This is a genomic window from Clostridium saudiense (assembly GCF_000577815.1).
GTDB lineage: Bacteria > Bacillota > Clostridia > Clostridiales > Clostridiaceae > Clostridium > Clostridium saudiense.
On sequence record NZ_CBYM010000019.1, the window covers coordinates 1 to 57,671 of the forward strand.

General features: G+C 28.7%; 44 protein-coding genes and 5 riboswitches (1 of these 49 running past the window's edge). Of the genes, 42 read left to right on the forward strand and 2 right to left on the reverse strand.

Going from position 1 to position 57,671, the window contains the following annotated elements; genetic code table 11:
* Positions 1-64: 64 nt before the first annotated feature.
* Positions 65-1,282 carry a cation:proton antiporter domain-containing protein gene (locus TY07_RS10245; RefSeq protein ID WP_198133992.1) on the reverse strand — a complete coding sequence of 406 codons (1,218 nt, stop codon included), beginning with the start codon at positions 1,280-1,282 and terminating at the stop codon, positions 65-67.
* Positions 1,283-1,391: 109 nt separating this feature from the next.
* Positions 1,392-1,466, reverse strand: a riboswitch (Fluoride riboswitch).
* A gap of 152 nt (positions 1,467-1,618) precedes the next feature.
* Between TY07_RS10245 and TY07_RS10250 the strand changes: the two genes are divergently transcribed.
* From TY07_RS10250 to mgtE, 6 genes are all read left to right on the forward strand, one after another.
* On the forward strand, positions 1,619-2,803 hold the full coding sequence (locus TY07_RS10250; RefSeq protein WP_042399145.1) for a chloride channel protein: 1,185 nt from the start codon (positions 1,619-1,621) through the stop codon (positions 2,801-2,803).
* A gap of 49 nt (positions 2,804-2,852) precedes the next feature.
* Positions 2,853-2,954: riboswitch (purine riboswitch) on the forward strand.
* Between the two features lie 107 nt (positions 2,955-3,061).
* Positions 3,062-4,414, forward strand: coding sequence for a uracil-xanthine permease family protein (locus tag TY07_RS10255; protein ID WP_042399147.1), 1,353 nt, complete (start codon positions 3,062-3,064; stop codon positions 4,412-4,414).
* Positions 4,415-4,636: 222 nt separating this feature from the next.
* A complete protein-coding gene (locus TY07_RS10260) occupies positions 4,637-5,137 on the forward strand; it encodes a DedA family protein (protein ID WP_172676143.1) in 501 nt (166 codons plus the stop codon).
* A 160-nt stretch (positions 5,138-5,297) separates the two neighbouring features.
* Entirely contained in the window at positions 5,298-7,715 is a 2,418-nt protein-coding gene (locus TY07_RS17825) for a L,D-transpeptidase family protein (RefSeq protein ID WP_052330692.1), read from the forward strand.
* Positions 7,716-7,970: 255 nt separating this feature from the next.
* A riboswitch (purine riboswitch) is annotated at positions 7,971-8,072 on the forward strand.
* A gap of 85 nt (positions 8,073-8,157) precedes the next feature.
* Complete coding sequence (locus TY07_RS10270) at positions 8,158-8,727, forward strand: xanthine phosphoribosyltransferase (RefSeq protein WP_042399150.1); 570 nt, start codon at positions 8,158-8,160, stop codon at positions 8,725-8,727.
* A 91-nt stretch (positions 8,728-8,818) separates the two neighbouring features.
* Positions 8,819-8,982: riboswitch (M-box (ykoK) riboswitch) on the forward strand.
* A gap of 267 nt (positions 8,983-9,249) precedes the next feature.
* Positions 9,250-10,593 (forward strand): magnesium transporter, encoded by a 1,344-nt coding sequence (gene mgtE, locus TY07_RS10275; protein ID WP_042399153.1) that lies wholly within the window; start codon positions 9,250-9,252, stop codon positions 10,591-10,593.
* Positions 10,594-10,657: 64 nt separating this feature from the next.
* Here the strand turns inward: mgtE and TY07_RS10280 are convergent, their stop codons facing one another.
* A complete protein-coding gene (locus TY07_RS10280) occupies positions 10,658-10,960 on the reverse strand; it encodes a hypothetical protein (RefSeq protein ID WP_042399154.1) in 303 nt (100 codons plus the stop codon).
* 604 nt (positions 10,961-11,564) lie between these two features.
* Here TY07_RS10280 and TY07_RS10285 point away from each other — a divergent pair.
* The 36 genes from TY07_RS10285 to TY07_RS10460 form a co-directional block, all read left to right on the forward strand.
* A complete protein-coding gene (locus TY07_RS10285; protein WP_042399157.1) occupies positions 11,565-14,231 on the forward strand; it encodes a cation-translocating P-type ATPase in 2,667 nt (888 codons plus the stop codon).
* A 251-nt stretch (positions 14,232-14,482) separates the two neighbouring features.
* Positions 14,483-14,842 (forward strand): ArsR/SmtB family transcription factor, encoded by a 360-nt coding sequence (locus tag TY07_RS10290; RefSeq protein WP_394805632.1) that lies wholly within the window; start codon positions 14,483-14,485, stop codon positions 14,840-14,842.
* A 60-nt stretch (positions 14,843-14,902) separates the two neighbouring features.
* Complete coding sequence (locus TY07_RS10295; protein WP_042399160.1) at positions 14,903-17,098, forward strand: heavy metal translocating P-type ATPase; 2,196 nt, start codon at positions 14,903-14,905, stop codon at positions 17,096-17,098.
* Positions 17,099-17,494: 396 nt separating this feature from the next.
* A complete protein-coding gene (locus tag TY07_RS10300) occupies positions 17,495-18,124 on the forward strand; it encodes a redox-sensing transcriptional repressor Rex (protein ID WP_042399163.1) in 630 nt (209 codons plus the stop codon).
* A 414-nt stretch (positions 18,125-18,538) separates the two neighbouring features.
* Positions 18,539-19,348, forward strand: coding sequence for a short-chain-enoyl-CoA hydratase (locus TY07_RS10305; protein WP_242833252.1), 810 nt, complete (start codon positions 18,539-18,541; stop codon positions 19,346-19,348).
* Between the two features lie 202 nt (positions 19,349-19,550).
* Positions 19,551-20,690, forward strand: coding sequence for an acyl-CoA dehydrogenase (locus TY07_RS10310; protein WP_042399166.1), 1,140 nt, complete (start codon positions 19,551-19,553; stop codon positions 20,688-20,690).
* A 16-nt stretch (positions 20,691-20,706) separates the two neighbouring features.
* Positions 20,707-21,486 (forward strand): electron transfer flavoprotein subunit beta/FixA family protein, encoded by a 780-nt coding sequence (locus TY07_RS10315; RefSeq protein ID WP_042399169.1) that lies wholly within the window; start codon positions 20,707-20,709, stop codon positions 21,484-21,486.
* 22 nt (positions 21,487-21,508) lie between these two features.
* Positions 21,509-22,537 (forward strand): electron transfer flavoprotein subunit alpha/FixB family protein, encoded by a 1,029-nt coding sequence (locus TY07_RS10320; RefSeq protein ID WP_042399172.1) that lies wholly within the window; start codon positions 21,509-21,511, stop codon positions 22,535-22,537.
* A gap of 276 nt (positions 22,538-22,813) precedes the next feature.
* A complete protein-coding gene (locus TY07_RS10325; protein ID WP_042399175.1) occupies positions 22,814-23,662 on the forward strand; it encodes a 3-hydroxybutyryl-CoA dehydrogenase in 849 nt (282 codons plus the stop codon).
* 230 nt (positions 23,663-23,892) lie between these two features.
* Positions 23,893-24,291, forward strand: a complete 399-nt coding sequence (locus TY07_RS10330) for a PH domain-containing protein (RefSeq protein ID WP_042399177.1) — start codon at positions 23,893-23,895, stop codon at positions 24,289-24,291.
* Between the two features lie 113 nt (positions 24,292-24,404).
* Entirely contained in the window at positions 24,405-24,827 is a 423-nt protein-coding gene (locus tag TY07_RS10335) for a C-GCAxxG-C-C family (seleno)protein (protein WP_042399180.1), read from the forward strand.
* A gap of 306 nt (positions 24,828-25,133) precedes the next feature.
* Positions 25,134-26,057, forward strand: coding sequence for a DNA-3-methyladenine glycosylase family protein (locus TY07_RS10340; RefSeq protein WP_042399183.1), 924 nt, complete (start codon positions 25,134-25,136; stop codon positions 26,055-26,057).
* Between the two features lie 85 nt (positions 26,058-26,142).
* On the forward strand, positions 26,143-27,210 hold the full coding sequence (locus tag TY07_RS10345) for a M28 family metallopeptidase (protein WP_042399186.1): 1,068 nt from the start codon (positions 26,143-26,145) through the stop codon (positions 27,208-27,210).
* A 270-nt stretch (positions 27,211-27,480) separates the two neighbouring features.
* Positions 27,481-28,983 carry a 4Fe-4S dicluster domain-containing protein gene (locus tag TY07_RS10350; RefSeq protein WP_042399189.1) on the forward strand — a complete coding sequence of 501 codons (1,503 nt, stop codon included), beginning with the start codon at positions 27,481-27,483 and terminating at the stop codon, positions 28,981-28,983.
* Positions 28,984-29,177: 194 nt separating this feature from the next.
* Complete coding sequence (locus tag TY07_RS10355; protein ID WP_042399192.1) at positions 29,178-30,494, forward strand: O-antigen ligase family protein; 1,317 nt, start codon at positions 29,178-29,180, stop codon at positions 30,492-30,494.
* A gap of 205 nt (positions 30,495-30,699) precedes the next feature.
* Entirely contained in the window at positions 30,700-30,984 is a 285-nt protein-coding gene (gene groES / locus TY07_RS10360; RefSeq protein WP_042399195.1) for a co-chaperone GroES, read from the forward strand.
* A 22-nt stretch (positions 30,985-31,006) separates the two neighbouring features.
* Positions 31,007-32,635: a chaperonin GroEL gene (groL, locus tag TY07_RS10365; RefSeq protein ID WP_042399199.1), complete on the forward strand. Its 1,629-nt coding sequence runs from the start codon at positions 31,007-31,009 to the stop codon at positions 32,633-32,635.
* A 258-nt stretch (positions 32,636-32,893) separates the two neighbouring features.
* Positions 32,894-33,643 (forward strand): prepilin peptidase, encoded by a 750-nt coding sequence (locus tag TY07_RS10370; protein ID WP_042399201.1) that lies wholly within the window; start codon positions 32,894-32,896, stop codon positions 33,641-33,643.
* Positions 33,644-33,792: 149 nt separating this feature from the next.
* On the forward strand, positions 33,793-35,469 hold the full coding sequence (locus TY07_RS10375; protein ID WP_042399264.1) for a GspE/PulE family protein: 1,677 nt from the start codon (positions 33,793-33,795) through the stop codon (positions 35,467-35,469).
* 14 nt (positions 35,470-35,483) lie between these two features.
* The gene (locus tag TY07_RS10380) at positions 35,484-36,686 is read left to right on the forward strand and encodes a type II secretion system F family protein (protein ID WP_042399203.1); all 1,203 of its coding nucleotides are present in this window, start codon (positions 35,484-35,486) and stop codon (positions 36,684-36,686) included.
* A gap of 106 nt (positions 36,687-36,792) precedes the next feature.
* On the forward strand, positions 36,793-37,209 hold the full coding sequence (locus tag TY07_RS18745) for a prepilin-type N-terminal cleavage/methylation domain-containing protein (RefSeq protein WP_052330693.1): 417 nt from the start codon (positions 36,793-36,795) through the stop codon (positions 37,207-37,209).
* A 59-nt stretch (positions 37,210-37,268) separates the two neighbouring features.
* Positions 37,269-37,658 (forward strand): type IV pilin protein, encoded by a 390-nt coding sequence (locus TY07_RS10390; RefSeq protein ID WP_042399205.1) that lies wholly within the window; start codon positions 37,269-37,271, stop codon positions 37,656-37,658.
* Positions 37,659-37,676: 18 nt separating this feature from the next.
* Complete coding sequence (gene pilM, locus TY07_RS10395) at positions 37,677-39,449, forward strand: pilus assembly protein PilM (RefSeq protein ID WP_042399206.1); 1,773 nt, start codon at positions 37,677-37,679, stop codon at positions 39,447-39,449.
* The gene (pilO, locus tag TY07_RS10400; protein ID WP_042399209.1) at positions 39,421-40,176 is read left to right on the forward strand and encodes a type 4a pilus biogenesis protein PilO; all 756 of its coding nucleotides are present in this window, start codon (positions 39,421-39,423) and stop codon (positions 40,174-40,176) included. Before pilM ends, pilO begins: the two co-directional genes overlap by 29 nt.
* On the forward strand, positions 40,130-40,651 hold the full coding sequence (locus TY07_RS10405) for a PulJ/GspJ family protein (protein ID WP_042399212.1): 522 nt from the start codon (positions 40,130-40,132) through the stop codon (positions 40,649-40,651). Before pilO ends, TY07_RS10405 begins: the two co-directional genes overlap by 47 nt.
* A 4-nt stretch (positions 40,652-40,655) precedes the next feature.
* Positions 40,656-41,930, forward strand: a complete 1,275-nt coding sequence (locus TY07_RS10410) for a PilW family protein (protein WP_042399215.1) — start codon at positions 40,656-40,658, stop codon at positions 41,928-41,930.
* A gap of 23 nt (positions 41,931-41,953) precedes the next feature.
* Entirely contained in the window at positions 41,954-44,314 is a 2,361-nt protein-coding gene (locus TY07_RS10415) for a hypothetical protein (RefSeq protein ID WP_042399218.1), read from the forward strand.
* Between the two features lie 388 nt (positions 44,315-44,702).
* A riboswitch (purine riboswitch) is annotated at positions 44,703-44,800 on the forward strand.
* Positions 44,801-44,969: 169 nt separating this feature from the next.
* Entirely contained in the window at positions 44,970-46,424 is a 1,455-nt protein-coding gene (gene guaB, locus TY07_RS10420) for an IMP dehydrogenase (RefSeq protein ID WP_042399221.1), read from the forward strand.
* Positions 46,425-46,571: 147 nt separating this feature from the next.
* The gene (guaA, locus tag TY07_RS10425; RefSeq protein WP_042399225.1) at positions 46,572-48,113 is read left to right on the forward strand and encodes a glutamine-hydrolyzing GMP synthase; all 1,542 of its coding nucleotides are present in this window, start codon (positions 46,572-46,574) and stop codon (positions 48,111-48,113) included.
* Positions 48,114-48,395: 282 nt separating this feature from the next.
* Complete coding sequence (locus tag TY07_RS10430) at positions 48,396-49,268, forward strand: M15 family metallopeptidase (protein ID WP_052330694.1); 873 nt, start codon at positions 48,396-48,398, stop codon at positions 49,266-49,268.
* A gap of 81 nt (positions 49,269-49,349) precedes the next feature.
* Positions 49,350-49,961, forward strand: coding sequence for a DUF6241 domain-containing protein (locus TY07_RS17350; RefSeq protein ID WP_052330695.1), 612 nt, complete (start codon positions 49,350-49,352; stop codon positions 49,959-49,961).
* Positions 49,962-50,217: 256 nt separating this feature from the next.
* Positions 50,218-51,570, forward strand: coding sequence for a glucose-6-phosphate isomerase (locus TY07_RS10440; RefSeq protein WP_042399228.1), 1,353 nt, complete (start codon positions 50,218-50,220; stop codon positions 51,568-51,570).
* Positions 51,571-51,649: 79 nt separating this feature from the next.
* Entirely contained in the window at positions 51,650-52,093 is a 444-nt protein-coding gene (locus tag TY07_RS10445; protein WP_042399233.1) for a YaiI/YqxD family protein, read from the forward strand.
* Positions 52,094-52,263: 170 nt separating this feature from the next.
* Positions 52,264-54,261, forward strand: a complete 1,998-nt coding sequence (locus tag TY07_RS10450) for a triple tyrosine motif-containing protein (RefSeq protein ID WP_042399236.1) — start codon at positions 52,264-52,266, stop codon at positions 54,259-54,261.
* A gap of 122 nt (positions 54,262-54,383) precedes the next feature.
* Positions 54,384-55,100, forward strand: coding sequence for a pseudouridine synthase (locus TY07_RS10455; protein WP_042399239.1), 717 nt, complete (start codon positions 54,384-54,386; stop codon positions 55,098-55,100).
* Positions 55,101-55,509: 409 nt separating this feature from the next.
* Positions 55,510-57,671, forward strand: the 5' portion of a protein-coding gene (locus TY07_RS10460) for a UvrD-helicase domain-containing protein (protein ID WP_042399242.1). Its footprint extends 1,249 nt past the window's final position; 2,162 of the gene's 3,411 nt are visible here — the first part of the coding sequence; the start codon lies at positions 55,510-55,512; the stop codon falls past the right edge of the window.

Below are 57,671 nucleotides of genomic sequence, written 5' to 3' on the forward strand. Positions count from 1 at the left end.
ATTGCGATTCAAATAGGATGTCCAAATGGACATCCTATTATGTTATGCTAATTTCAACACTATTTTAAAACAAAGCCTTTTGTTTTAATAGTTTAGGTGAAGTGAGATTAATTCCGATAGCACCAATAGGAGCAGTAATTAATACACTTAAGATAGCAATAGCTTGCATAACTTCACCACCTACAACACCCATTTGAAGAGGTATTCCAGCTTTGGCAGATTGAACAGTTGCTTTAGGTAAATAAGCTATAATACAAAATATTCTTTCCTTAAAAGATAAATTAGTTCCAATTAAAGAAATAGCAACACCTATAGATCTAACAGTTAGAGATATACTTAGCATTAATATTCCAATCCATAAATACTCTCCAACTAGAGAAGGGTTAATGGCCATACCAACAAAAGCAAATAAATATATCTTTCCATATTTCCATACAATATTTATTCCATCTTGAATTTTAAGAGCTAATTCATCTAAAAATGCTCTTAAAAAGAATCCGTAAATCATTATATTTAATAAAGAATTAAACAGCTTTAAGTGGAAAGTATTTTCTACCAATCTAATTAGTAAACAAACTGTAATGGCGAAAATAACTCTTAAACTATTATGATTAATTGATCTTAGTAACTTTTTTGTTAAAACGGAAAGCAATAAACCAGTTAAAATACTTATAACAATAGTAATAGGAATTGTTATAAGTTCATTTACAATAGAAATAGAACTTCCATTAACAGAAGACATATATACTCCTAAAAAGGTCGTAAATAAAGTTATTGCAACAGTATCATCAGCAGAAGCACCAACTAAAAGCATTTGGGGAATTGCTTTATCTTGTCCTATTTTTCTTTTAATTAAATCAACCATTGATGGAACTAAAACAGCTGGACTTACAGCGGCAATTATAAAACCTAAAATTGATCCTTGAACAAATGTGAATTTTAGAAATATCATGGATAAAACTGCAATTGTAAGACCCTCTAAGGTTGCAGGAATTATACTTAATAAAATAGCAGGTCTACCAATTTGTTTCATTTGAGTTAAACTTATTCCAAGACCACCTATAAATAATACAGTTATTAAGGCAAGATCCTTAATATAGGGTGATATACTTAAGGTTGATTTTGGAACTAAATCTAAAAATGATGGTCCTATAAGCATTCCAAGTAGAATCATTCCTATAAGTGATGGTAATTTTATAAACTCTACTAATTTTCCACTATAATTAGCTAATATTCCAATAAGTATTAAGCTAATTATAATTACTAAAACATTAATTAACATAAATAATCCTCCAAAAATGAAATTAAATTTTAATATTAAAACTTTATAATTACAAAATAGAAAAAATAAAGTTAAAAATTAAAAAAAGCTAATGATTTCTACAACAAAAAAAGTTGTAGAAGTCATTAGCTATAATAAGCGGTTTTGATAATTATCAAGGGAGAACTTCATTCCCTACAATTTTTGATTATATCAGAGTTGGACATGAGGCGCAATATGTGAAAGCTTTAATGTTTAGCATTATTATAATATGAATGATACTATCAGCAATTAAATAAATATATTTCTATACTTAGGGAATTTTAATAAGTATAAAATATAAATGGAGTGAATAATATGAGCAAGCTAAGTATATTAAAGCTAGCATTAGTTTCAGTAATAATTGGTGGAATTTCAGGGTTATGTATTGGAGTATTTTTGATATTGTTAGAAAAAGCTATAGATTTAAATTTAGCTTATAAATCATTAATATTTGTACTTCCTTTTTCAGGAATGTTTATGACTTATCTTTATAGCAAGTATGGTGGTAATTCACAAAAAGGAAATAACATAATAATTGAAAATATAAATGGAAGTAAAGAAAAAATTGAATTTATTATGGCACCTCTAGTTTTTCTTGGAACTATATTAACTCATCTTTTTGGTGGGTCAGTAGGAAGAGAGGGGACTGGGGTTCAAATAGGTGGAACTATAGGAAATTCATTAGCTAAAGCTTTAAAAAGTTCAGAAGAAGAGAAAAAAGTATTATTAATAAGTGGTGTAGCAGCTGGTTTTTCATCTGTTTTTGGAACTCCACTTACAGGAACTATATTTGCTTTAGAAATTGCAAATATAGGACGTTTAAGTTATAATTCAATGCTACCAGCTATAGTTTCAGCCTTAGTGGGAAATTCTGTTGTGAAGTTTTTAGGCGTTAAACATAGTCACTATAAAATACCAGCACAAGAAGCTGTTGATATAATTAATGTTTTAAAGGTAATTGCATTAGCAATTTGTTTTGGATTAATTAGTAGATTATTTGTTTATATGACACATTGGTTTAATGAAAAACTAATAAAGTATTGTAAAAATAAATATTTAAAAATATTTGTTGGTGGTACTTTAATGGTAATAGCTACGTTGTTTTTAAGAAATAATTTATATAACAATTTAAGCTTAGGATTATTAAATGATGCTTTTTATGGAAAAGTGCCCATTTTAGCATTTATTATTAAGCTTATATTAACGGCATTGTGCTTGGGAGCTGGATATCAAGGTGGAGAAGTTACTCCTTTATTTGTTATAGGAGCAACACTTGGAGCAACTTTATCACACATACTTGGTTTGCCATTTGCATTTTGTGCAGCTTTAGGGCTTGTTGGAGTATTTTCAGGAGCAACTAATGCACCAATAGCATGCTTTATGATGTATTTAGAACTTTTTAGAGCAAATAACATTGTATTTGCAATGTTGGTATGTATAATATCATTTTTTATTTCTGGACATAAAGGAATTTATAAAGCACAGTTATGGAATGAGTAAAATACAAACAATGTTTGTGTTGACCGTAAGTAACATTCGTATTATAATGAATTTATATAGTAAATAATCTCGTATATAATCGGTAATATGGTCCGAAAGTTTCTACCTGCTAACCTTAAATTAGCAGACTACGAGGAGTTGCATATGATGAATAGAATTTTATTTTTTTAAGCAGCACCTCAAATTTAATTTGAGTGTTGCTTATTTTTTTATAATTTAAGTCTGTAAATTACTCCATGAAAGAAAGGAAGAAAACAAATGATTAAAGAACAAAGTCCTATAGGGGATATTAAACTAGCTTATGGTGTAGATGATAATCCTAGTTTATCTAAAAAATTTATATTTGGAATTCAGCATATATTCGCGGCATTTGGAGGAATAATAGTTGTTCCATTAGTAATAGCAAGTGCATTAGGATTTGATGCTAAGACTACGACAACATTAATAAGTGCAACGATATTAGCATCTGGATTAGCAACAATAGTACAAGCTAGGGGAATTGGAAAGGTTGGATCTAGAGTAGCTTGTATAATGGGAACTGACTTTACTTTTGTATCACCATCTATTTCTGTTGGTTCAGTTTTAGGGTTACCAGGAATAATAGGTGCAACTATTTTAGGGGCATTTTTAGAAATAATTTTAAGCTTTTTTATAAAGCCATTAATGAAATTGTTCCCTCCACTAGTAACAGGAACAGTTGTATGTTTAATAGGATTAACTTTATTACCAGTTGCAATAGATTGGGCTGCTGGTGGATCAGGTTCTGCTGATTATGGAAATTTAAAAAATGTAGGAATATCAGGAATTGTATTAGTAATAACTCTTATATTAAATAGATATGGAAAAGGTATAGTAAGTAGTGCTTCTATACTTATAGGAATGATTATTGGATATATAATTTGTATTCCATTAGGAATGGTTGATTTTAATGCAGTTAAAGAAGCAAGTTGGATTTCTATTCCTAAGATATTTGAATATGGTGTTAAGTTTGATTTTAAGGCAGTAATAGCATTTTTACCAGCATACTTTGTTACAACTATTGAAACAGTTGGATGCTTAAAGGCTGTTGGTGAAAGTTCTAATATAGATATGAAAGAAGAACAAGTTGGTGCTGGAGTATTAGCAGATGGTGTAGGAAGTATTATTGGTGGAATAGTAGGTTCTTTCCCAAATACATCATTTAGTCAAAATGTTGGAGTTATATCGTTAACAAAGGTTGCAAGTAAGCATGTAGCTGTTATGGCAGGTATAATATTAGTTGCACTTGGATTCTTACCTAAGATTGCTGCATTAATAACTCAAATTCCACAACCAGTTTTAGGTGGAGTTGGTATAGTTATGTTTGGTACTGTAGCAGCTGCAGGAATTAAGACATTAAGCAAAGTAAAGCTTACAGAACGTAATTTATTAATAATTGCAACTTCTTTTGGATTAGGATTAGGAGTTACATTTAGACCTGATTTTATAGGACAATTACCAGAAGGAATAAAAATGGTATTCTCATCAGGAATTTCTATTGGAACTATAGTAGCTTTAGTATTAAATATAGTTTTAAAAGAAGATAAGATTAATGATGAAATTGAAGAAGAAAATAATATCGTAACTGCATAAAAGTATTAAAATTATAGATTCTCTGTAGAATAAAAGTTAAAGTTTTTTATTCTACAGGGAATTATTTTATTTTAAAAGAATTATTATATAAATGAATATAGTATAAATTTAATGGAAAAGATAAGGTTCAAAGAGATTTTTTAGAATATAAATTAAAAATTTTTTAGTAAACTTTACTAAAATTTTTTGTTCTGTATAATTATATAGAAGGGATAGGGAAAAATGATTAATATTAATGATATATTATCATATATGGATAAATATGGTTACTTATTTTTGGCTGGAATAGTTTTTTTAGAATATTTAAATTTACCAGGATTACCAGCAGGGATTATAATGCCAGCAGCTGGAATACTTATAAAATCAAGAGGACTAAATTTTCCATTTACACTTATTACATCAGTGATAGCAGGACTACTTGGAAGTTGGTGCTTATATGCAATAGGTTATTATTGTGGAAATCCCATTATAGATAAGATTGAAAATAAATTTCCTAAAATGAAAAAGCCTATTGATAAAACATTTAAATATATAGAAAAGTATGGAGATTTAGGTATATTTTTATCTAGACTTATTCCTGTAGCTAGAACACTAATATCTATAGTTGTAGGTACATTTAAAGTAAATTTTTTTAAGTTTTCATTATATTCAACAATAGGAATTACAATATGGAATTTTGCATTTATTTATGCAGGTTATGCTTTTAGTCATTTATTTTTTTAGAGCTAAATAAGTTTAAATTAAAATATTGATACCAATTAATTAACAAATGTGTTAAAATTGTAATAAATTAACAAAAGAATAATATTATTATGAAAGGTGAAAAAATAAAAAATGGGGATAATGCATTAATAAATTTGGTGCTAAAAGTATGGGAGGCAGTATGAACTTTAGGATATTAAATGGGGATATCGATTTTTCAAGCAAATTTGTTAAATTAAATGAGATAAGAGAAAGGTTTCTTCAAGAAGCATTTAAGTCAGTTGATACATTTAAAAATGAATGTATAAATAGATTTAATGATTTAGATCAGTTGAAGAAAGATGGAGAAACTTTTGGGTATAATTATTTAAGTAATTATATCAAAATAGCAGTAAATATTATAAAAGAATTTGAAATAAGCGATATAGATAATGATACCTTTTTTAAGGAATATTATTTCAATAAGTACTGCACTTGGGGAAAGACTTTAGATGAAATTAAAAATAAACATGATGAAGATAGCAATGAGAATTTAATATTATCTAAATTAAATATTAATTCAGATTTAATAAAAACACCTTTCGAAATAAAGGAAAAGGATATAGAAACAGATAATAAAAATGATAGATGCACAATTCCAAAAAAAATATTAGACAAGCTTATAAACTCAATGATAGAAAGTATATTTAATATTAATTTTGCAATTATTGATTTTTTAAATGATAATAATGTTGATTCTGTAGATAAGTATAGTGAAACAGAAGATATAAAAAAATCCAATGAGTTAATAAAAGCTTTGCTAAAAGATGAGATTCCTAAAGATGAAGAAACTAACACCATAGAAGAAATAATAAAACTTAATCCATATAATGAAAATATATATAAGGCATTACTATATAAATATGGTGATGAAGAAAATCAAATAGAACATTTGGGAGAATTTTTAGGATATAATAATATCCATGAATATAAGCATAAATTATTAGATGAATATTATGCAACATTAAGTATAGATACAAATGAAGATATAATTAAAGCAAAAGAAAGTATTAAGAACTTTGCAAATAAGATGAATATTAATGATTATGAAAAGTATATAAATGAGATAGACAAAATTTTAGAAGATAATAATACTTTCAATAAAGATATAGAAAGTAAAGAGATAGAAAATAACCCTAAAATGGCAACGGTTGAATTAGATAAAGAAATAAAAACACCAAAAAGTAAAGTTAAAAAGAATAGCGATAAGGGATTAATTATTGCTGCAAGTATTTTAGCATGTATTTTAGGAGTTTACTTATTAATGGCATTATATTTTAATAGTCATTTCTTCTTTAGAACATCAATTAATAGCGTAAGTATTTCAGGAAAAAGTAATAAATCAGCTCAAGAATTAATGGCAAATAAGGCAAATGAATATGTACTTACTTTAGAAGAAAGAAATGATAAAACAGAAACAATAAGTGGAGAAGCTATTAATTTAAAATATGATTTTACTGAAGCTATTAATAATATTTTAGATGAACAAAATCCATTTTTATGGATAGCATCAATATTCCAACATAAGAATTATGATGTGTCTGAAGGAGTTTCTTATGATGAAAGTTTATTAAATCAAGCTATTGGAAATTTAGAAGCTCTTAATGAAAGTAATGTAACAAATCCTGTTAATGCTAGTCTTAATTATGCAAATGGAGAGTATGAAATAGTAAAAGAAGATATTGGTAATAAAGTTAAGATTGATGAATTAAATTCAAAGATATTTAATAATATTCAAAATGTAAATTCTATATTGAATTTAGATGATGAAGGTTGTTATGAAAATCCAACTTATACTTCTAAATCAAAAGCTGTTACTAAAGCGAAAAAGACTGCTGACAAGTATGTAAATGCTAAAGTAACACTTAATATTAATGAAAGTTCAGAAGTTATTGATGGAAGTATGATTAATCAATGGATCATAATTGATGATGATTTTAATGTATCTTTAAATGAAGATAGTATTAGAGAGTATGTAAATCAATTAGGGGACAAGTATGATAATATAGGTAGCACAAGAACATTTACTAGATGGTCAGGAGAAACAATAAAAATAAGTACAACACCAGGAATTTATTATTTAGATAGAGATACAGCTATAGCTGATATTACTTCTGCTATAGAAGGTGGTGGTACAGATACAAAGGAATTAACATTTAAAACACCAAAAGCAACTGATGAATATGTTCTTAATACATTTGTTGAAGTAGATTTAACAAATCAAACAGTAATATATTATAAAAATGGTGAAGTTATTACTCAAGGAGATGTAGTAACTGGTAATGTTAGTCAGGGCCATTCAACACCTGCTGGTGTATATAAATTAGATTGGAAGGCTAAAGATTATGTACTAAGAGGAGATGGATATGCTTCACCAGTAAGTTTTTGGATGCCGTTTAATGGAGGAATAGGACTTCATGATGCAAGTTGGAGAAGTAGCTTTGGAGGATCAATATATAAGACAAATGGTTCTCATGGATGTGTAAATATGCCATATAGCGTTGCTAAAGCTATTTATGAAAATATAGAAGATTATACAACAATTATTTGTAGATATTAAAATAAATAGACCTTATCAAATTAAGATGTGATTAAGAATTACATAAATAATTTGATAAGGTCTTTTAGATAAAATTCTATGTTTTTAATTTAGAAATTAAATTTGTGAAAAGTATTAAATTATAGTTTTTTTAGGTGAAGTTAAAAAATAATATATTTTTAGAGTTAAAAGGAATAGTATAACTCTTTTAGAAACATTGATGAATACAAATTAAAAATATATTTACAAAATTAATGTTCGTGGTATAATACGAATAAGTGAATTTATTAAAATACTCGTATAAAATCGGTAATTTGGTCCGAAAGTTTCTACCTACTGACCGTAAAACAGTAGACTACGAGGTGTTGTTATTATATTTGAATTATATGTATAGAGAATGTACAACACTTCTAAATATTTAGAGGTGTTATTTTTTTTAAGTAAGTTTAGGAGAGGGAATGCAATGGAAATTTTAAAAGAGCGTATATTACAAGATGGAAGAGCATTAAGTGAGACCGTATTAAAGGTTGATTCATTTTTAAATCATGGTGTTGATGCAAGATTAATGTATGAAATAGGTACATATTTTAAAGAATACTATAAGAATCATGGAATTACAAAGATATTTACTATTGAAAGTTCAGGTATTGCACCAACTGTAATGACAGCTATGCAAATGGAGCTTCCAATGGTTACATTAAAAAAGCAAAGTTCTAAAATATTAAATGGTGAAGTATATCAAACTACTGTACATTCATTTACAAAAGGGACAGATTATGAATTAACTTTATCAAAAAATTACATATCAAAGGATGATAATGTATTAATAATAGATGATTTCCTAGCTAACGGGGAAGCAGCTTTAGGAGCAGCAAGATTAGTAGAAGAAGCTGGTGCTAAAGTTGGAGGAATTGGTATTGTAATAGAAAAATCATTCCAACCAGGAAGAGCAATCTTAGATGAAAAAGGATATGATGTGTATTCTTTAGCTAGAATTGGTAAATTAGGAAAAGGTATAATTGAATTTATATAAGATAATTAATATTCTATAAATTTTTCAATAAACATTTTAAAAAATTGACAAATTGAAATTATAAGAATACTATATAAGTATAATGAAAGTTAATAAAGATTGTTAGGTGAGGCTCCTATAAAGAAAAATGCTGCTGCCCAGAAAAATCCAGAGATTCCAATGGGTCAACAGAAATCATCGCGAAGGTGATTTTTAATGTAGCTGACTGAAGAATATGTCTACGCTTTATAGTGCTAAAGCTCTACAAATTGAGAAGTAAGTGAGTAGCAGGCTTTTTGTTGTAGAGACAAAAAGTCTTTTTTATTTGTATTTTTAGGAGGTGGTATTAAATGGACCCTTATCTGAGTGAAAATTTAATTATTGAAAAAACTAAATATAAGATACATTGGAATATAGTCATTTATACCACAATCTTATATAGTTCTAATGATATGTAGCTAATAATCTGAATTGGATATATATCATTAAAATTATAAGTAAAGATGGCTTTTTTCCTATGTATAAAAACTAGGAGGAAATGCTATGAAATTAAATATGAATAAAGATGAGTTAAGAAAATTTTTATTACATGCTCCACAAGCAAGTATTATTAAATATGTGGAAAGCATACACCCGGTAGATATTTTAGATGTTTTACGAGATTATCCAGAGGATAAAGAGGATATTTTATACAGATTACCAGAAGGTTTAATTGCAGATATAATTGATGAAGCTGATGATGAAGAGAAGTATTCAATTTTAATGGAGTTCTCAGAAAATAAACAAAAAAATATTGTAGAGGAAATGTCATCTGATGAATTAACGGATTTATTAGGTATGTTAGATGAAGAAAAAGCTAACAAAATATTAGAAAAGATGACAGATGAAGATGCAAGAAAAGTACGTCAATTATTAAGTTATGATCCAGATACTGCAGCAGGTATCATGGCAACAGAATTTGTAGCACTTAAAGAAAATATGACAGTAGAAGAAACATTGAAATATTTACAAAAATATGGTGAAGAAAATGAAAATATTTATGATTTATATGTAGTAGATAATTTTGATAAGCTTAAAGGTGTAATATCATTAAAGGAGTTAGTTACTAAAAACTTTAATACTAGAATATCCGATGTCATTCATACAAAGATAGAAGGAATACCTTATAATACAGATCAAGAAGAAGTAGGTCATAGATTTGAAAAGTATGGTTATTTAACTATGCCTGTAGTTGATAATTCAAATAGATTACTTGGAGTAGTAACATTTGATGATGTTATGCAAATTTTAAGAGATGAAACTACAGAAGATATACATCGTTTAGGTGGTGTTGACGAAGGTGAAAAGGTTGATGGATCATTAAAAGATTCAGTAAAGAGCAGATTACCTTGGCTAATTGTAAATTTAGTAACTGCAATTTTAGCTGCAGCAGTAGTTGGAATGTTTGAAGGAACAATCCAAGCAGTTGTATCTTTAGCTACATTCATGCCAATAGTTACAGGAATGGGCGGAAATGCAGGAACTCAAACACTTACTATCATAGTTAGAGGATTAGCTTTAGGAGAACTTAATTTTAAGAATATGAAAAAGGTATTCTTTAAAGAAATTGGAGTAGGGGTAGTAACTGGAGTAGTTATTGGATTCATAATTGGTGTATTAGGATATATTTGGGAAGGAAACTTCATGTTTGGAATAATTATATCAGTAGCAATGCTTTTAAATATGATAGTAGCGACTATTACTGGATATTTAGTACCAGTTGTTTTAAAGAAATTTAAAGTAGATCCAGCACTAGCATCATCAATATTTGTTACAACATTTACTGATGTTTTAGGATTCTTCTTCTTCCTAGGATTAGCAACATTATTAATTCAATATCTTATGTAATTAAAAATAAATGGACCCTTCTGAAGCAGTAAAAGCAACAGAAGGGTCAGTTTATTAGAAATTATTATTGGATAAAGCTAGCTATTTTATTATATCGTTCTGAATCTTCATTTAAATTAATTTCATTTTTTACATTTATAAATCTTTCCACAAGGCAGCAAGCAGCATTTCTATCTGCTGTATGAAGAGTTCCATTAATTTCTACTAATGGACGATTATATTTATCGAAACCTTTTAAGGAAACTGAAAAACCATTATTTTTTAGGTATTTTAAAACCTTTCCTAAAAATTCATCTGTATCTGTTGTAGTTCTATCATTGATGTAAACATCGAAACAATCTTTATTGTGTTTATAAATACCTTCCATATTAAATCCCTCACTTAAAAATTTTTAATACACCCTAAATACCATAAATAAATGTATTTATACATATATATTCTATAAAGAATTTAAAATTCCTTTAAACGTTTACAAAAATAAAATTAAAACTTAAAACTATTTTGAGATAAAAAGAAAAAACAGAGGCACTAGCAGACTACCTCTGTTTTAAACCTATTTTTGCCTGGTAGGTTTATGAATTAATTGTACCATAAAAATACAATATATTAAATATAATATATTCATAATTATGCAAAAAGAATATTTTTATGAATATTCACAAATAAATATTTATAAATAGATATAAACTAGTCATAAAATATATAAAAATATTATGTGGGAATTGTTGACAATAAATGATAAGAGGTATATAATAACTCATATAGAAATTAAATAACCTGTTAAAGGGGAGTAGTATAAAATATAACATCAACAATCGCGGCATAGGCCTGGTGTTATATACCAATTTGGTTACGAGACTTTTAATATAATCCTTAAGTAAAGAATAACTTAAGTTGAGGATTATATTAAGAGTCTCTTTTTTTATTTATAAAAAAGAGAGATATATTATATAAATAAGGGAGGATGTACAATGTCAAAATATTTTTCAATTGAAACAGAAGAAATATTAGAAAAATTCAATGTTTCAAAAGATGGACTAAATGAAAAGCAGGTAGATGAAAATATAAGTAAGTATGGATTGAATGAGTTAAATCAAAAGAAAAAGAAGAGTGTATTACAGGTATTTATAAGTCAATTTAAAGATTTATTAATATTCATTTTAATTGCTGCAGGAATTATTTCTATGTTAAGTAATAATGTTGAAAGTACTATTGTAATCTTTGCTGTAATTATATTAAATGCAGTATTAGGAACAGTTCAACACTTTAAAGCTGAGCAGTCATTAGATTCACTAAAAGCATTATCAGCACCATCAGCAAAGGTTATAAGAAATGGAAGTAAGATTGAGATTCACTCAAAAAATGTAGTGCCAGGTGATATTTTAGTTTTAGAAGCTGGAGATTTAATTACAGCAGATGGAAGAGTAATTGAAAGTTATTCGCTTCAAGTAAATGAAAGTTCACTTACTGGTGAATCATTAAGTGTAGATAAAATTACAGAGAAAATTGATAAAGAAGAAGTAGCATTAGGTGATCAAAAGAATATGGTGTTTTCGGGATCATTAGTAACTTATGGTAGAGCCTTAGTACTTGTTACAAATACAGGAATGAAAACTGAAATAGGTAAAATAGCAACTCTTATGGATGAAACTCAAGAAAAGAAAACTCCACTTCAAGTTACCTTAGATGATTTTAGTAAAAAACTTGCAATAATAATATTAGCTATTTGTGCAATTGTATTTGGGTTATCACTATATAGAAAAATGCCAGTACTTGATTCTTTGATGTTTGCAGTAGCACTTGCAGTTGCAGCAATTCCAGAGGCATTAAGTTCTATTGTAACTATAGTTTTAGCATTAGGAACTCAAAAGATGGCAAAAGAAAATGCAATAATTAAAAAAATTAGAGCGGTTGAAGGATTAGGGTCTGTTTCGATTATTTGTTCAGATAAAACCGGAACATTAACTCAAAATAAGATGACTGTAAGAAAAGTTTATGTAGATAAAAAATTAATTAATGGTTCAGAAATTTCCTTAGATAATAAGGTTCAAGAATATCTAATTAAGAATTCAATTTTATGTAATGATTCAACCTCAAGAGAAGGAAAAGAAATAGGAGACCCAACAGAAGTTGCATTAGTTAATTTAGGGCATGATATTGAAATTGATGAATTGAACTTAAGAAATGAGTATAATAGATTAGCTGAAATTCCATTTGATTCTGATAGAAAGCTTATGAGTACACTTCATAAGATAGATGGTAAAAATATTATGTTTACAAAAGGGGCTCTTGATGTAATTTTAGATAGAGTTAAATATATTATGACATCAGATGGGGTTAGGGAATTAACATTAGAAGATAAAAATGAAATTTTAGATGTAAATAGAAGTTTGTCTGAAAGTGGATTAAGAGTTCTTTCTTTCGCTTATAGACAATTAGATGAAGTCAGAGAATTAACATTAGAAGATGAATATGATTATACTTTTTTAGGATTAATTTCAATGATTGATCCACCAAGAGAAGAAAGTAAACAAGCTGTTGCTGATTGTATTACAGCTGGTATTAAGCCAATTATGATTACTGGTGATCATAAGATAACAGCATCTGCTATTGCTAAAGAAATTGGCATATTAAGAGATGGAGATAGGGCAATCGAAGGATTAGAAATAGATAAAATGTCAGATGAAGAATTGAGAGAAAATGTTGAACATATATCTGTTTATGCAAGAGTATCTCCAGAGCATAAAATTAGAATAGTAAAGGCTTGGCAAGATAAGGGGCAAATTGTTGCTATGACAGGTGATGGTGTTAATGATGCACCAGCTTTAAAGCAAGCTGATATAGGAATTGCAATGGGAATAACAGGTACAGAAGTATCTAAAGATGCTGCATCTGTAATATTAACAGATGATAATTTTGCAACAATAGTTAAATCAGTTTCAAATGGTAGAGGTATATATAATAATATAAAGAATTCTATTAAATTCTTATTATCAGGTAATACTTCTGGAATAATTGCAGTTTTATATTCTTCAATAATGGCTTTACCAATGCCTTTTGCAGCTGTTCATTTACTATTTATAAATCTTTTAACAGATAGTTTACCTGCGATATCAATTGGTATGGAAAAATCAAATAGAGATTTATTAAAGGATAAACCAAGAGGGAAAAATGAATCTATATTAAATAAGGATTTCTTATTAGGAATTGGATTTGAGGGATTATTAATTGCGATATTTACAATGGTTGCTTTTTATATAGGAAATCCAAAGGAAACTCCATTAACAGCTTCAACTATGGCATTTGCAACATTGTGTTTAGCAAGATTATTTCATGGATTTAACTGTAGAGGTAAAGGTTCAATATTTAAATTAGGTGTATTCTCTAATAAATATGTGTGGTATGCATTTGGAGTAGGGTTAGTATTATTAAATGCTGTACTATTTGTACCTTTCCTTCAAAATTTATTTGAAGTTGAAAATTTAGCGTTTAATCAATATGTATCAATTTATGTACTTGCATTTATTCCAACTTTAATAATTCAGTTGAAAAAAGTAATTTTTGAATTTATAGAAAATAAAAAAAGTAAAAATAATGCAAATATAAATAGATCTGGTGAGTTAAAAGATATAGCTTAGATCATATTAATTGAAAAGGTAGGTGATTTCCTACCTTTTTTTATATATTAAACCTTAAAAAGACTAATAGATTTCAAATAAAAATCAAGAAGTCCTTAAATTTACAAAAAAAGTTGACTAAATTACTAGGATAAGCATATAATAGAAATATAAACATATGAACAATTATTCATATGTTTGCGTTAAAGAAAGAGTATTAAAATCAATAAAATAATTTTAAATACAAATAATATAAACTAAGGAGTGAAATTATGATGGAAAATAAAGTTGAAAGTTGTTCATGTAATATTATTCATAAAGATGTAGTTGAAGAAGTTAAAGATAAATTACCACAAGAGGAAATATTATATGATTTAGCAGAACTGTTTAAGGTATTTGGAGATAGCACAAGAATTAAAATAATATGTTCATTATTTGAATCAGAAATGTGTGTATGTGATTTATCAGCTTTATTGAATATTAGTCAATCGGCCATTTCACATCAGTTAAGAGTATTAAAATCAGCAAGACTTGTTAAATTTAGAAGAGCTGGAAAGGTAATTTATTACTCATTAGATGATGAGCATATAAAACAAATTTTTGATGCAGGATTACACCATATTACTGAATAAATAAGATTAAAATCAATAAAAAATAAACTTTTTAAATTTATTTAATGGGAGGATAGATACATGGAAATAAAATTAGTTTTAAACGGATTAGATTGTGCAAACTGTGCTAATAAAATAGAAGATAAAGTTAATAAAATAAATGGTGTAAAAGAAGCAACAGTAAATTTTTCTACGACAGTATTAACTGCTGAAATAAAGGAAGAAAACTTAAAAAGTGAAATAATAAATGAAATAAAATCAATAGTAAAAAAATTAGAACCACATGTAAAAGTTGAAGAAAAAATAGATAATAAAGAAATAAAAAATAAGACAAAAGCATGTACAAGTAGTTGTTGTTCAAAAGATAATGATCATCATGAGGGTAGTAAAGATAAAATTCATGAGCATAGCCATGAGAAAGAAGAGAGTTCAAATGGGAAAATAGAAATTCTAAAAGATAATTGGCTATTAATAGTTGGAGCAATTATATATGCAATTGCTTTATTATACAATGGAAATAATAAAATTTCTATTATACTATTTGTAGCGAGTTATTTAGCAATAGGCGGAGAGGTAATTTTAACAGCTATAAAAAATATTCTTCGTGGAGAAGTATTTGATGAGAATTTTCTTATGAGCATTGCTACTATTGGAGCGTTCTTCATTGGAGAATATCCAGAGGCCGTAGCAGTTATGCTATTTTATCAAATAGGTGAAGTGTTTCAAGGATATGCTGTAAATAAATCAAGAAAATCTATTTCTTCTCTTATGAATATTAGAGCTGATTATGCTAATGTTTTGAGAAATGGTAGTGAATTTAAAGTTTCTCCTGAAGAAGTAAATTTAGAAGAGATTATCGTAATTAAACCAGGTGAAAGAGTTCCTTTAGATGGTACAGTTATAGAAGGTACAAGTTTTTTAGATACTTCAGCATTAACAGGTGAATCTGTACCGAGAGAAGTTAAGACAGGTGATGAAATCTTATCAGGAGCTATTAATGACAATGGTGTTTTAAAGGTTAAAGTTAATAAAGAGTATGGTGAATCGACAGTTGCAAGAATATTAGAATTAGTTGAAAATGCGTCAAATAAGAAAGCACCAACAGAAAAATTTATAACAAAATTTTCAAAAGTATATACTCCAATTGTAGTTTTTATTGCAATAATAGTTGCTATAGTTCCTCCTCTTTTGATTAAAGATGCAACATTTTCAGAGTGGCTTTATAAAGCATTATCACTATTAGTTGTATCTTGTCCATGTGCATTAGTAGTTTCAATTCCACTAGGAGTTTTCTCTGGTATAGGAGCAGCTTCTAAAAAAGGAATACTAGTTAAAGGTGGAAACTATTTAGAGGCACTTAAAGAAAGTGAAATAGTAGTGTTCGATAAGACAGGAACTTTAACTAAAGGAGTATTTAAAGTAACAAATATAAACGCTAAAAATATAAGTGAAGATGAGTTATTAGAAATAACAGCTATTGGTGAATCAAATTCGAATCATCCAATTGCCTTATCAATTGCCAATGCATATGGTAAAGAAATTAATAAAAATGAAATTGAAAGTTATAAGGAAGTTGCTGGTCATGGTGTTGAGGCCATAATAAAAGGTAAAAAGGTGCTATTAGGAAATTCTAAATTAATGAAGAGTAACAATATTTCTTATGATGAGGTTGACACTATTGGTACTATAGTTCATATAGCAATTGATGGAGAATATAAAGGTAATATAGTTATTTCTGATGAAGTAAAAGAAAATGTAAAAGAAGCATTAACTGAATTAAAGAGTGTTGGAATTAAGAAAACTATAATGCTTACAGGGGATAGCAAAGTAGTTGCAGATAAGGTTGCTAAAGCTATTGGTATTGATGAGGTTCATGCTGAATTATTGCCAAGTGATAAAGTTAATAAAGTAGAGGAAATACTAAACAAAAAATCAGCAAATGGAAAAGTTTTATTTGTCGGAGATGGAATTAATGATGCTCCAGTTCTAGCAAGAGCTGATATAGGAATTGCAATGGGTGGTGTAGGATCAGATGCTGCTATTGAAGCTGCAGATGTAGTATTAATGAAAGATAAAGTAGAAGCTATTTCAGAAGCCATACGAGTATCAAGAAAAACTAGTAAAATATTATGGCAAAACATTATTTTTTCTTTAGCAATTAAGGTAGCTGTTATGATATTAGTTATTTTTGGATTAACAAATATGTGGGCAGCTGTATTTGCAGACGTTGGGGTAACTTTACTTGCGGTATTAAATTCAATGAGGATAATTCGATAAATATTGACAAAAGATAAAGCTTTAATTATAATATAATAAGTCCAGAAAATTTTAGGCAAAAGGGAATGGCGTACAAGATCACTTTGATTCTTGTTGCAATATCAGAGGTGTTTAAAATCTGATATAATGCTTATGAGACTTATGTATAACGCATCTGCTACGTTATACATAAGTCTCTGTTTTTAGGTCAAAATAATAAATGAAAAATTAAAATTTCATTATATAATTTGTTATGATAATATTAATATAATTAAATAAAATAAGAAAATGAAATGTGAATAAAAAATTTCAATAATTATTAAATTAATAGAAAAAATGTTAAAAGTATGTTATTATATTATCAAAGTTTAAATAAATGGGGAAATTATTGGAATAAATTAAGGAGATTCATATACTATGGAAAAGAAGAAAAGTGTCTCTATGGCAGTAATTAAAAGATTACCAAAGTACCATAGATATTTGAAAGAGTTGATGAGAAATGATGTAGATAGAATTTCATCAAAGGAATTAGGTGAAAAGATAGGATTTACAGCATCTCAAATAAGACAAGATTTAAATAATTTTGGTGACTTTGGACAACAAGGATACGGATATAATGTTAAAGAATTATATAAACAAATTAGTTTAATTTTAGGATTAGATAAAGACTATACTGGAATCATTATAGGAGCTGGTAATTTAGGGCAAGCAATTGCAAATTATAGTAGATTCTCCGAATTAGGGCTATCTATAGAGGCTATATTTGATGCTAATCCAAAGCTTATCGGAATGAAGATAAGAGATGTAGAAATAAGAGATATTGATACATTAAATAGTTATTTAGAAAATAGTAATGTTAACATTGGAATTATTTGCGTGCCAAGAATTAATGCACAAAAGGTTTGTGATCTTTTGGTGAAGGGTGGAATAAAAGGTATTTGGAATTTTGCACCTGTTGATTTAGTTGTACCAAATGACGTTAAAGTTGAAAATGTACATCTTTCTGAAAGTTTATTAACATTAGTATACTTAATGAAAGATGAATAAAATAATTAAATAGTTTAGACGAAATAGCAAATCAAAATTTTATTATAGCTAAAATTTTGATTTGCTATTTCATTATTATAAATTCAAGTGTTTTTTCAATTCAAAATTTATACTTTATTGAGGATAAATTTATATATTTTTTGCATGTTAACAAATGAACAAAGAGAATAAAACTCAAATAGTAAACGTATACTAAGAAAAAGATTGAAAAAGTGGAATTTATATACCAAATAGGAAAATATTAATTGCAAATGAGAAAATTAGATATTATAATTATAAGTAGGTTGTGATTATTCAGAATCTTCTAACCAAAGAAAAGGGAAAAAGAGAATTTTTTTTAATTAATTTGTTAATTATATAACAAAGAACAGGGTGTTTATGAGGAGTTATGGTATAAAAAGGGAGGAAGGATTTGTGGAAATTAAAAATGTAATTTTAGAAGAAGAGTTGAAAAATGTGACTCTTGAAAAAGACGGGAATTTAGCAATAGTTACAATAAATAGACCTAAAGCATTAAATGCTTTAAATTCTGATACATTAAGAGAATTAGATCTAGCAATTTCTAATATTGAACAAGACAGCAATGTATATTGTGTAATATTAACTGGAGCTGGTGAAAAATCTTTCGTAGCAGGTGCAGATATTGCCGAGATGAAAGATTTAGATGCCAAGGGTGGAGAAGAATTTGGACTTTTAGGAAATAGGGTATTTAGAAGAATAGAAAATTTAGACAAGCCTGTTATAGCAGCAATATCTGGATTTGCTTTAGGCGGAGGATGTGAGCTTGCAATGGCTTGTGATATAAGAATTGCTTCAGAAAAGGCAAAGTTTGCTCAACCAGAAGCTGGTCTTGGGATTACACCAGGTTTTGGAGGAACTCAAAGATTGCCTAGAATAGTTGGATTAGGTAAGGCAAAGGAAATGATTTATACTTGTGCAATGATTAAGGCAGATGAAGCTTTAAGAATTGGTTTAGTTAATAAAGTTGTTCCATTAGAAAACCTAATGGAAGAAGCAAGAAAAATGGCTTCAGTTATTTGTGCAAATGCACCAATAGCAGTTAAGTATTGTAAAGATGCTATTAATAGAGGAATGCAAGTTGATATAGATAAAGCAATTGAAATCGAAGCAAATGATTTTGGAAAATGCTTTGATTCAGAAGACCAAGTTGAAGGAATGACAGCTTTCTTAGAAAGAAGAGAAAAGAACTTTAAGAATAGTTAAGAGTTAATAGTTTTGGTAGGAACTCTTTATGGAGTTTCTTAAATATATTTTTAAAATTTGGCCTATGCCGAATTTATTCCTTAACTATTAACTATAAAAAGGGTGTTATTTAATAAATTTTAAATATATAAGCTAAGTGTATTTTACATATTTACTTGTAACTATACACATAAACAGGGTATTGCAGGGAGGTAAAAAAGCAATGAATTTTGGATTAACTAGGGAACAAGAGTTAGTAAGACAAATGGTTAGAGAATTTGCAGTTAATGAAGTAAAACCAATAGCTGCTGAAATTGATGAAACAGAAAGATTTCCAATGGAAAATGTAAAGAAGATGGCAGAGCTAGGAATGATGGGAATACCATTTCCTAAAGAATTAGGTGGCGCTGGCGGAGATGTATTATCATATATCATAACTGTTGAAGAATTATCAAAGGTTTGTGGAACAACTGGAGTTATTGTTTCAGCTCATACTTCACTTTGTGCTTCTTTATTATATGAAAATGGAACACCAGCACAAAAAGAAAAATACTTAATTCCACTTGCAAAAGGGGAAAAGATAGGTGCATTTGGTTTAACTGAACCGGGAGCAGGAACAGATGCTGCGGGACAACAAACTACTGCAGTTTTAGATGGAGACAATTATATTTTAAATGGATCTAAAATATTCATTACTAATGGTGGAGTAGCAGATACCTTTATAGTATTTGCAATGACAGATAAGTCTCAAGGAACTAGAGGCATATCTGCTTTCATAGTTGAAAAAGACTTCCCTGGATTCTCAATTGGTAAGAAAGAAGATAAGTTAGGAATTAGAGCATCTTCTACAACTGAGCTTATATTTGAAAATTGTGTAGTTCCAAAGGAAAATCTAATTGGAAAAGAAGGTAAAGGGTTTGGTATAGCAATGAAAACTCTTGATGGAGGAAGAATCGGTATAGCTGCTCAAGCTTTAGGAATTGCAGAAGGAGCTTATGAAGAAGCTGTTAAATATATGAAAGAAAGAAAACAATTTGGTAGACCTTTATCAGCATTCCAAGGATTACAATGGATGATTGCTGAAATGGAGACAAAAATTGAAGCTGCTAAGCTATTAGTATATAAGGCTGCATGGCTTAAACAAAACAAGCTTCCATATTCAGTAGATGCTGCTAAGGCAAAATTATTTGCTGCTGAAGTTGCTATGGATGTGACAACTAAGGCTGTTCAAATTCATGGTGGATATGGATACACTAAGGAATATCCAGTTGAAAGAATGATGAGAGATGCTAAGATAACTGAAATCTATGAAGGAACTTCTGAAGTTCAAAAGATGGTTATCGCAGGCGCTGCATTAAGATAGAGGGAGGCTTTTAATAATGAATATAGTAGTTTGTTTAAAACAAGTACCAGATACAACAGTTGTAAAAATAGATCCAAAAACAGGAACTCTTATAAGAGACGGTGTTCCTTCAATAATAAATCCAGAAGATAAGCATGCTTTAGAAGCAGCTTTACAATTAAAAGAAAACTATGGAGCTCATGTAACTGTAGTTAGTATGGGACCTCCTCAAGCAAAAAATGCATTAAGAGAAGCTTTATGCATGGGAGCTGATGAAGCTATCCTTTTAACAGATAGAGCATTTGGGGGAGCTGACACATTAGCAACTTCAAAGACTATTGCAGCAGCAATTAAACAATTAGATTACGATATAATTTTTGGTGGAAGACAAGCTATTGATGGTGATACTGCACAAGTTGGTCCTGAAATAGCAGAACATTTAGGTGTTCCACAAGTAACGTATGTACAAGGTGTTAAAGTTGAAGAGGATGGATTGTTAGTAAATAGAGCATTAGAAGATGGATATGAATTAATAAAAGTTCAAACACCAGTGCTTTTAACTGCAATTGAAGAATTAAATCATCCAAGATATATGAATGTTCAATATATCTTCGATACAGTAGATAAAGAAGTGAAAATTATGACTGCGGCAGACCTTGATATACCTGTTGAAGAACTAGGATTAAAAGGTTCTCCAACAAAGGTTAAGAAATCTATGACTAAAGAAGCTAAAGGTGCAGGAGAAATTATTAAAGAATCAGCTCCAGAAGCAGTAGCATATGTTTTAGGAAAGTTAAAGGAAAAACACTACATCTAAGATAATAGGAGGGTAATTGGAGATGAATATATCAGAATATAACGGCGTTTGGGTATTTGCTGAACAAAGAAATGGTGAATTACAAAAGGTTTCATTAGAGATATTAGGAGAAGGTAGAAGATTAGCTGATGAATTAGGAGTTAAACTTACTGCAGTATTATTAGGAAATAATGTTGCTTGTTTAGCAGATATTTTAGGAGAACATGGTGCTGATGAAATATTAGTAGCTGAACATGAAGCATTAGAAAATTATACAACTGATGGATATACAAAAGTTATTTGTGAATTAGCAAATGAAAGAAAGCCAGGAATATTATTTATAGGGGCTACTTTCATAGGTAGAGATTTAGGTCCAAGAGTTGCAGCTAGACTTTCAACTGGATTGACTGCAGATTGTACATCTTTAGAAGTAGATGTTACGAATGGTGACTTACTTGCAACAAGACCTGCATTTGGTGGTAACTTAATGGCAACTATAGCATGTCCAAATCATAGACCACAAATGGCTACAGTAAGACCTGGAGTTTTTTCTAAATTAACTGAAAAGAAAGAAAACTATACTATAGAAAATGTTTCTGTTGAATTAGAAGCGTCAGATATTAGAACAACAGTTGTTGAAGTAGTAAAGGCTAATAAGGATATTGTTGACATAGGAGAAGCTAAAGTTATAGTTGCTGGTGGTAGAGGAGTTGGAAGTAAAGAAAACTTCGCACTTTTACAAGAATTGGCAACAGTTTTAGGTGGAGTTGTTGGAGCATCAAGAGGTGCTGTAGATAAAGGTTGGATTGAAAGAGATTATCAAGTTGGACAAACTGGTAAGACAGTAAGACCTACAATTTATGTTGCTTGTGGTATTTCAGGAGCAATCCAACATGTTGCTGGTATGCAAGAATCAGATATGATAATTGCTATAAATAAAGACGAAACTGCTCCAATAATGAAGGTTGCAGACTATGCAATAGTGGGAGATTTAAATAAAGTTATTCCAGAAATGATAAGTAAATTAAAAGAATCTGTTGATTCTGAAGAACCATTAGTGTGCAGAATCTAGTTTGATTTATTCGGGGAAAAATATAAATATATAAACATTAAAATTATAAAAATATAAGTGGCCAATCATATTTTTATAATAATGTATAAAGTAAAATAGCCTAGGATTTTTTTACTTTAATAAAAATAATGTTGATGAAATAAAGAAATTATGGTGTAAAAAATTTGAGAATTAAATAATAACAGAATCAAGATAAAGTGGTAATCAAATGGTCATATAACAACTTGTAATTTACCAATTATCACTTGTCACTGTTAAAAGGGGAGAGGTTTAGATATGGAAAAGATTTTTGTTTTAGGTGCAGGAACTATGGGTGCAGGAATAGTTCAAGCTTTTGCTCAAAAGGGATATGAAGTAATAGTTAGAGATATAAAAGATGAGTTTGTTGAAAGAGGACTTGCTGGAATTAATAAGAGTTTATCTAAATTAGTTGCTAAAGGAAAAATGACTGAAGAAACTAAGGAAGATGTTTTATCTAGAATTTCAGGAACTACTGATATGAATTTAGCTGCAGATTGTGATTTAGTTGTTGAAGCTGCAATTGAAAACATGAAAATTAAGAAAGAAATATTTGCTGAGTTAGATAAGATCTGTAAGCCAGAAACTATTTTAGCTTCAAATACATCTTCTTTATCAATAACAGAAGTTGCTTCAGCAACTAGTAGACCAGAAAAGGTTATAGGAATGCATTTCTTTAACCCAGCTCCAATAATGAAGCTTGTTGAAATTATCAGAGGTATGGCTACTTCTCAAGAAACTTTTGATGCTGTTAAGGAATTATCTTTAGCAATTGGGAAAGAACCAGTAGAAGTTGCAGAAGCTCCAGGATTTGTAGTTAATAGAATACTTATTCCAATGATTAATGAAGCTTCATTTATTCTTCAAGAAGGAATTGCATCAGTAGAAGACATAGATACAGCTATGAAATATGGTGCAAATCACCCAATGGGACCTTTAGCTTTAGGGGATTTAATTGGATTAGATGTTTGTTTAGCTATTATGGATGTTTTATATAATGAAACTGGAGATACTAAATATAGAGCTAGTAGTACTTTAAGAAAGTATGTTAGAGCAGGATGGTTAGGTAGAAAAACAGGAAGAGGATTCTACAACTATAATGCTTAATTGATATTAAGATAATTATAAATTTTTAAAATTAATTAATGATATATTTAAAGAGATATAATATATTTTAAATAATATATTGGAAATAAGCGTTTTAATTTAACTTTAAAGGGCAACTATCGACGGGTAGTTGCTCTTTATTGTATTATGGTATAATTATCATAATAAAGTACTAAGGTTTATAAAAGGATATGTAAATATTAGCATAGTAAAAGGAGTGGAGTTAATACATGGAAGATCAAACTAACAATAATAAAAGAGTGTTTAATTTTTATGGAGAAGTAGAGATACCAAAATCATTACTTTATTTTGTAAGTAGAAATGAGCAACCACTATTTGCAGTAAAGACTGTTAGAGATGCAGCCTTATTTACAGATAAAAAGATTTTGATATGTGATAAACAAGGGATAACTGGTAAGAAAACAGAATATTATGCGATTCCATATAGCAAAATAGTTACTTATGCAATAGAAACAGCAGGGCATTTTGATATGGATTCAGAAATAAAGTTATTTTTAACTGGTGGAATAGAAATCGAAATGAACTTTTTAAGAGGCAAGAATATGGATCAGTTACTTAAGAAAGTTTTTAATGTTATAAATGAGTATGTAACTTTATCTAATGGCTAGTCTTTGTAAGACTTTACCCTGTTTATATAGGAAATAACAATTGGAATGCTATAGGATAGGTGCCATTGGTATATAACTAATGAAAATGTGAACTATAGGGAGAGATTAATTAAATGTTAGTAGAAACTACAATGAAATATTATGATAAAAAGTATGATTTAAATTGTGCAGAATGTATGCTTGTAGCAGTTAATGAAGTTTATGATTTAAATATTTCCAAGCAGACTTTAATGACAATGGCATCTTTTGGTGGAGGAATGGCAATAGGAAGTGTTTGTGGTGCAGCAACAGGAGCAATAGCAGCATTAGGGATAATGTTCACTACAGAAAGAGGGCACCAAAGTCCACATGTTAGAGAAATGACTTCTAAATTTTTATATGAATTTAATAGAAGAATGAATTCATTAGATTGTATATCTTTAAAAGAAAAATATTATGAATGCGAAACAAGATGTTCAAAAATGATGATAGTATCAGCTGAAGTTCTACAGGAATTAATTGAAGATTATAAAGATTATTATTCAATTAATAGATAGGGAAAGAAAAGAATTATTATAATATAAAGTATAGTAATCAAATTTGTTAAATAAGCCGTTATAGTTTTAGTATTTTAACTATAACGGCTTATTTAATAAAATGATGATATTAAAGTGAATTTTTATTAAATGTATATGGATAATAGTATTTTGAAATATATTGAAAAATAAATTTATTTAATATAGCATAATAGATAGAATTTATTAATTAATAATATTTATCTTTAGAATATAAAAATATGAACTTAGAAACAATAAAAATATAAATGATAAGATTTAAAACTTATTATAGTAACGAGGTGTGAAATGAACTATACAAATATAATAGAAAAAGAAAATTCAATAATATTAGAAAATGTGAAAGATTTTAATATAAAACAAATATTAGAATGTGGTCAATGTTTTAGATGGGAGAGAATAACTGATACAGACTACATAATTGTTGCATATAGAAGAGTTATAGAAGTAATTCAAGAGGGAAGCACAGTAACAATACTTAATACTAATATGAAAGACTTTAACGAAATATGGAAACAATATTTTGATTTAGAAGTTAATTATGGAGAAATAAAAGAAGAATTATCTAAAGATGAACTTTTAAGAAAAAGTGTTGAGTTTGGTTATGGTATAAGAATATTAAATCAAGATCCTTTTGAAATGTTAATAAGCTTTATAATATCAGCAAGAAATAGTATTCCTTCAATAATGAAGACTATTAAAAAGATATCTGAAAGATGGGGAGATAAAATTGAGTATAAAGGAAATATATATTATGCATTCCCAACTCCAGAACAATTAAAAGAAGCAACATTAGAAGAAATAAAAGAAACAGGAGCATCTTTTAGAAGTAAATACATAGTAGATACAATAGGAAAGGTTAATGCTGCAATTGAAGCTAAAAATAATGGAACTTTAAATGAAGAATTACAACAGTTTGATTTAGAATATATAAAGTCATTGCCAACTGATGAATGTCATAAGGCGCTTCAAAACTTTATGGGGGTTGGAGCTAAGGTTGCAGATTGTATAATGCTTTTCTCAATGGCTAAAAAATCAGCTTTCCCAGTTGATGTTTGGATAAAAAGAGCAATGATACATTTCTATTTAGCACCAGATGTATCATTAAATAAAATAAGAGTATTTGGAAGAGATAAATTTGGAGAGTTATCAGGTATGGCTCAGCAATATTTATTTTATTATGCAAGGGAAAACAATATAAAGGTAGAATAGTAACTAAAGTTATGTATAGAATTGTTATAAGAGGGATAAGCTAAGTGAAAATGACAAAAGCTTAATAACTTTATGGGAGGTTACTATGTATATAAAGAAGAGGTTAATATCAATAATATCAAGTGCATTAGTAGTAAGCTTGCTTTTTACTGGATGTGGAAGTAGCTTTAAACAAAGTGTATTTAGTAAAGGGGTATTAACAAAGGAACAAGGTTCATACAATGAAGCAGGAAAAAATCCAGAGGATTTAAATGTTGAAAGTATAATGAATGAACTTACTAGTGATGAATATTTATCCAGAGTAGTAGGAACTAATGAAAATACTAAATCAGCAGAGTTTATTAAAAACTATTATGAAGCAATTGGGTTAGAGCCATTTAATAATGGAAGCTATTTTCAAGAGGTGGATTTAAATAAAGAAATGAGGTCTATATTTAATCCTGCTGGAGATAATGAAAATGAAGTTGATAATGTAATTGGAGTTATTAAAGGTGAAGATAGTTCTAAGGCAATTGTAATTTCAGCTCACTTTGACCATGTAACAGTAAGGAAGAAAAATGAAGAGGCAGCTAGCAACACTGATTCACAACAAATTAGTGTTAGCAAAATAGAAGGTGCAATTGATAATGCATCTGGTGTTGCAGTTTTACTTGAAAGTGCTAAGGAATTAGCTAATTATTATAGTGATGAAAAACCACCATATGATATAATTTTTGCTGCATTTAATGCTGAAGAACTTGGATTAATAGGTAGTAGAAAGTTTGTAAGTGAATTTAAAGAAACATATGATGATTGGTATAATATCAATATTGATTGTGTTGGAGTTAAAGGAAATGAAGGATTAGCAGTGAAAAATAATGATCCTGCATCTCAAGAGTTATATGATGATTTTATTGAAGTTTTAGATGAAGATGATGTTTACTATGAGATGGTTCCTTATGCAATGAATGAAGAAGGAGCAGTTGTAGGTAGCAGTGATCATATGTCATTTAGAAGAGAAAATGCTGCTTCATTAGTAATAGGGCAAGATGGTATTACAGGAGTTGTTCATACTGATGATGATAATATGTCAATTGTAGATGTTGAATTAATTGATGATATTAAAGAAGCATTAGTTGATTTTATAATAAAGACTGATGAAAAAATATATTAATATTGAAGTTTTTTATAATTGATTAAGTATATTTATTAAGTTATTTTAAAGAAGTGATAGGATTTATTTGTAAAAGGAAATCCTATCATTTTTTTTATAAGTAAATTTAGAAATTAATTTATAAAAAAATAAAATTAAATGTGATTTTGAGGATAAATGTTGAACTTTAAATATGAAAAAATATTATCAGAATATTCGAAAAAGAAAAGAAGTTATTGGGAAAATATTGTATAATTAGAAGTGGTATACAGTACGGAGGGGAGTGGTTAAATGTTCAAGTTTGAAACTCAGCTTAAAAAGTTAAAGCATGAGGTATTAACAGAAGTTGCAAGACTTGCAAAAAATGATGAAATTAGTTTAGAAAGTATTGAAAAGGTTCCTTATGAGGTTATTAAAGGTGAAGTTGCACAATATAGATGTTGTGTTTATAAAGAAAGAGCTATTGTTTTAGAAAGAGCCAAGCTTGCAGCTGGATATCTTGCTAATGGTGATAATGCTGAGCCAGATTTAATTGATATTAGACCTGATGAACAAATTATATATGTTATTGAAGCAGCATGTGATAGATGTCCTATAAACAAGTTCAATGTAACAGACTCATGCAGAAACTGTCTTGCTCATAGATGTCAAAGTGCATGTAATTTTGGAGCTATTACAATAGTAAATGGAAGAGCTTATATAAATCAAGAGCTATGTAAGGAATGTGGGGGATGTAAAAAAGCATGTCCTTATGATGCTATATCTGAAGTTATGAGACCTTGTAAGAGGTCATGTCCAACAGGAGCTTTAGATATTAATCCTAATGACAGACGAGCTATGATTAAACAGGAATTATGTGTTAATTGTGGTTCATGTATGAGAGCATGTCCTTTTGGAGCAATTTCTGATAAGAGCTTAATTGTCCCAGTTGCAAAGAGGCTTGGAAGAAATAGAAAGATGTATGCAATTGTTGCACCAGCTATAACTGGTCAATTTGGTCCTACTATGAATTATGGTAAGATTAGAAATGCTATAAGAGCACTTGGATTTGAGGAAATGATTGAAGCAGCATTAGGAGCTGATGCAGTAACAGTTCATGAAGCTAATGAATTTGTTGAAAGAATGGAAAGAGGAGATAAATATATGACTAACTCCTGTTGCCCAGGATTTTTAAATTTCATTGAAAAAACTAACCCAACTGAAAAAGATAGAATTTCTGGAACTGTATCTCCAATGGTTGCAGCAGCAAGGTATGTAAAGAAAGTTGATCCAGAAGCTAAGGTTGTATTTATAGGTCCTTGTACAGCGAAAAAGAGTGAAGCTGTTAGAATAGGAATAGAAGATGCAGTTGATTATGTTTTAACATTTGAAGAATTACTTGCTTTATTTGAAGCATTTGATGTTAATCCTTTTGAATGTGAAGAAGAAAATGTTAATGATGCATCTGTATTTGGAAGAAACTTTGGTGCTTCAGGTGGATTGACTGCAGCTATTAAGAATTATATTGCAGATAGTGGAGTTGAAGTTGACTTTAAACCAATACCAACTTCAGGACTTGACTGTAAAAAAACTATGATGCTTGCCAAGGTTGGTAAGTTACCAGGAAACTTTATTGAAGGTATGATGTGTGAAGGTGGATGTATCAATGGTGCAGGAGTAATTGCTCCTCCAATGAGAGCTAAGGCTGCATTTACTAAGATTAATAATGGAACTACTATTAAGGCTGTTCTTAAGAATAGAACTCTTGAGGAATTTGAAGATGTTAATTTAGAAAGAATGCCTTCTGAAGACTAATAGTTATTGTTATAAAAATTGATATAAGATATTTATTGTATAAATAAGTTATGAGATAGAGCTGTGGATTTGTCTATAGTATGATGAAATCACAGCTTATTTAAATACATGGAATTTTATGTTAAGATGAAAAATATACTGTAACTAAAAATAAGGATAAAATAATTATAAGTTACATAAGAAAGAGGTATTTAATGGGGGAAAAGATTAAAAATTCGATTTTATTTAAGGAGATTAATAACGAAGCAATAATAAGGGGGATATTATATTTCATTATATTGGTTTTACCTTTTATTGTATTGCCAGTAAGTAAGCCAGTATATACAAATAGTAGGTCAATGTTTTTATATCCGGCAGCAATACTTTTATTAATAATAGTGATAAAAGATAAAAAGATTAAATTATATAAAGAAAGTATTTTAGCTGTGATATTTTTATTTACATTATTAATAGCAGCAATATTTTCAGACTATAAATATGAAGCTTTTTGGGGTAATTATCATAGAGATGAGGGATTTTTTACAATAGCTATTTATATTTTATTATTTATTGTATCGTCAACGTATTTTAAAATTAATAAAACTATGTGGAATATAATGCTTATAGCACCTACATTAATGAGTATATATGGAATAATGCAATTTTTTGGTATTGATCCTATTCAAAAATTTGCATTGGGTGACATATTAATGCCTACAACTATGGGAACTATAGGACATAGAAACTTTTTTTCTACATACATATTAATATTTATAGCTATATACCTTTCTTACTATATTTTTAACGGAGGTAAAAAGTATTTATTTTGTACTACGTTAATGTTTTCGGCATTACTTTGTTCAACAACTAGAAGTGGATGGGTAGCATTTGGAGTAATGGCATTGATTGGGTTTATATTTATTATAAGAAGAAAACAGTGCTTAAATAGAGCTATTATAGTATTTATACTTTTTACAAGTATATTTTTAAGTTTAAATTATATTTCATCAGGAGCAATAACAAATAGAGCCTTAATGATAATTAATGAGGGAAAAACTGTTGCAACTTCAGTAGTAAGTGATGATGTTGAAATAGAGGATAGCTTTGGATCGAGTAGAATATTTATTTGGAAGATGGCCTATAATGCTTTTATAGATAGTCCGTTTTTGGGACAAGGTCCAGATACTTTAAGATTAAGATTAATGGATGATTATTATGAAAAATATATGAGCTATGCAGGTCCAACAAATGATTATTTTGATAAGGCGCATAATGAGTTTTTAGAGTATGCTGCTAGTGGAGGGATTTTTACTGTGATTTCATATATTTCAGTATTAATATTGATTTTATTTGGATTATTTAAGAATATTAAAGATGATAAATTTAAAATTCTATTTATTGTGGTATTTACATATATTATTCAAAGTATATTTAATATTAGTGTAATAATAGTAGCACCTATAGTATGGATTTTATTAGGGTGTGCTTTAAAGGCATATAAAAAAGGTATTACATCTATTATAGATATTTAATTAAAATTTAAAATAGCAAGAAAAATAATGGAAAACAAAGTAAATTAAAAATAAATTACTATAATTAGTAATATTTGACCTTAGTAAGGTAATAATATAGAAAGTAATTGTTGAAAGTTTACTTTATAAATTATATTATAAATATAAAGATATTAGCACTCTATTAAAGTGAGTGCTAACAAATGAAATATAGGAGGGTTTATTTATGAATATAAAACCATTAGGTGACAGAGTAGTAATAAAAAAATTAGAAGCTGAAACAACTACAAAGAGTGGAATACTTTTAACAGGAACAGCAAAAGAGCAACCACAAGAAGCAGAAGTTGTTGCAATAGGGCCAGGGGCAATGGTTGAAGGAAAGAGAGTTCCTATGGATGTAGAAGTTGGAAATAAGGTGTTATATTCTAAGTATGCAGGAACAGACGTAAAGGTTGACGGTGAAGAATATATTATATTAAAGCAAGACGATATATTAGCAATAGTAGAATAATTAATTGGGAGGTAAGTTTATTATGGCAAAGATGATTCAATTCGGAGAAGAAGCTAGAAGAGCAATGCAAGTTGGTGTTGATAAACTAGCTGATACAGTAAAGGTAACATTAGGACCTAAAGGAAGAAATGTAGTTTTAGATAAGAAGTTTGGTTCACCACTTATAACAAATGATGGTGTTTCAATTGCAAGAGAAATAGAATTAGAAGATCCATATGAAAATATGGGAGCTCAATTAGTAAAGGAAGTTGCAACTAAGACTAACGATGTTGCAGGGGATGGTACTACAACAGCTACACTTTTAGCTCAAGCTATTATAAGAGAAGGATTAAAAAATGTAACAGCTGGTGCAAATCCAATGTTACTTAGAAATGGTATAAGAAAAGCTGTAGATAAAGCAGTTAGTGAAATATTAGAAATTTCTAAACCAGTTAGTGGTAAGGAAGATATAGCTAGAGTTGCAGCTATTTCTGCAGCTGATGAAGAAATAGGTAAGCTTATTTCTGATGCTATGGAAAAAGTAGGTAATGAAGGAGTTATTACTGTTGAAGAATCTAAATCAATGGGTACTGAACTAGAAGTAGTTGAGGGTATGCAATTTGATAGAGGATATGTTTCAGCTTATATGGTAACTGATACTGAAAAAATGGAAGCAGTATTAGATAATCCATTAATCTTAATAACTGATAAGAAGATTACAAACATACAAGAAATATTACCAGTATTAGAGCAAATAGTTCAAGCTGGTAAGAAGTTATTAATAATAGCTGAAGATATCGAAGGTGAAGCAATGGCTACATTAGTAGTTAATAAGTTAAGAGGAACATTTAACTGTGTTGCTGTTAAGGCTCCAGGATTTGGAGATAGAAGAAAAGAAATGCTTCAAGATATAGCTATTTTAACTGGTGGTCAAGTAATTTCTGAAGAGTTAGGAAGAGATTTAAAAGAAACTACTTTAGATATGCTAGGTCAAGCTGAAAGTGTTAAGATAACAAAGGATAATACTACTATAGTAAATGGTAGAGGCGATAGTGCTAATATAAAAGAAAGAATTAATCAAATTAAGATGCAAATAGAAGAGACTACTTCTGAATTTGATAAAGAAAAATTACAAGAAAGATTAGCTAAACTTTCTGGTGGTGTTGCAGTAATTAAAGTTGGTGCTGTTACAGAAACAGAACTTAAGGAAAGAAAGCTTAGAATAGAAGATGCTTTAGCTGCTACTAAGGCTGCGGTTGAAGAAGGAATAGTACCAGGTGGTGGAACAGCTTATGTTAATGTTATTAACAAGGTTGCAGAATTAAAATCAGATGTTGCTGATACTCAAGTTGGTATTAACATTATAGTAAGAGCATTAGAAGAGCCAATGAGACAAATTGCTATTAATGCAGGAGTTGAAGGTTCTGTAATTATTGAAAGAATTAAGAACAGTGAAGCTGGAATGGGATATGATGCTTTACATGATGAATATGTAAATATGATTAAGACTGGAATAGTTGATCCAACTAAGGTTACAAGAAGTGCACTTCAAAATGCTGCATCTGTAGCTTCTACATTCTTAACTACTGAAGCTGCTGTAGTTGATATTCCACAAAAGGAACAACCAATGCAAGGTGCACCAGGAATGGGCGGAATGGATGGAATGTATTAATATAAATAAAAATTAACATTTCAATAAATAAGGTTATTATTAACTATAACTATGAGTTAGTAATAACCTTATTTTTATTTTATTATTAGATATAATTAGAAAAGAAAAGTTTTTTTGTAGGAAAATACAAAAAAATACAAAAAATGAATAAAACATGGAAAATAGTAATAAAAAATGGTACTATATAATTAATTAGTATTAATTACAATTATTTGTTTCTATAATAATATAATGTAAGTTTTGTTTTAAGGAGTAGTAATGGATATTTTTTTAGTAGTAATCTTTGGATTAGTAATAGGAAGTTTTTTAAACGTATGCATTTGTAGAATAGCAAACGAAGAATCAATTGCATTTCCACCATCACATTGTACTAATTGTGGATATGAATTAAAAGCTAAAGATTTGATTCCAGTGTTAAGCTATATATTTTTAGGTGGAAAATGTAGAAGTTGTAAGGAGAAAATTTCTATACAATATCCAATAGTTGAGATATTAAACGCAATTTTATATATAGCAATTTATTTAAAATTTGGATTTACTTTAAATTTATTTAAGTTCTGTTTATTTGCATCACTTTTAATAGTAATAGGGTTTATTGATTTTAAAACCAAATATGTTTATAACTCAACAGTAGTTTTTGGAGTAGTATCTGGAATATTATTTGCAGTATTAGAATGGATGGAGACAAAATCAATACCTTGGAATTATATTGCAGGTGCATTTATAGGGTTTGGTATTATATACCTTATTGTTATTTTAACTAGAGGTATGGGAGAGGGCGATATTGATATAGCACTTATATGCGGATTATTTTTAGGTATAAAAGGTATTTTAGTGACTTTATTTTTAGCCATAATTTTAGGGGGAATAGTTGCTACCATAATCTTGATATTCAAGTTAAAAGAAAGAAAAGCTGAGATTGCATTTGGTCCATATTTAGCTATAGGTGGAATAATAGCTTGCTTATATGGAAGTAGGCTAATAGATATTTATTTAGGATTGTTTTAACTAAATTTTTAATTAAATAATAAATGAGATTATGATTGAATATCAATAGTTTACTAATTATACTAAGATATAGTAATAAAAATAATTACTTAAAAGGTAGTAATAAAAATATACATAAACCTTATATTAAAGTATTACATGGAGGAAAAATGAATCGAAGAAAAAGGTTAGGTGATATGTTAATTGAACTTAACTATATTACAGAAAATGACTTACAAGAAGCGCTAAAGATTCAAAAAGAAACAGGTAATAAAATAGGAGAGGTATTGATAGAAAGAGGTTTTATTACTGAGGATGACTTATTACAGGCTTTAGAGATACAGCTTGGAATACAAAGAATTTATTTAGATATGATAACAGTAGATAGAAAAGCTGTTAAGATGATTTCTGAATCCTTAGCTAAAAAATACAATGTATTTCCAGTTCAGTTTATTGAAGGTAAATTATTAGTTTTAATGAATGATCCGCTTAATATAATAGCAGAGGATGATGTTAGAATTGCTTCTGGATATGAAGTTAAAATTGCTTTATGTGGTAAAGCTGAAATAGCACAAGCAATATCAAAATATTATTCAGAAGATTATATGAAAAAAACTGCAGAAGAATTTAGGAATCAAGAAAAAATTAATGAGGTACTTGAAGAAGAGTTAAGTGAAGATATAAAAAATGCACCTGCTGTAAAACTTGTTGATTCTATCATTCAAAATGCAGTAAGAAGTAAAGCAAGTGATATACATATAGAGCCATTTGAAAATAGGGTTTGTGTAAGATATAGAATTGATGGAGCATTACAAAAGCAATTTGACTCACCAAAGGAACCATTGGCTGGTCTGATTACCAGAATAAAAATTATGGGTAATATGGATATTGCAGAAAAAAGAATTCCGCAGGATGGAAGAATATTTACTCGGGTTGATGATGAAAATGTAGACTTAAGAGTGTCAGTTTTACCAACTGTAAATGGTGAAAAAATAGTTATAAGAATATTAGATAAAAGTGCATTTAATGTTGATAAATCAGTACTTGGTATTGCTGATGATGATTTAGATAAGATAAATAAAATTATTAATAAGCCACATGGAATAGTATTAGTTACTGGGCCAACAGGAAGTGGTAAATCAACGACTCTTTATTCCTTATTAAGGGATTTAAATAAAGAAGATAAAAATATAATCACTGTAGAAGATCCAGTTGAATTTTCAATGGATGGGATTAATCAAGTAAACGTTAATACTAAAGCAGGATTAACATTTGCTTCAGGATTAAGATCAATATTAAGACAAGACCCTGATATAGTAATGCTTGGAGAAATAAGAGATACTGAAACAGCCGAAATAGCTGTTAGAGCTGCTATAACAGGACATTTAGTTCTAAGTACAATACATACTAATGACGCACCATCATCTATAGTAAGATTAAAAGATATGGGGGTTGCTCCTTATCTTGTTTCATCTGCTTTAGTAGGAATTATAGCTCAAAGACTTATAAGAAAACTATGTATTCATTGTAAAGAAGAATATATAGCAAGTGATTATGAAAAAGAAATTTTAGGAGTGCCTAAATATCAAGACTTAACTTTATACAGAAAAGTAGGCTGCAATAGATGTAGCAATACTGGATATAAGGGAAGAGTTGGTATATATGAAGTTATGGAAATTAATAGGGAAATAAGAGACTTAATTAATGCAGATAAACCACTAGAAGAAATTACAAATGCTGCATTAAGAAATAATATGAAAACATTAAACAAGTCTGCAATGAATGTTGTATTGAATGGTAATTCTACAGTAGAAGAATTGTTAAGAGTAACTTTATTAGGTGATTAAAGGAGAAATGATAAATGCCTGTTTTTTTATATGAAGGTAAATCATTAGATGGTTCTACAGTTAAAGGAATGATTGATCTTGAAACACAAGATGATGTAAAAGAAATGCTTAGAAGCAAAGGGATATTCCCAATTTCAGTAAGAGAGAATAATAAAGGTGCTACATTAGAGTTTAATATTAAAAAGGGAATACCTTTTGATCATTTAGCAATTCTTTGTAGACAATTTTATTTTACTTTATCTGCAGGTGTTCCAATGCTTAGAGCTATAGGAATGATTAAAGATCAAATTGAACATAAGAGGTTAAGAAAAATATTGGATAATGTACATGAAGAAGTTCAAAAAGGAAGTGCTTTATCTGAGGTTTTTCGTAAACATAAAGATATTCCTTTTATGCTTACTGCAATGGTTGAAGTTGGAGAAGCAACAGGAAATATAGATCAGGTAATGGAAGAAATGGCTGATTATTATGATAAGCAACATAGGCAAAAGAAGAAAATAGATGCAGCACTAACTTATCCGAAATTTTTATTAGTATTTGCTATTTGTATAGTTATGGGCCTTGTAAGTTTTGTTGTTCCAACCTTTGTTGATAGTATATTATCTGCGGGACAAGAGCTTCCAATACCAACAAAGATAGTAATTGCTATTAGCGATTTTATTAATTCGAATTTTTTATTATTAGTATTAATAGTAATTGCAATAATAGTTGTAAAAAAATTATTTATTGATACTAATTATCCTATACAGTATCAAATTGATAAATTCTTAGTAACAGACAAGTATTTAGGCAAAATAACACAACAAATATTTACTGCAAGATTTGCTAGGACCTTTGCAATGTTAGTTAAAGGTGGAATGAATATTATCGAATCGTTGAGTATAGCAGGTAATGCAGTTGATAATAAATTTATAAAAGAAGCTATTGATGAATCTACAAAGTTAATTACTACGGGTGCAGGAATTGGGGATACATTAGAATCAAGAAGAATATTTCCTAAGATGTTAACTCAAATGATGAAGGTTGGAGAAGATACAGGTAGTTTGGATGATATTCTTAAGAAAACAGCAGAGTATTATGAAATAGAAGCAGACTTTGCGCTTCAAAAATTAACTGCTTTAATTGAACCAATTATGATAGTATTTTTAGCTATTGTTGTTGGATTTGTAGTAATATCCATAGCAATGCCAATGTTCCAAGTTATGGGGGCAGTTTAGACAGGTTTAAGTTTAGAATGGCAAGTGATAAGTTAAATCAAGTTATAAATGAGGGACAACCTCTTTATATAAAATAATTACATAAAAAAATATGGAGGGATAAGTAATGAACTTAACAAAAATGAAAAAGAAAAAAGGTTTTACATTAATCGAATTAATGGCTGTTATAGCTATTATAGCAATCTTAGCAGCAGTATTGGTACCAACTGTATCTGGGTATATTACTAGATCGAAGAAGACTGCTATAATTACTCAAGTTAGAAATGCAGTAGGGGCTATGGAGACGTTTAATATTACAGCACCTAATGAAACTGATAAATATACTTTAACTAACAATGAAAATGTTGAAATTGGTGATTTACCATCATTAATTGGAAGTGATTTATTAGAAATTAATGCCATTAAAAATATAGAAGAGATGACAGTTAAAGAAGCTTTTATGATTAATTCTGATCCAAATAGTCTTAATAAGATTGTATTAGATGGAAATGATTTTGCTGATTTAGCAACAACAGTTCAATAAAATTATAATTATTTCTTTATTTTCAGGACCTTTTGGTCCTGATTTTTTAAGAGGAAATTATGAGGATAAAAAATAAGAAAAAGGCTTTTACATTAATTGAATTAATGTCTGTTATAGCTATTATAGTAATCTTAGCAGCAGTATTAGTACCAACTGTATCAGGATATATTAATAGAACTAAAAAGACAAATATAATAGTTCAATCAAGAAATGTAGTTTATCATGTTTTATCAAGTGGAGAAGTGATAAACATGGATATTGAATTAAAGGAATTAATTAATAATGGTTTTTTACAAGATTATGAAGGGCTGCATGATTTACTACAACAGGATATTACATATAAATCTCTAAAATCTATTGTAGCTGATCAAGAGGCTGTTAATAAAATTAATATAGAAAATGGAAAAATAATAGAGTGGACAGGTGAAAATCCATATAAGAAAAAATAATAAATAGGAGGTAGCCTAATGTCAATAGTGAATAACAAAAAACTATCTATCCAAATAACAGATACATCTATAAATATTCTTATTGGAAATAAAAATAAGATATATGAGACACATACTATTGAATTAGAAAATGGTGATTGTAAAGATGGTAATGTTAGAGATAAAGATTCTATAGTTAAACTTTTAAATGATTATTTAGATGTTAATGGTAGAGATATTAAAAATGTATCCTTTGTTTTAAGAGGAACAGATATAATAACAAGATACATAGAAGTACCTATACTTAAAAATAATGCTTTAATTGAGGCAGTAAATTTTGAATTCAAACAATTTATACCAGATATAGATGACTACTATATGAATTATGAAATAGTAGAAAAAATAAATACAAAAGAAAAAAAAGCATATAAGATACTGCTAGTTGCAGCAACTAAAGAAAAAATAAATCCAATAATTGAAATAGCAGAAGAAATAGGTAAAGAATTAGAAGTAATAGATATATTATCTAATTCTCTAGCTCGAGTATTAAAAAGTAGTGATCATATTGCCAGTGAGGAATCAACTGGGATATTTTATTTTGGAGCAGATAGCTCAACACTTGGAATAATTGAAGGCAATGTTTTAAAATTTGAAAGAAATCTTCCTTTTGGAATTAAGAATATATTTAATGAAGTATATGATGAGGCAGCAGTTACAGCACTAGATAGCAAGCAAGTCACCAATGTTTTTGAAAATAATCAACAGTTAATGATGAATTTTGAAAACTTATTAGCTAGTGTAAATAACACTGTAAGATATTATAATTCTGAAAAAACCAATAAGCCTGTTACAAACTTTATTATAATATGTGCAGATATGATAATGACTAATATGGAAAAGTATTTGGAAAAATATTTTGAATTACCATGTATATTAGTAAAAGATCCATCAGATTTGGGATTAAAACTTAAGTTTAAAGATAATTTCCCTAAGTATATATCATCTTATGGATTGCTTCTTAGAGGAAATGATAATAAATTACTTAACTTAAGTCCTAAAACTATTAAAAAAGAAAAAGATAAAGCCAATATAGATAAAGTATTGGTAAGAGTGCCTATATTAATTTTAATAGCAATAATAGCTATCGTGACTCCGTTTTTGGTAATCAATAAGATTATAACTAAGGAAATAGCAAATATTGACGCAGATATTGCTAGATATAATGAGATAGTGGTAAAGAATCAACAATTGCAATCTGAAATTAGTAAAATGGAGTATTTTATAAATAGAATTAAAGATATAGATAATAGTACAAGCAATACATCTGAGATTATTTCTAAGTTGAATACTTATGTACCGAAAGAAATAACATTTGAAGGATTTTCATTTACTGATAGTGGATTAATAAATATTAGTGGAAAATCATCTACATATAGTGCAATTCCAGAATTCTTGGCAAATTTAGAAATGAGTGAAGAGTTTTGTAATGCAAAGATTAGTTACATAAATCCAATTGAAGAGACCATAGAAGTATCTAGTTTAGATGAAGAAAATGATAGTATATCAACAAGGGGCACATTTATGCCTATTGCTTTAACTGGTAGTGTTAACATTTGGGATGAAATAATAGAGTTAGCATCTGATGATGCTAATGATAAAACAAATGTTATACAAGATAACAGTGATAAGACTAATAATGGATCAGAAGGAACTAATTCTGAAATAAATAAAAACACTATAATAAAATATAGTTTTTCAATTACTATAGAAGGGGTAAGTAAAGATGGAAGCAAAGCAAAAGCAACAGAATAGTATTGTACTTTATTTAAAAAATCTTTCTAAAAAAGATAAGGTTATATTATCAACTACAATTGTTATTCTTTCTCTTGTTTTAGGATTAAGATTTTTGATATTACCTCAACTTGAGCAATATTCTAATAACTTAATGACTTTAGATGCAAAGAGAGCTGAACAAGTAAGAGTAGCTATGGTTCCAGCGCAAAATAAGGTGTTAGAAGAAAAACAAAAAGAATTACAAGTTAAATATGATAATGCATTAGAAGAAATTTCAAAAACACCAGCAGTAGCTCAAATAATTTATGATTTAAAAGGGTTAATGAGTAGGAGCAATGTAGAAATGAGAGCATTGAGTTTTTCAAACTCTGATGTTTCAGAAGAAGAAATAAAGTCAAGTGATGGTGTTGTAACTGATGAAAATGGAGTAGTTACAGAAATTGATAGAGGACTTGATATGGGGGGAACACAAGAAGCGAGCATAGAAGCTAATGATGAACAAGCTGTAAAAAAGCAAATTGTTAATATGACTTTAACTGGAGAGTATGAAGATATAATGAAGTTTGTTAAGGCTGTTGAGAATTATTCTAGGGTTGCAGATGTTTCTAATATATCATTAAGTCCATTTGAAGGAACTAAATTAAATGCAGGGATAACAGCTAATTTTTATAACTTAAATTATGAGGAGGCTGAAAGCTATGAGTTCAATGATGGAATTTATGGAAAAGACAACTCCTTTAAATAAAAAATATGACAGAAAAAAAGGGATGACTTTAGTAGAAATAATGGCTGCTATGGCCATCCTTTCTATTTTATTTGTTGGAATAAGTTCATATATGTTGAATATAGTAAAAGCTGAAAATAGAAGTAAGCAATATTTAGATACAACTAACTACCTAAAAGCTGCTTTAGATGTATTTAAGTTAAAAGCTGGAGGAGAGGTTTCAGATAGTAGTGATACAAGAAAATATTATATAGAAAAAGATAAATTTGATAATTTTGTGAATAAAGATTTTTATGTGTATTTTGATGATATGGAAGAAATGCTAAAGAAATTAACTGATGCAACGGTTGAATACTCTAATGTAGCAAATTATACAACTAAATATGAACTAAACGTTAATGTTAGCAAAGTTACGGATAAGGAGTTATATCTAGTAAAGGTAGAAATGAATTATGGAGGCAGTATTGATTCGAAAGAATTATATATAAATAGGTGATTGTATGAAGAAAAAGAAAAGGGGATTTACTTTAGTTGAATTAATGGCTGTTATAGCAATTGCTATGATAGTTTTGCCTATTATTTTTAGTGTTTTTAAACAGGGATATAAAATAATAAATAGAACTGAAAATAAAACTAATATTCAAAATGACTTTAGAACAGTAATTATGAATATTGAAAATGAAATTACAGGTGTTGAAGTAAATAATATAATAGGATATCTAGATGTTGGAGTAATTCAAGTATTGAATGAAGCATCAATACAATATGATGGACAGATTTATACAGGAAGATATATTGTAGATATAGTTACTGAAAAGAAAGTTTTTCTTGAAGTTGATGTTAGTGGGAAAAAGGAATTATGGAAGAGTGATTACGTTAATAAGAGTATTAATTCTGGAATAGCATATTATGAGCTTAGTAATAACAAGGTGTTAGCAAAAGATTTAGATAATTCCACAACTATAGTTGCTAGAAATAATAATGGTATATTAACTTTTAATATGGATGAAACTAATATTTCATCAGAATATTATGGGGGGGTTAAGACAACAGAAAATGATGATATTAATATGAATGTTACTAATACTGGTTTGGGAAATAGTGGTGGAAGTAGGCAACCAATTCTACTCGCAAACTCTGTAGATGGAATAGTAAGTATAAATAGTAATAATAAGGAGGTGTTTTTTGACACTAAAAAATTGGATAATTATTATGTTGTTAATAGTAAAATATATAACCATGAAATTAGTAATAGTGCTTATGGAATACATCAAAATAAAGGGGAGGGAATAAATATCCCAATATTTAACTTTGAGTACAAATCATCTATTGTTTTGGAAACAATAGATGAAAACTTATATTTTGATAAAGTAAATGGTTCAAGAGTAGAAAAAATAAAGATAACTGATTTAGGAATATCAGATGAAATTAAGGTGGTTGGCGAAGGAATTAGATACTTTACTGTAAATGATTATAAGGTTTATTTAGTTAATGCTAATAAATTGATTATAAATAATAGCACTACTAATAATTTGAAATGGAACAAACTTCAATTAACAGATACGATAATAATATGTACTGGAAATATAGAAATAAATAATTCAGAATATTGCAGTACCAATTTAAGTGGAAGTATGATAGCTGGTAAAAATATTTATGTAAATAATACAAATGGTACATTATTGATGTATGCCGAAAGTGAAAAAAGATTAAGAATTAGTGAAGCTACTATTATAAAAATAAAAAATAAAATCAGTTCATGTTCTTTAAAATGATAAATCGAATGGGAGGAGACATAATGAAAAAAAATGGTTCAGCATTAGCTTATGTATTAATTTTATTATCGGCATTACTTATTGTTTGTACGGGAGTATCAAGTTATGTAATTGGTACTACAAAATTAAATAAGAGTTATAGTACTATTATTGATAGTAACTTAGATTTGGATTCAGCAGTAAATGTTGCTAGAGAGTATATTATATCTGAAATTACTAAAAAGAAAAATACAATATTAAATGAAGCGGATATAGATAATATAAAGCATGATATTAATGACTCTACATATAATGATGCTAAAAAATCAAATGATATTATAAAATCATTGAATAGTATAATTCACATAACTAGGAACGGAATGTGGCCAAGCTATACATATGAAATAAAAGCAACTGATAATGAAGGGAAAAAAAGTGTATATCAAAATATTTATTTTAATGTTGTTTTAGATATTGTATCTTCAGGTGATACTGCTACAGCGCCGTATAATATACCAAAACAAAATAATGAATTGGTAGATTTAAATATACCTGAATGGGATAATAGTAAAGCTAATAATGTTGGAGATAAGGTAATATATAATGGGATTGTATATGTCGCAAGAAATTCGACAGGAGCTAACAGTAATAATCCACCAGATTTATATGGAAATTGGATACCGGTAAATGATCCTATTGAGTGGAGTAATAAACTTGCATATACTACAGGATTCAAGACTGTATACAAGGGAGTTTTATACGAGGCAACAAGTGATATAAGTAATAGTAACAATAATCCACAGTATTGGGGGGATTGGAGACCAGTATCTGATGAACCTTTAGAGTGGATGAGTACTAAGAAATATTTAAAAGGTGATAGGGTCATATATAATGGATTTTTATATGAAGCCATACATGACATAAGTAATAGTGGTAATGATCCTGATAAATTTAACAATTGGAAAAAAATATCTGATGAACCTTTAGAATGGTCAAACACTTTAGTATATTACACTGGTGATTTAGTTGTTCATAAAGGGGTGCTATATAAAGCTAAAAAAGATCTTAGTAATCAAGACAACAGTCCAGATAAATTTGATAATTGGGAGATTATATCAGATTGGCCATTAGAATGGAGCCCAACATTATCATATAAAAAAGATACAATTGTTACTTATGAAGGAATATTATATAAAGCAAACTCAGATATATCTAACAGTAGTAATAAGCCATATAAATATAGCTCATGGGAAATAATTTCTGAATATCCTACAGAATTTAATAGTGAAAAGGCATATAAAAAGGATAGTCAAGTTATATATAATGGTGTATTATATAAGGCTAATTCTGATATATCAAATTCTTCTGGATACCCAGGAGGAAATAGTAACTGGGGAGTAGTAGAAGCTAATTCAAGAAAATATTGGACTAGTAGTGATCCGAACTTTAGTCAAGGTGATGAAGTAATATATAATGGCTATAAGTACAAAGCTAGATATGATACAAGTGAAAAACCAGATGAAGGATATAGTTGGGAAATATTAAGTGATAATGTACCATATTGGATTTCAACTAAAGGCTATAAAAAAGGTGAATCTATTGTATATAATGGTGTTTTATATACAGCTAAAGCTGATACACAAGGTGATAATCCATTAACTGAACTTGTATGGAAAGTTACTGGGGCTAATCCTCAAGAATGGGTTAGTGGTAAAAGGTATAAAGTCGGAGAGATTGTTAAGTATGGTAGTTTTCAATACAAGGCGGTTAATGCTACAATTCAGGAGCCTTCATTAAATGAAGATTGGCAATTAATTAGCAGTAGACCATATTATTATGTTACAGGAAAGAAGTATGAAAAAGGGGATATTGTAACATATAATGGTGAGGTATATGAATATATAGATAATGATGCGAAATCGGTTGAACCAAGACCAGATGCTAAAGAGTGGCATATAAAAACAGATACGGATAGTATACCTTATTGGAGGAATACAAATTTTATCGTTGGAGATAAAGTAATGTATAATGGTATTATTTATGAAGCTTTAACTAATATATCATATTCAAGTAATTCTAGTAGTATAAAATATCCAAATGAAGGATATGAGTGGAGTATAGTTACAGATGATGCATTATATTGGATTAATGGAAAAGGATATTTTAAGGGGCAGAAGGTAGTGTATAATAATATTGTTTATATAGTAACAGCTGATAAAACTTTATCTAATCCAAGTGAAGGATATGATTGGGATATTGAAGGTGATTATCCTCAATATTGGTTATCTAAAAAGGGATATAAACAAGGTGAGTGTGTAGTATATGACAAGCAGATATATGAGGCTTTAAGAAGCAATTCAGAAAAAAAACCATCTGAGAATCCACAGGATTGGAAGTTAAAATAATAATTTAATTAACGTAATAAATAATATTATCATTACAAAAGCAAGTTTTATGTTTAATACATAGAACTTGCTTTTTTATAATAAAATTATTTAAAGATACAAAACTAGATTATTAAAAAATAAAATAACAAATAATTATTAATAATAAGTTTTATAATAAAACAAATATATTAAGGTGAAGTTTGTTAGTATTTAATAAGAATTGAAATAATAATTTATCATAAAATAAGTAGAGATATTAACAAAATTACTAAAAATGAACAATAAGATATTTATAAATGCTAATAATATACCACAAAGATGGTAAATATATTATTAGCATTTATTTGTTTCAATTTATTATATTGACAAGCCATAAACCATAAACTATAATAATAAAAAGCGAAAAAACACGAATAATAAAACAACTCATATAAACCCTGAATATGGCAGGGTGTTTCTACTGAAAACCTTAAATTTTCATCTATGAGTGAGTTTGATATACTTACCTAAACACGAATAATGTATAGGGTAAAAGCATATTAATGTTCACTTATAGATAGCGGACTTAATATGCTTTTTTTTATTTGATTAACCCCAAAAATAAATAATCAGATATAAAATGCATTTATTACATAAATATAAAGATAAATAATTATGATAGGAGAGATTAAGTATGGCAAGAATATTAAAAACAGCTTACACATTTGATGATGTATTACTAGTACCAAACAAATCAGAGGTTTTACCAAATCAAGTTTCATTAAAAACTCAATTAACAAAGACAATAACACTAAACATACCACTAATGAGTGCAAGTATGGATACTGTTACTGAATCTAAGATGGCAATTGCAATGGCTAGAGAAGGCGGAATCGGAATAATACACAAAAACATGACAATTGAAGATCAAGCAAAAGAAGTTGATAGAGTTAAGAGACAAGAAAATGGAGTAATTACAGATCCAATATTCTTGAATGAAGACCATACAGTAAGAGAAGCATTAGAATTAATGTCTCAATATAGAATCTCAGGTGTTCCAGTTACAAGAGGAACTCAATTAGTAGGAATCATAACTAACAGAGACATAGTTTTTGAAACAAACTATGATAAAGTAATTTCAGAAGTTATGACTAAGAGTCCATTAGTAACAGCTCCAGAAGGAACAACATTAGAAGAAGCTTTAGAAATATTAAAGACTCATAAAATAGAAAAATTACCTTTAGTTGATTCAGAAAACAACTTAAAAGGTCTTATAACAATAAAGGATATAGAAAAAGTTAGAGCATATCCAAACGCAGCAAAGGATTCAAGAGGAAGACTGCTTTGTGGAGCATCAGTTGGAATAACTAATGATATGATGGATAGAGTTGATGCCTTAGTTAAAGCTCAAGTTGACGTTATTACATTAGATACAGCTCACGGTCACTCTAAAGGAGTTATTGATGGTGTTAAAAAGATAAAAGCTAAATATCCTGATCTTCAAATAATTGCTGGTAATGTTGCTACTGCAGAAGCTACAAGAGATTTAGCTGAAGCTGGAGCTGACTGTATAAAGGTTGGTATTGGACCAGGATCAATTTGTACAACAAGAATAGTTGCTGGGGTAGGGGTTCCTCAATTAACTGCAGTTATGGATTGTGCTGAAGAAGGAAGAAAACATGGAGTTCCAGTAATTGCTGATGGTGGACTTAAGTATTCAGGAGATATAGTTAAGGCTTTAGCTGGTGGAGCTTGTGCTTGTATGATGGGATCAATGCTTGCTGGTTGTGAAGAAGCACCAGGTGAAATGGAAATATATCAAGGAAGAAGTTATAAAGTTTATAGAGGAATGGGTTCTTTAGGGGCTATGGAGAAAGGTTCTTCTGATAGATACTTCCAAAATGGTACTAAGAAATTTGTTCCAGAAGGTGTTGAAGGAAGAGTTGCATATAAGGGACCAGTAGCTGATACTTTATACCAATTAATAGGTGGAATAAGATCAGGTATGGGATACCTTGGAGCTCCAACTTTAGAAGATTTATTTGAAAATGCTGGATTTGTTGTTCAAACTGCATCAGGAATAAGAGAAAGTCATCCACATGATATAAATATAACTAAGGAAGCACCAAATTATAGTGTTAGAGAATAGTTTGGATGGTTAATAGTTAATAGTTCTTAGTTAATAGTTAGATATGGAAACTCCTTTTTGGAGTTTCTGTGTTTAGATTTTAACATTTTTGTTGAAAAGTGTATAATTTTACGAGATAATTAAAGAAAAAACATTAGGAGGATTCTAATGAGTAGAGAATTAGTATTAGTACTTGACTTTGGTGGTCAATATAATCAATTAATTGCAAGAAGAGTTAGAGAGTGTAATGTATATTGTGAGGTTCATCCTTATAATTTAAGCGTTGAAAAAATAAGAGAAATGAACCCAAAAGGAATAATCTTCACTGGAGGGCCAAACAGTGTATATGGTGAAAATTCTCCTTTATGTGATAAGTCTATATTTGAATTAGGAATACCTGTACTTGGTATTTGCTATGGTTCACAACTTATGTCTCATGTACTTGGAGGAAAAGTTGCTACTGCGCCTGTAAGTGAATATGGTAAGACAGAAGTTGCTGTTGATGTTGAATCAAAATTATTTGAAGGTGTTGCACCATCAACAATTTGTTGGATGAGTCACACTGATTACATAGAAAGAGCTCCAGAAGGATTTAAAATTATAGGAAATACTCCTGTTTGTCCAGTTGCAGCTATGGAATGTGCAGAAAAGAACTTATATGCAGTTCAATTCCATCCAGAAGTTATGCATACTCAAGAAGGAACTAAGATGTTATCAAACTTTGTTTATAACATTTGTAAGTGTTCTGGAGATTGGAAAATGGATTCATTTGTTGAAAAGACAATTGAAGAAATAAGAGAAAAAGTAGGAAATGGTAAAGCTTTATGTGCATTATCAGGTGGAGTTGACTCATCTGTTGCAGCAGTTTTATTATCAAAAGCTATTGGAAAGCAGTTAACTTGTGTATTTGTTGACCATGGTTTACTTAGAAAAAATGAGGGAGATGAAGTAGAAGCTATATTTGGACCAGAAGGTCAATATGACTTAAACTTTATTAGAGTTAATGCTCAAGAAAGATTCTATGAGGCTCTTGCTGGGGTAGAAGATCCAGAAACTAAGAGAAAAATCATAGGTGAAGAATTCATTAGAGTATTTGAAGAAGAAGCTAAGAAAATTGGAGCTGTGGACTTCTTAGTTCAAGGTACAATTTATCCAGATATAATTGAAAGTGGATTAGGAGATTCAGCTGTAATTAAGTCTCACCACAATGTTGGAGGACTTCCTGATTACGTTGATTTCAAAGAAATAATCGAACCATTAAGATTATTATTTAAAGACGAAGTTAGAAAAGCTGGTTTAGAGCTTAATATACCAGAACATTTAGTATACAGACAACCATTCCCAGGACCAGGACTTGGTATTAGAATTATTGGTGAAGTAACTGCTGAAAAAGTAAGAATAGTTCAAGATGCAGATGCTATTTATAGAGAAGAAATAGCTAAGGCTGGACTTGATAAAGAAATCGGTCAATACTTTGCAGCTTTAACTAATATGAGATCTGTAGGAGTTATGGGTGATGAAAGAACTTATGATTATGCAATTGCTTTAAGAGCTGTAACTACAAGTGATTTCATGACAGCAGAATCTGCTGATTTACCATGGGAAGTTCTTGGAAAAGTAACTACTAGAATAGTAAATGAAGTTAATGGTGTAAACAGAGTAATGTATGATTGTACAGGAAAACCACCTGCAACTATTGAATTTGAATAATAAATAAAATTCTCGGAATGTCTTTTATTAAGCATTCCGAGTTTTTTTATTTACAATATTGAAAGTTGTATGGAAAAAACAATTAAAATGTGTTAAAATTTAACAGTAAGTGCGTGATGAAATTTAATAATGGACATAATTTTTACTATGATAATTATAAAGCAGATAGGGTAAAATCTTATCTGCTTTTTTAGAAAATTACTAGAAAAAGGTTGTGAAAAGTATTATAGTAAAAACTATGGTAATATATACCAAATATTATAGTGTTAATAGGAGGAGGATATGAATAATAGAAATGAGGTTAATAAATTAAAAATAATGTCCTGTTGGATATTTGTAGTTGTTGCAATTGCATTAGGAATTAGAAACGTAAGTGATAATAATATAGATAATAATAAAAGTAGTGTTAATAGTAGCAAGAAAAATGAAAGTATAGAGGAGATAAATAATAAAGAGGGTTTGTTAGCAAAGTCTAGAAGTCAAGAGCAGAATAAATCTTTTAGTACAGATAGTGATACTTTAAAAAGTAATGAAATTAAAAGATTAGAAGGTATATTGAATGATGAATTATTTATATTAGTAAATGAAAATAATAAACTTGAGGATGATTATGTGCCTAGTACTTTGGTTGAGTCAGATATAGCTTTTGAAGGGTATATTGAATGTAAGCAGTTAGATGAGAGGACAAGTAATGCAGCAAAGGAAATGTTTAATGCTGCGTTGAATGATAATGTTAATCTTATAGCTATTTCTGGATATAGAAGTTATAGCGTTCAAGAAAATTTATATAATTCAAGAGTAGAAGTAAAAGGAGTTGAAAAAACTAGACAATATACAGCTGAGGCAGGTGCATCAGAACATCAAACAGGATTGGCGATTGACATAGTGTGTAATGATTATCCATACTTAGATGAGGGTTTTGAAAATACTGATGCATTTAAGTGGCTATATAATAATTGCTATAAGTATGGTTTTATTCTTAGGTATCAAAAGGGAAAGGAAGATATTACAGGATATAACTATGAACCATGGCATTTTAGATATATTGGAAATGCTAATATAGCTAAAGATATTATGGATAGAGGGATTTGTTTTGAAGAATTTATTAATGAAGTGAATTTTCAAATAGAAGAACTTAAGGGTGTAAGTAACTAGGTAAAAAGTATTTTATTAAATATTAATATGTTGATATTGATTTAAGTTATAGTTAAGAGAAGAAGTGAAAGGAGTATTGATATGGGAAAAGATGAAATGGAAAATAAGGATAAAGAAAAAATAGAAGAATTTAAAACTGTTGATGCAAAAGAATATGAAAATGACTATGAGGAAGATGAAGATGATTATGAAGAAGGAAGTTCTAAAGCAAAAAAAGCTATAATAATTATAATTGTTTTAATATTATCGCTTTCAACTGTTGCTGTTTTATGGGCAAATGGATATGAAATAGTTAATTTTGCTTTGAACAAGGTAAGTGAATCAAAAAATGAGGTAGAAATACAAGAAGAAAATGTTGATAACACAGAAGAGAATATTACAGCTGAAGCTGTTGATATTAACACAATATATGATATGATTCATCGTATGGCAAATACTATAATAATAGCTGAAGATGGTAACATATGGGGAAAAGATGAGATAACTGAAGATAACATAGATAAAGTTTTATATCAGCTAAATGGTAGAGATGAATATCTTGATACAGAATTAAAGAAGTGGAAAGGGTTAGATTTTTCTAATGGTGTAGAAGTTCATAATTATGTATGGACAAAACTTGGTGGAACTATAGGTAAGGCAAAATCGTTAGATGAGCAAAGTATAGAAACTATTGTTAACTCTTTAAGTGAATAATCTAATTATATTTATGAATATAATATATATGGATATGCATATAAGAATTAATGATAAATAATTTATAAATTTCTATAAAAATAAGGAATTTATAGTGTAGGATTACAAAAATTATTTTAGGTCTTGAAAAGTCGGAAAGTAATATCGTATAATGTCGTCAAAATAGATAAATAATTTGGGTTTAAATTGTTAGCATAAGATAAATTATGATATAATAAAAAATGTTAAAAATACCACAATATTCGGAGGTAAAATTATGAAAAATGGTTTAAGTTTAGATTTATCAAAAGTTCAACCATATGCATCTTTGGCTGAATTAGATAAAATGGAAGGTATGGTTAATTTTGCTCACAATACTGTTCATGAAGGAACTGGTGCAGGGAGCGACTTTTTAGGATGGTTAGACCTACCTGTAAATTATGATAAAGAGGAATTTGCAAGAATTAAAGTTGCAGCTAACAAAATTAAAGAAAATTCAGATGTATTAATAGTTATTGGTATTGGTGGATCATATTTAGGAGCAAGAGCTGCTATAGAAGGGTTAACAAATAACTTTTATAATATGTTACCAAATAATGCAAGAAAGACACCTAAGGTATTCTTCGTAGGAAATAACATAAGTTCAACATATATTAGCGATTTATTTGAAGCTATTGAAGGGTTAGATGTTTCTGTTAATGTTATATCTAAATCTGGTACAACTACTGAGCCAGCTATAGCTTTCAGAATGTTCAAAGACTTCATGGAAAAGAAATATGGAGTTGATGGAGCTAAGGAAAGAATATTTGCTACTACTGATAAAGAAAGAGGAGCATTAAAAGGATTAGCTGACACTATGGGTTACGAAACATTTGTAGTTCCTGATGATGTTGGTGGAAGATTCTCAGTATTAACAGCTGTTGGGTTATTACCAATCGCAGTTGCTGGAATTGATATAGATGAATTAATGCAAGGAGCTGCTGATGCTAGAGAAAAATACTCTAACCCATCATTAAAAGATAATGATTGTTATAAGTATGCAGCTATGAGAAATGCATTATACAATAAAGGAAAGAATGTAGAAGTTTTAGTTAACTATGAACCTTCATTACACTATTTTAATGAATGGTGGAAGCAATTATATGGAGAATCAGAAGGTAAAGATCAAAAGGGTATATTCCCAGCTGCTGTTGATTTCTCAACAGACTTACATTCAATGGGACAATTCATTCAAGATGGTAGCAGAATAATGTTTGAAACAGTTCTTAATGTAGAAAAAGCTACAAAAGAACTTACTATAGAAGAAGTTGAAGGAAATATTGATGGATTAAACTTCTTAGCTGGTAAGACAGTTGACTTTGTTAATAAACAAGCATTCAACGGAACATTATTAGCTCACTGTGATGGTGGAGTTCCTAACATGATTTTAAATATTCCAGAATTAACACCATATTACTTTGGACAATTAGTTTACTTCTTCGAAAAAGCTTGTGCAATTAGTGGTTATCTTTTAGGAGTTAATCCATTTGACCAACCAGGTGTTGAAGCATACAAGAAGAATATGTTTGCTTTACTTGGTAAACCAGGATTCGAAGATTTAAAAGCTGAATTAGAAGCAAGACTTAAGTAAGCCTCCAAATTTTATATTTGGCAAGGCGAACTTACTCCTTTGACGATGGGAAAAGGAGTTTACCTTAAGTTTTAGTACAATGAAGATTATTGTTGATGGAGATGCCTGTCCTGGTATCTCCATTATTGTAAATATAGCAAAGGAATATGGATTAGAGCTTATAATATATTGTGATATTAATCACTATATAAATGTAAGCTATGGTGAAGTTAGAATTGTGGATAGTGGATTTCAGAGTGTTGATATGAAGGTTGTAAATGAATGTTTAAGTAATGATATTGTAATCTCACAAGACTATGGTGTAGCTGCCATTTGCTTAGGGAAAAAAGCTAGTGTAATTAGTCCAAAGGGATATATTTATACTAATGAAAATATAGGTGCTATGCTTGAACAAAGACATTTATCTCAAAAGATAAGAAGAGGCGGTGGAAAGACACCAAATGCAAAGAAAAGGTCTTATGAAGATGACGATAGATTACGAAAAAATTTATTATATTTAATAAAAGAAAAAAATATAGGATAAACTGTAGAAAAATATCTATAGTTTGTTCTTTTTTTTATACTTTCATAGACAAATTTCAGTTTTTATTTTGCAAAGTAAAGAGTATAATTTATATAGAAAATTATGTAAAACGATAAAGCTATGTAAAGTGATTAACTTAATTATAGATAATATGGTGAGGGGGAAGAAAAATGAAAGAGGTACTAATTGATTTTGACAATAAAAGCCCTGCTGATTTGAACGAGAGTGTAAATATTACAGCATTTTCAACTGAAAATGATGATGTTGAATATAAATTTATAGAAGGATTAGAAGGAATTTGGAAGCCTATACAGGATTTTTCTAAAAGCAATATATGTACATGGAAACCCTCTAAGCCAGGAAGATACATGATAATGGTTCAAGGAAAATCAACTTCATGTAAGAAATCATACGATTATCTTGGGAAATCAGAATATGAAGTTATAGAAAATGAGAAGTTGATAAAAGAAGTAGAAGTTAATAATAAAATAAGAGTAGGTGAAAAATCTACGATAAGTGTAACTTCTAAGGAAGATTTAGTATTATATAGATTTTGGGTTAATGGAGAAAAGGATTGGGAAATTCTAAGGGATTATAGCACTGAGAGAGAATATATTTTTACTGGAGTTGAAGCTGGCAATTTTGAAATATTAATAGAATGTAAAAAGATAGATTCTGAAAGAAATGTAGATGATTTTACTACTGTTAAGATTGAAGTTAATGAATTAGATAAAATAGAAATTACTAATTTTGAATGCTTAACAAACAATAAGTTAGTAAATGAAGAATTAATTTTTAAGGTGGAATCAAATTATCAGCAAAATAGGCCATTACTATATAAATTTTTGAAGGTAAATAAGGAAGGAAAGGTTATTTGTATTCAAGATTTTTCTTCTAGAAGCATAGTCACGTTTAAAGAAAAGGTTCCTGGTCAATATAAATTATTATGTTTAGTAAGGGATATGTTTTCATCAAAAAGTTTTGATGATAGGGCTGTTATATTATATAACGTTGATCCGTATGAAGAAATTAAAATTAGGAGTTTTAAAAGTGATGTTAAATCACCACAAGCAGCTGGAACTGTTATTAATTTAAAGGCAGATGTTGATGGAGGAAGAGAATTATTATATAGATATATAATAGAAGGGCCTATTTCTGAAGATAGTGGATATATTAGAGGAAATGAGTGTGTTTGGGAACCTAGAGATGAGGGCAAATATAAAATAACATTAAAAGTTAAAGATATTTCATTTGAAGGTGATCATGAGGATATTACTTCTATTCAATATGAAATTTTTAATAAGGGAGAAAAGCCAGTTAGAATATCTGATGTTAAGTGTGATAAGGGCAGAAAGTGTATAATTGGAGATAAAATAAATATTAAAGTAAAAACTGATGGTGGTATAAAACCTCTTTATAAATTTACAATTTATAAAGAAGGAATTCAAAAAGAAAGTATAGATTATGGAATAAATAATTGGATTGATTTTATTCCAGCTGAATCAGGAACATATGAAGTAGATATTAAAGTTAAAGATGAATTTTCTTCAAGGCCATATGATGCATCAACATCATTATTTATAGATGCAAAGGATTATATAGCAGCGGATATTGATTATGTATTATTAAATAGTAAGGAAATTTATTTAGTAGATGATATTATTAATGTTGAAGCAATAGTTAAAAATACTAAAGATGTTTTAGTTAAATTTGTTACAAAGATAAATGGATATGAGGTAGAAAATACTGGATTTGTAACAGAAAAAGCAATAAAAATAAAGCCGAAATGTCCTGGAAAATATTCATTTGTAATTTATGCGAAAAATGTGAAGTCTACTGAAGAATATGATAGTAAAAAAGAGGTTTCTATCTATGTTCAAGAAGTAACTCCTGTTAATTCTACTAAAATACAGCTTTACTCTGATGAATTCAAAATAGGACAAGAAGTAACTTTTGAAGCAACATCACATGGTGGAAAAGAAGTTTGTTATGAATTTTATATTATGATAAATGGAGAATGGGTATTATCTCAAAGTTATAGTAGAAAGAGTTACTATACATTTGTTCCATTTAAAAATGGAAGTTATAGAGTTTTAGTATTAGCTAAGAGTTTCCATAAAGATATTCCTTATGAAGATTATGATACAATAGAATTTGAAGTAAAATAAGAAATGCCGTTTTAATGGAACATTCATATTTTGAAGGTTCTATTGAAGCGGTACTTTTAATTTCTTGCATTTGTGGAATATTAATAATAGAATAAGCTATATAAAGTTTAACGAGGTGTTGTATGGAAAGACTAGATAAGGTACTGTCTAATTTAGGATATGGTACAAGAAAAGAACTTAAGAAAATTTGCAGAAGTGGATTAGTTGAAGTTAACGGAGAAATAGCTAAGGATAGTGGAATGCAAGTTGATCCTGAAAAAGATAAAATAATAATTAATGGTGAAGAAATATTTTATAGAAAATTTATTTATTTAATGATGAACAAACCAGAAGGGGTTGTTTCAGCTACATATGATAACAGAGATGAAACTGTTGTTGATTTATTAGAAATTGATCATCAAGTATTTGAACCATTCCCAGTTGGAAGATTAGATAAGGATACAGTAGGGTTATTATTATTAACTAATGATGGAGAATTAAATCATAGATTAATTTCTCCTAAATGGAAAGTTGATAAAGTTTATTACGCAAAAATAGATAAAAAAGTAACTGATGAAGATGTTGCAAAATTTAAAGCTGGAATTACTTTAGATGATGGTTATTTATGTAAAGAAGCAAAGCTTGAAATATTAAATGCAACTGATGAAGGTTCAGAAGTTATGGTAACTATTCAAGAAGGAAAATTCCATCAAGTTAAGAGAATGTTTGAAGCTGTTGGTAAGAGCGTTGTATATCTAAAAAGAACAGAATTTGGAACTTTACCTTTAGATGAAGATTTAGAAGAAGGCGAATATAGAGAGTTAACAGAAGAGGAATTAGCCATTTTAAAGAGCTTTTAACGAAAGAAAACAAAAAATGATAGAATAACATTCATGATGTTAAAAATCAGCAAGATATTTTTCAAAAATCCCTTGCAATATAATTTTTTCTCTACTATAATATTAATGCAAGGATAAATAAAAGGAATTAAATAGCCCCCTTTTTATTTATTGCTTATTGCTGAAGCGCAACCTGGCCCCAAGGGTTGCGTTTTTTTGCGTTCTTTTTTAAATTTGCAATTTTTGGAGTGGAAATTTGATAAATAAACAGGGTATAAAAACCATAAAATTCCATAAACATACAATTAAATTTTTATTTTAAGGTAATAATATATACTGTTATGCTATAATAAGCTTTAGATAGATTATACGTTCGATTTGATTTTGAAGGTATTTGACTTAGATATGTTTTTGAAGGGAGGATGTTCTTTTGGATTTAAAATCTTTATTAAACAAAGAACAATATGAAGGCGCAGTAACTGTGGATGGACCTGTACTTATTTTAGCAGGAGCAGGTTCAGGAAAAACTAGAGTTTTAACTTATAGAATGGCTCATATGATAGAAGATCTTAATATCTTTCCATATAAAATCTTAGCTATTACTTTTACTAATAAGGCTGCAAAGGAAATGCAGGAAAGAGTTCAGGCTATTATAGGAGATAAGGCCAAAGATATGTGGATTTCAACATTCCACTCTACTTGTGTGAGAATATTAAGAAGAGAAATTGAAAAGTTAGGATATAAAAAGAATTTTACTATATATGATGGAACAGATCAAAAGACACTTATAAAAGAATGTATAAAAATTCTTCAAATTAATGATAAAGAAATTACTGAACAAGAAATAATGGGTAAGATAAGCAAAGCAAAAGATAATATGCAAAGTGCTGATTCTTATTATAGAGAACATGAATCAAACTTTAGGGAAAAGAAGATTGCTGAAGTTTATAAAATGTATCAAAAAAGATTGAAGGAAAATAATGCTTTAGATTTTGATGATTTAATTTGTAAGACTGTTGAATTATTTAAGAAAGATCCTGAGACTTTAGAGTTTTATCAAAGAAAGTTTCAATATATCATGGTAGATGAGTATCAAGATACAAATGGAGCTCAATATGAATTGGTGACTTTGCTTGCAGCTAAACATAGAAATTTATGTGTAGTAGGTGATGATGACCAATGTTTAGTTGAAGGAACATTAATAACTACAAAAGACGGAACAAAGAAAATTGAAGATTTAAAGTGTGGAGATAATATACTTGTTGCAGCTGGTAATGGAGAAACAGCTATTTTACCTATTACTGATATAAGTAAGAAACAGTATACTAATGAAGTAATTAAGGTTAGAACTGTTAATGGAAAGGTAATTAAATCAACACCAAATCATTTAACTTTTGGAAAAGTGGCATTAGAAGAAGATAAGTATTATGTTTACTTAATGTATAAAAATGGACTTGGATATAGAATAGGTCAAACCTCATCTATAAGAAGTAGAGAGAATAAAAATACTAGTGGATTAGCTGTAAGATTAAATGGAGAACAGGCAGATAAGATTTGGGTAATAAAGGTATGTGATTCTAAAGAAGATGCAACTTATTATGAACAATATTATGCTATTAAATATGGAATACCAACAGTGGTATTTAATGCAAGAGGCAGAAACATTGTTTTATCTCAAGAGAAAATAAATAAAATGTTTGAAGAAATAAATACAGTTGATGCAGCAGAAAGGCTTATGGAAGAAGAGTATTTATATAAAGAATATCCACATCATTTATGTAATGCAGTTATAAGGGAAAATTCGGTTAGAAAGAGAGTTAATATAAGCTTCTTTGCTGGTAAAAAATCTATACAAAGGGGATTATGTAGCCATAGAATTGGATTAAATTCATCAGGAGAAGAAGAAAGAGAAAAGTTTGTATCTGCTGGATTTAATGTTAGAAATGGTGAGAGAAATACCTATAGAGTAGAAACTGAAAGAGCTTTATATGATGAAGCAGAAGAATTTACAAGAAATTTAGCCGCAGTTGAAGATTTTGAAATATTAAGAAAAGCAAAATTAAGTACTGATAAGAGCTTTATGTTCATGCCAATGGGAAGTTTAAGAGAAGGTATGATAATAGCTGTAAATAATAATGGTGTAATAGAAGAAGATAGAATAGTATCTATTGAAAGAGAATTATATAGTGGATTCGTTTATGATTTAAATATAGATAATGCAAGAAACTATATTGCAAATGATATTGTAGTTCACAACTGTATCTATCAATGGAGAGGTGCAGATATTAAGAATATCCTTGGCTTTGAAAAGGATTATCCAGAAGCTAAGGTTATAAAACTTGAGCAAAATTATCGTTCAAAAGGTAATATATTAAATGCAGCTAATGTTGTTATAGTTAATAATGCAAATAGAAAAAGTAAAGTATTAAGAACTGAACAAGAATTAGGTAGTAAAATTAAAATATATAGAGCGTTTTCAGATAGTGATGAAGGTACTTTCGTAGCAAATCAAATTGAAAAAATAAAAAGAGAGCAAAATAGACAATACAAGGATTTTGCTATACTTTACAGAACAAATGCTCAGTCACGTAT

What these genes read in the sequence shown, in the direction of transcription:
- TY07_RS10245 (WP_198133992.1), bottom strand. Translation starts at nt 1,282, where the DNA reads ATGTTAATTAATGTTTTAGTAATTATAATTAGCTTAATACTTATTGGA.
- TY07_RS10250 (WP_042399145.1), top strand. Translation starts at nt 1,619, where the DNA reads ATGAGCAAGCTAAGTATATTAAAGCTAGCATTAGTTTCAGTAATAATT.
- TY07_RS10255 (WP_042399147.1), top strand. Translation starts at nt 3,062, where the DNA reads ATGATTAAAGAACAAAGTCCTATAGGGGATATTAAACTAGCTTATGGT.
- TY07_RS10260 (WP_172676143.1), top strand. Translation starts at nt 4,637, where the DNA reads ATGATTAATATTAATGATATATTATCATATATGGATAAATATGGTTAC.
- TY07_RS17825 (WP_052330692.1), top strand. Translation starts at nt 5,298, where the DNA reads ATGAACTTTAGGATATTAAATGGGGATATCGATTTTTCAAGCAAATTT.
- TY07_RS10270 (WP_042399150.1), top strand. Translation starts at nt 8,158, where the DNA reads ATGGAAATTTTAAAAGAGCGTATATTACAAGATGGAAGAGCATTAAGT.
- mgtE (WP_042399153.1), top strand. Translation starts at nt 9,250, where the DNA reads ATGAAATTAAATATGAATAAAGATGAGTTAAGAAAATTTTTATTACAT.
- TY07_RS10280 (WP_042399154.1), bottom strand. Translation starts at nt 10,960, where the DNA reads ATGGAAGGTATTTATAAACACAATAAAGATTGTTTCGATGTTTACATC.
- TY07_RS10285 (WP_042399157.1), top strand. Translation starts at nt 11,565, where the DNA reads ATGTCAAAATATTTTTCAATTGAAACAGAAGAAATATTAGAAAAATTC.
- TY07_RS10290 (WP_394805632.1), top strand. Translation starts at nt 14,483, where the DNA reads ATGATGGAAAATAAAGTTGAAAGTTGTTCATGTAATATTATTCATAAA.
- TY07_RS10295 (WP_042399160.1), top strand. Translation starts at nt 14,903, where the DNA reads ATGGAAATAAAATTAGTTTTAAACGGATTAGATTGTGCAAACTGTGCT.
- TY07_RS10300 (WP_042399163.1), top strand. Translation starts at nt 17,495, where the DNA reads ATGGAAAAGAAGAAAAGTGTCTCTATGGCAGTAATTAAAAGATTACCA.
- TY07_RS10310 (WP_042399166.1), top strand. Translation starts at nt 19,551, where the DNA reads ATGAATTTTGGATTAACTAGGGAACAAGAGTTAGTAAGACAAATGGTT.
- TY07_RS10315 (WP_042399169.1), top strand. Translation starts at nt 20,707, where the DNA reads ATGAATATAGTAGTTTGTTTAAAACAAGTACCAGATACAACAGTTGTA.
- TY07_RS10320 (WP_042399172.1), top strand. Translation starts at nt 21,509, where the DNA reads ATGAATATATCAGAATATAACGGCGTTTGGGTATTTGCTGAACAAAGA.
- TY07_RS10325 (WP_042399175.1), top strand. Translation starts at nt 22,814, where the DNA reads ATGGAAAAGATTTTTGTTTTAGGTGCAGGAACTATGGGTGCAGGAATA.
- TY07_RS10330 (WP_042399177.1), top strand. Translation starts at nt 23,893, where the DNA reads ATGGAAGATCAAACTAACAATAATAAAAGAGTGTTTAATTTTTATGGA.
- TY07_RS10335 (WP_042399180.1), top strand. Translation starts at nt 24,405, where the DNA reads ATGTTAGTAGAAACTACAATGAAATATTATGATAAAAAGTATGATTTA.
- TY07_RS10340 (WP_042399183.1), top strand. Translation starts at nt 25,134, where the DNA reads ATGAACTATACAAATATAATAGAAAAAGAAAATTCAATAATATTAGAA.
- TY07_RS10345 (WP_042399186.1), top strand. Translation starts at nt 26,143, where the DNA reads ATGTATATAAAGAAGAGGTTAATATCAATAATATCAAGTGCATTAGTA.
- TY07_RS10350 (WP_042399189.1), top strand. Translation starts at nt 27,481, where the DNA reads ATGTTCAAGTTTGAAACTCAGCTTAAAAAGTTAAAGCATGAGGTATTA.
- TY07_RS10355 (WP_042399192.1), top strand. Translation starts at nt 29,178, where the DNA reads ATGGGGGAAAAGATTAAAAATTCGATTTTATTTAAGGAGATTAATAAC.
- groES (WP_042399195.1), top strand. Translation starts at nt 30,700, where the DNA reads ATGAATATAAAACCATTAGGTGACAGAGTAGTAATAAAAAAATTAGAA.
- groL (WP_042399199.1), top strand. Translation starts at nt 31,007, where the DNA reads ATGGCAAAGATGATTCAATTCGGAGAAGAAGCTAGAAGAGCAATGCAA.
- TY07_RS10370 (WP_042399201.1), top strand. Translation starts at nt 32,894, where the DNA reads ATGGATATTTTTTTAGTAGTAATCTTTGGATTAGTAATAGGAAGTTTT.
- TY07_RS10375 (WP_042399264.1), top strand. Translation starts at nt 33,793, where the DNA reads ATGAATCGAAGAAAAAGGTTAGGTGATATGTTAATTGAACTTAACTAT.
- TY07_RS10380 (WP_042399203.1), top strand. Translation starts at nt 35,484, where the DNA reads ATGCCTGTTTTTTTATATGAAGGTAAATCATTAGATGGTTCTACAGTT.
- TY07_RS18745 (WP_052330693.1), top strand. Translation starts at nt 36,793, where the DNA reads ATGAACTTAACAAAAATGAAAAAGAAAAAAGGTTTTACATTAATCGAA.
- TY07_RS10390 (WP_042399205.1), top strand. Translation starts at nt 37,269, where the DNA reads ATGAGGATAAAAAATAAGAAAAAGGCTTTTACATTAATTGAATTAATG.
- pilM (WP_042399206.1), top strand. Translation starts at nt 37,677, where the DNA reads ATGTCAATAGTGAATAACAAAAAACTATCTATCCAAATAACAGATACA.
- pilO (WP_042399209.1), top strand. Translation starts at nt 39,421, where the DNA reads ATGGAAGCAAAGCAAAAGCAACAGAATAGTATTGTACTTTATTTAAAA.
- TY07_RS10405 (WP_042399212.1), top strand. Translation starts at nt 40,130, where the DNA reads ATGAGTTCAATGATGGAATTTATGGAAAAGACAACTCCTTTAAATAAA.
- TY07_RS10410 (WP_042399215.1), top strand. Translation starts at nt 40,656, where the DNA reads ATGAAGAAAAAGAAAAGGGGATTTACTTTAGTTGAATTAATGGCTGTT.
- TY07_RS10415 (WP_042399218.1), top strand. Translation starts at nt 41,954, where the DNA reads ATGAAAAAAAATGGTTCAGCATTAGCTTATGTATTAATTTTATTATCG.
- guaB (WP_042399221.1), top strand. Translation starts at nt 44,970, where the DNA reads ATGGCAAGAATATTAAAAACAGCTTACACATTTGATGATGTATTACTA.
- guaA (WP_042399225.1), top strand. Translation starts at nt 46,572, where the DNA reads ATGAGTAGAGAATTAGTATTAGTACTTGACTTTGGTGGTCAATATAAT.
- TY07_RS10430 (WP_052330694.1), top strand. Translation starts at nt 48,396, where the DNA reads ATGAATAATAGAAATGAGGTTAATAAATTAAAAATAATGTCCTGTTGG.
- TY07_RS17350 (WP_052330695.1), top strand. Translation starts at nt 49,350, where the DNA reads ATGGGAAAAGATGAAATGGAAAATAAGGATAAAGAAAAAATAGAAGAA.
- TY07_RS10440 (WP_042399228.1), top strand. Translation starts at nt 50,218, where the DNA reads ATGAAAAATGGTTTAAGTTTAGATTTATCAAAAGTTCAACCATATGCA.
- TY07_RS10445 (WP_042399233.1), top strand. Translation starts at nt 51,650, where the DNA reads ATGAAGATTATTGTTGATGGAGATGCCTGTCCTGGTATCTCCATTATT.
- TY07_RS10450 (WP_042399236.1), top strand. Translation starts at nt 52,264, where the DNA reads ATGAAAGAGGTACTAATTGATTTTGACAATAAAAGCCCTGCTGATTTG.
- TY07_RS10455 (WP_042399239.1), top strand. Translation starts at nt 54,384, where the DNA reads ATGGAAAGACTAGATAAGGTACTGTCTAATTTAGGATATGGTACAAGA.